The sequence below is a fragment of the Pacificoceanicola onchidii genome, from assembly GCF_004804335.1.
GTDB lineage: Bacteria > Pseudomonadota > Alphaproteobacteria > Rhodobacterales > Rhodobacteraceae > Pacificoceanicola > Pacificoceanicola onchidii.
The window spans coordinates 112,961-168,538 of the sequence record NZ_SRXY01000008.1 but is presented as its reverse complement, the minus strand read 5'-3'; the positions used below and the strand labels follow the sequence as shown (position 1 = coordinate 168,538).

Below are 55,578 nucleotides of genomic sequence, written 5' to 3'. Positions count from 1 at the left end.
TAGGTTGGCACACCGCCGGTTGCGAGCACCACGTTGGGCCGGCTGCCGGTGGTGCCGAAACTGTTGTAGCTGCCAAGACGGCCCCAACCCAAACCGCCGGTAATCTTGACCCCGGGGGCCACGGATTTTGTCGCGACGATGTATTCGCCGCCCAGGATGCCGGTGCCGACAAAGTCCTGCAGGCCAATGACAACCGAGGGCAGGTAGTCGGATTCCTTGATCAGCTGATAACGCAGATCGAAAGAGCGGTCATAATAGACGCCATCCGCATTGCTTGCCGGATGGTTGAAGTTTTCGATGCCTGTATAGCGGAACGATCCAGACAGGCGCGGCGTGATCTGAAAGGTGATCGTCGTCCGCGTGCTGTCGCCGATCTTGGCCATGGTCGCCGAGAGAGTCCCGTCCGGATCAACCTCTGCCGTGGGCATGTCAATCAGACCCGGAACACCAAAGGAGTTGCGGCTCGGTACAAAGGGCGTTTCCTGACCGTAGGCACTGAAAGCGGAAACAGCTGTCGCGATGCCAGCAGCGGCCCCCGGCACCCAAAACTTGAGCCGAGATCTCGCCGATCTACTCTTCGGCATGGCTTTCCCCCTTCGACTGTCATGCGACTTTCTTGTTGCTAGTCATTTTGCCCGGCGCTGTCCATTCATCACCCGCCATAGTTGGGGGTTTGTGTGATTATCGGCACGCCGCCGCCACTTGTGCATGCTCTGGGGTCCTGTCCCTGGCATCTTCCAAGTCTCCCGGCGCATTAACGCGACATTTTTATTTGTTAAGTCGCTGGTAAAACTCCTCACGCTATACCGGCTCCGGTGGGAAAAGAGGTGGTGAGATGAGTGGCGACAATCAGGTCGCACCAATCATTATCAAACGAAAGAAAGTCTCCGGTGGTGATGGACACCACGGTGGCGCGTGGAAGGTGGCTTACGCTGACTTCGTGACCGCGATGATGGCTTTCTTTTTGCTGATGTGGTTGCTGAATGCGACAACAGAAAAACAGCGCAAAGGTATTGCGGATTACTTTACGCCAACAATTGCCCTCGCCCGCGTGTCCGGCGGCGGTGATGGTCCTTTGGGCGGCGAGTCCGTGTTTGCAGAGAACGTCCTTCCGCGCATGGGTACGGGCTCAACAAGCTTGCGTCCGACTGCGGACAATCGGGAGAAGGGCAGCTTCTCTCAAGGCGAAGATGTTGAGAAAGCCGCCGAAGACGAGGTTTTCGAACAGGCCGAAGACATGCTTATGGGACGCGGCGGCGAAAGCATGGTTGCGGATGAGCTGATGAAGCACATCTACACCGAAGTGACGGATGAAGGCCTCGTTATCGAGCTCTTCGGGACACGCAATGCCCGGCTGTTCGATGAGAAGGGTGAACCGACACGGTTGCTGCGTGAATTGTCTCAGGTGATTGTCCAGGCCTCGAAGATGGTGACCAATCCGATTGCCATTGAAGGGCACACAGCGGCTTATCCACTCGTTATCGCAGAGAATCCGAAATGGGACGTTTCCGGGGATCGGGCCGATCAGTTCCGCGATATGATGTTTCGCGCAGGGCTGCCCGAAGATCGCGTGGATCGCGTGACAGCCCATGCCGACCGCGAGCCAAAAGTCAGCAATCGCATGGATGTTCGTAACGACCGTCTGGAAATCGTTTTCCTGAGGAATGCGTCGAACAAGGAGTGATTGGGAAAAATGTGCGGGAAGAAAAGCTTGATTTTTAACTGTTAGCCACCCGGTAACCTAACGCCTCTATCTGTTGTCTCGGATTTGAACCGCGACAGCAGAAAGGCGTGTCCATGACAATTTCCTCTTCCCTCAATGCCGGTGTCTCTGGTCTGACGGCCAACGCAGCCCGGCTTGGTACGATTTCCGACAACATCGCCAACAGCTCGACCTATGGCTACCGCCGGGCGGAAACGGAATTCAATGCTCTGGTCATGCCGAACGGCGGGCGCACCTATACAGCGGGCGGCGTGGCCTCGTCCAATATCCGACTGATCGACCAGAAGGGTTCTCTGGTCTCAACAGACAACGCGACCGACCTTGCGGTTCGTGGCGGCGGGATGCTTCCCGTTGTTTCTGCGTCGAAATTTGATGCGACGTCGGATCCGGAATTGCTGCTGACGACCACCGGGTCTTTCCGGCTGGACGAAAACGGCTACCTGGCCAATGAGGCAGGGTACTACCTGATGGGTTGGCCAGCGAACCCCGATGGCACCGTGCCGTCATATCCCCGCGATACAACGGACGGGCTGGAGCCTGTTCAGTTCAGCCTGACGCTGACAGCAGATCCGACCACGGCTGTGCAAATGTCATTGAACCTACCTGCTTCCGATACGGTCGAAGGGTCCTCTGGCGATCCGTATAACCTGTCCGTGGAGTATTTTGATAACCTTGGCGTGTCTCAGTCAATTTCCATGACCTTCACCCCGACCGTTCCCGCAGCGGGCGGTGGTCAATCGAACGAATGGACCATGGTCATGACGGATTCGGCGCAGGCTGGGGCCGTAATTGGTGAATATGTCGTCGAGTTCGATCCGTCCCGCGATGACGGCGGTCAGATTCTGAACGTCACAACTGTAACGGGCGGGGCGTACGATCCCGTGAGTGGCCTCGCGATTGTTGATGTCGCTGGCGGACCTATCGAGTTTGACATTGGTGCCATTGGCGACATCAGCGGTCTGTCACAACTGTCCGACAGATTTTCCCCGATCTCCATCGTAAAGGATGGGTCTGAAGTCGGTAATATGGTGTCTGTCGAAGTGGATGCAAACGGCTATGTTACGGCCCTCTATGACACCGGCGCGAGCCAGACTCTCTACCAGGTTCCACTGGCGTATCTTCCGAATCCGAATGGGATGATTCCAACGGACAACCAGACTTTCAAACCGTCCCCTGCCAGCGGGCCATACTTCCTTTGGGACGCAGGCGATGGCCCGACGGGTGACATCCGAAGCTATGCCCGTGAAGAATCGACAACTGACGTCGCGCAGGAGCTGACGTCGATGATCAAGACGCAGCGCGCCTATTCTTCGAACGCCAAAGTCATCCAGACCGTCGATGAGATGCTCCAGGAAACCACGAACATCAAACGATAACGGTTTGAAAATCGAACCCCAAGGAGACTGAGTCATGTCGCTTTCCGGAACACTCATGAACGCATTCAGTGGTTTGCGTGCCACGTCGCGCGGTGCGGCCATCGTTTCGACCAATATCGCAAACGCAACCACCGAAAGCTACGGACGCCGCTCTTTGGCTCTCTCCTCGGATTCGATCGGATCGATTGGCGGCGTCCGCGTGGACGGCGTTGTGCGCCACACGGACGCCGCCCTTATTTCAGATCGGCGCGTGTCTGATTCCAGTCTTGGATGGGCGAACGATCTATTGTCGTTTGCCAACAGACTGGAGGAGGGTGTCGGCGAAACCGGGACACCGGGCGCGCTGACGGATTTGGTTACGGTATTCGAAAACACTTTGTTGACCGGCGCCGCCAATCCGGCTTCGACACAAAGGTTGGAGAGCATCGCAACCGCCGCCAATGATCTTGCAGGCAAGCTGAACCAGCTTTCGAACCTGGTTCAGGAAGAAAGGGTCAACGCCGACTCCGCCATCGCGGCTCAGGTGCGGACTCTGAATGAAACCATGGCGAGTCTTGAGGAACTCAACAATGACCTCGTCAAGGCAGGAACCACCGGAGCGGACATCTCTCCGATGCTGGATGAGCGCGCACGATTGCTGGACTCCGTGTCGGACATCGTCCCTCTGAGGATTGTTCCTCGGGAAAACAATACGATAGCTGTCTATACGCAGGGTGGAGCTGTTTTGCTCGATGGCAAACCCTTTGAAATCGGGTTTTCCGAATCAAACACCATCAGCCCATACATGACGCTTGCAGCGGGAGATCTGAGTGGGCTGACATTGGATGGAATCCCGGTCAGTTCGCGCAACGGCGGCCAACTCGCCGGCGGGACACTCGGGGCGGCCTTTGAGCTGCGCGATGATATTGCCGTTCAACGGCAAGCGCAGCTGGACGGAATCGCCCGCGATCTGATCGAGCGTTTTGAACCCGGCGGACCCGACACAACGCTGGCTGTAGGGGATCCTGGCCTGTTTACGGATGAAGGTCTGGCTTTTGATCCGACTGAGGAAGTCGGCATCGCCCAGCGCATCGAATTGAATGACCTGGTTGCCCCGGGTGGCGGCGGAACATGGCGTCTGCGAGACGGTTTGGGTGCGCTCACACAAGGTGAGGTTGGCGACGCTACGCTCTTGACGGCCATAACTGCAGCACTGGAGGAAAAAGTCCTCCCGTCGTCCGCGACTCTGGACCCGGTTTCATCAAGCTTCATGAACCAAGTTGCAAACTTTGCGTCCGACGTTGTCGGCGAACGGGTCCGCGCGGAGAACCGTCACATTTTTGCCCTGTCCCAGAACACGGGCCTGAAAGAAGTCGAATTGTCGAAAGGCGTCGATACAGATTTCGAACTGCAGAACCTCATGGAAATCGAGCAGCTTTACGCCGCCAATGCCAAGGTCATGCAAACCGTGGACGAGCTGCTTGCGCGGCTGATGAACATCTAAGGAGGAAAAGATGGATTCTGTCGGTAATCTGGCCCGCTCACTTGTGCTTCGGACAAATCAAGTGCGGTTGCGTGAGGAAATGGACAAACTGGCCGTGGAGGTTTCAACGGGTCTCGTGAAAGATGCCGGAAAATACCTCAATGGTGACCTGAGCAACCTGCTTTCCATTGACCGTACGCTCAGCAAGCTGGATGCATTTGCGGTGAATGTGACCGAGGCGACGTACATAACAAGTACGATCCAAACCACGCTTGGCGAAATGCAATCCCGCACGCAAACGCTCTCCCAAACGTTGATTGCCGCCGAGTTGACTCCATCGGGCGAGCTATTGGCGACCATGTCCGACGATGGGATGAGCGCGATGGGTCAGATGTTGAGCGCTCTCAATCGTTCTGTCGCCGGGCGCTCGTTGTTTGCGGGAACGGCGACCGACCGAGCAGCGGTTGCCACGGTCGAAGACATGATGTCCGAATTGTCGACCGCCCTGGTGGGTCAGACGGATTTTGCCGGAATCGAGGCGGAACTCGATGCCTTTTTTGACACCGGTGGAGCATATGAGACAACGATCTATCAAGGGTCAGATACGGGCCTCAGTCCAATTCGTTTGAGCGAAAACGAAACGGCAAGCGTCGACATCCGTGCAACGGATGCGACCTTTCGCGAACTTCTGAAGCCTTTGGCCATGGCGGCAGTGGCATCCAACGCCAGTTTGACGTTGGACGACAACGTAAAGGTCGAACTTCTGACACAAGCTGGCCGGGATTTGCTGGCGGCGCAGTCGCCCATCGTTGAACTTCGGGCGGGTCTAGGCGCACTCGAGGCGCGCATCGAAGAGACCAAAACGCGAAATTCCGCGGAGCGAACCGCAGCCAGTAGCGCCAAATTGGAGTTGATTGGCGCGGAGCCCTATGAAACCGCGTCGCGATACGAGGTCATTCGAGGCCAGCTCGAAAGCCTCTACGCCATTACGGCCCGCTCGCAGAGACTGTCCCTAGCGGAGTTTCTTTGATGCGACTGCGTAAATTTCTCACCGTTTTTTTCATGATTTTTCTCGGCGCGAGCATCGCTCAGGCACAGTCGGTTCGGATCAAGGATCTTGTCGAGGTGGACGGTGTTCGATCGAACGACCTGGTCGGCTATGGACTGGTTGTCGGTCTAAATGGAACCGGGGATGGCCTGAGGAATGCGCCTTTCACCGAGGAGATCATGTCAAACATTCTTGAACGTCTCGGGGTGAATGTGACTGGCGAGCAGTTCAGGCCCAAGAACGTTGCAGCCGTGATTGTCACCGCTCGCTTGCCCGCGTTTGCGCGCACGGGGAACCAGATAGACGTTACAGTGTCTGCGATTGGTGACGCCAGCAGCTTGCTTGGTGGAACGTTGATCATGACGCCTTTGAATGCAGCTGATGGTCAGATTTACGCTGTCGCCCAGGGAACCGTAATCGCTGGAGGTGTTGCGGCAGAAGGGGAGGCAGCAGCGGTCATTCAGGGGGTGCCCACGGCCGGCGTTATCCCTTCCGGAGCCCGTGTGGAACGCGAGGTCGAGTTCGATTTTACTCAGCTTTCTACTCTGCGGCTGGCCTTGCGGGAACCAGATTTTACGACGGCGGCGCGGATCGAAGAAGTCATCAATCGCCGCGTCGGTCGCCGCGCGGCCACGATGCTGGACGCGGGAACGGTTTCGGTGAATCTGCAAAAAACGGGCGCAGTTTCACCCGCGCGCGCAGTTGTTGCGCTTGAGAACCTCTCGGTTGAACCGGAGCGTAAAGCGCGGGTCGTGGTAGATCAGCGGTCTGGCACGATTGTCATGGGCGCGGATGTTCGGATTTCCCGTGTTGCCGTGTCTCAGGGCAACCTAACCCTACGCATTCAGGAAGCTCCACTTGTCGTGCAGCCAAACCCTTTTGCTGAAGGTGAAACCGTCGTGATCCCGCGGACGGCGGCTGGGATCGAAGAGGAGCCGGGTATTGGGCTTGCGGAAGTGCCCTCCGGCACATCTCTGTCCGAAGTCATAGCTGGACTAAATGCTCTTGGGGTCAGCCCCAGGGACATGATCGACATCCTAAAGAGCATCAAGGCCGCTGGGGCTTTGCACGCCGAATTCCTGGTGATGTAGCAGATTTTTTGGAGCCGGTGAGAGGTTCTTAACGGCTCGGTGTCATGCTGGGATCACGGAGTCTTTCGGGAGTAAAAAATGCTAAGTATCGTCGGTATCGCCGTGATCTTTGTCATGGTATTCGGTGGCTACATGCTCGCAGGCGGTAAGCTCGGTATCATTCTCAAGGCCTTGCCTTTCGAGTTTATGATGATCGGGGGTGCTGCGGCGGGCGCATTCCTCATCAGTAATGACGGTGGCGCTGTAAAGCACACGCTGAAAGACGTTGGCAAGGTTTTCAAGGGTGCCAAATGGAAGCCAGATGACTACCGCGATTTGCTTTGTCTTCTTTTCGAGTTGATCAGGCTGGCCCGGAGTAGTCCGGTCGCGATCGAAGAACACATCGAATCTCCGGCGGAATCGACGATTTTCCAAAAGTACCCGCGAATTCTAGCGGACAAATACGCGATCGAACTGATTTGTGATACCATGCGTTCCGTCTCGATGAACTATGACGACCCTCATCAAGTCGAAGAAGTGTTGGACAAGCGCATTGAAGGTATGCAGCATCACGCACTGCACTCCAGCCACGCTATCCAGGCCTTGGCGGATGCTTTGCCAGCCTTGGGAATCGTCGCGGCGGTCCTCGGTGTGATCAAGACCATGGCGTCGATCGACCAACCCCCTGAAGTTCTGGGCAAGATGATTGGGGGTGCCCTAGTCGGAACTTTCCTTGGAGTTTTTCTAGCTTATGGACTTGCCGCCCCCTTCGCCTCGAAAGTTAAGGGTGTTGTTGAAGAGGACATGCACTTCTATCAGCTAATCCGCGAAGTTCTGATCGCTAACCTGCACAACCACGCAACAAATATCTGTATTGAGGTTGGTCGGCAAAACGCTCCGTCACATTTCCGTCCAAGCTTTATCGATCTGGAAGAAGCGTTGAAGTCCGTGAAACAGGAAGCTGCATGATACGGTTTGCTCTGTCTTTACTCGTGATTCTTCTACCGACGTTTCCCCATGCGCAAACTGTTGTCGCAAGAAGTGGGGAGCACGGCGATTTCACCAGATTGGTTTTTTCTGTACCTACGGAAGTAGGCTATGACGTGGTGGAAGCGGAAGATGGTAGAACGGTTCGCGTAGAGTTGCAAAAATCAGGCTTAGAATTCGAGCTGGATCAGATTTTTGATAGGATAAATAAAAATAGGATTCAGTCGGTGGAACAAGTGCCAGGCGAATCCGTTGTTGAAATCACATTGAACTGTTCCTGCGACCATAGCTCATTCACTTTGCGTGAATCCATGATTGTTCTGGATTTTAGCGATTCATCTACAACGGAAGATTCGGTAATGGCCGTGGATGTAGCGGAAAAGCCGCGCTTGCCCGAATCCGTTGAAAATGTGCGTGAGTTGGCATTGGAGCTTTCGGATATTCGGATTGGCGGGACTCCGAGCATAGGACCTGTTGTGAGACGAGAACCGCTCATCCCCACCGTGAACATTTTGCGGCCAGGGCGTTTGAATGATTTTGAAGGATTTTCGGACCAGTCCGAAAATGCCTCGGCATTTGATTTGAGCCGAGATATCGCTAGCAGTTTGGCTAGGGCAACAACCGAAGGTTTACTTGATCCGACTGTACCAGAAGTGACAAACCGTGATCGAGACTCGTGGCCAAATAATGACGAAAAAACTTTGGGCAATGTTCGCTCATCGCAGAGCTACGCAGTGAGTCAATTGATGGAAGTAGAGACTTTTCCATTTGAAAATGGGACGATATCGATTGGAGCCAATCATTGTACGCCCAACAACGGACTCAATATCTCCGAATGGTCTTCGGCAAACTCTGTTCTGGATGTTATGGCCGATGGCAGGCGTGCTTTGTTCGGCGAGTTTGACGACGTGAACTCTAAGTCAGCGCAAGCATACGTTCAAAGTTTGCTACACTTTGGATTTGGTGCGGAGGCTCGCGCGGCTTTGCAGGCCGTTTCAGATAATCCCGACCCAATCCTGTGGTCTATGAGTTACCTGCTTGATGGGGAAGTGGACCCTACGGGATGGTTTGCGATGCAGGCAAATTGTGATGGTTATGCTGCTTTTTGGGCCGCTCTTAGTGGCGCGGTAAAAGAGGGAAGCACTCACTACAACGCGCCTGCGATCATTGGTGGAATGGAAAATCTTCCTCAGCATCTTCGAGGATATTTGGGTCAACATCTGGCGACGAAGTTATCTGCGGCAGGTAAGTCCGATATTGCTAAAGACGTTCTGCGTCGTCTGGAGCGGTTGCATGGTGGCCCGACAGACCGTTTGAAATTGGGCGTCGCCGCCATTGAGGCAATGGACGGAAATTTCGAAGAAGCTGAAATACATCTGAGCTCGATTACTGCGCTTCCTGAGGAAGATGCTCCGCATGCAATTACTACTAGTGTTGAAATTGCCCACGCAAAACAAGAGCCCGTTTCGCGAGAAGTCTCGGAGTTAACAGCGGCCTATGCGTCGGAACTCCGCGATAGCCCATTGGGCCCAGATCTTTGGAAGGCCCAGTTGAGGACTCTATTGCTCGACAAGAATTACGATGAGAGTTTCCGCATTTTGAGCGACGGCAGCGGCGTTCCTGATCGAGTAATGAGCGAAATGCATACGGCGGTAATGCGTGCGGTTGTCGAGAACGCCGCGGACATTCCGTTTCTCAAATACTTGATGGGCGGAAAGCTGAAAGACGCACGCGCTCGTCCCGAAGAAATCAACCTGAAAATAGTTCGTCGTTTGGTTTCAACCGGTTTGTCGGATGTTGCTTTGGACATGATGCAATCTATGAAAACCGAAAGCGATGGGCGGGAGCTCAGGGTTTTGCGTGCCAGCGCGCTCCTAGATTTAGGGAAGCCAGAACAAGCGGAAATACACCTCGTTGGATTAAGGGGTGACGTGGTTGACACCCTGCGAGCTGAGGCAAGGCAAAGGATGGGGGATCACAACTATGCTCGGGAGTTGTATGAAATTTTAGGCGATGACACGTCAGCGTTGAAAAATGCTTGGCTGTCTTCTGACTGGGCGCGCGTCGCAGAAAACGATGATACAGCCTTGGCTCGTGCCGCGCGCCTAATAGAAGTTGAGCGAGCTGCGCCTGAATTTCCAAGCCTCGAGTACGTAGAGGGATTGACAAGCGGTGTCGCGGAAAGCCGTGCAACGCTAAGAGCGCTTCTTGCGGAAACCAGCATCGACCCATAGCAAGGAAATCGATCTGAAACTCAATTTTAATCAATTTTCATAAGAGTATGCCATAAACCCAGAAGGCCTCCAAAATAACCCACCCCTTTTCCAAAAAAGGTCGCGGGAGAGCGGGAAGGTAGGGTTTCGAACTCGTAAGTTCGAGACTCTCAAACCTCAAGAATTGAGTGAACTATATGAATCTTAGTCTCGCATCTTTCCGAAAACCTACGATTCTACTTGCTTTGGCCTTGATGGCAATCATCGTCATGATGATACTACCAATGCCGTCATGGGTTCTCGATATCGGGCTGGCCGCTTCATTTGGCCTCGCGATTCTGATTTTTACTGTAACACTGTTTATTGAGCGCCCTTTGGATTTCTCGGCCTTTCCGACAATTCTACTCACATCCTTGATGTTGCGCCTGTCTTTGAACGTCAGTTCAACAAAACTCATCATCGGAAATGGCCATTCCGGAACCGGCGCTGCCGGTGAGGTTATTGAAGGATTCGCAAGCTTCGTAATGAGTGGAAGCGTCTTCCTTGGCCTGGTCGTATTCGGCGTTCTCATGATCGTAAACTTCGCTGTTATAACGAAGGGCGCGGCTCGCATGGCAGAGGTGTCCGCGCGTTTCGCTTTGGATGGCATGCCAGGGAAGCAGCTTGCCATCGATGCTGATATGGCGGCAGGCGCGATCGATCACGCGGAAGCCAAAGCGCGTCGAGATCGCGAGCAGCAGGAAACCACGTTTTTCGGATCGCTTGATGGTGCATCCAAATTTGTAAAAGGCGATGCCGTCGCCGGGTTGTTGATCACCGGCCTCAACTTGATCATGGGCATCGCTATGGGGGTTTTTGTCCACGGCATGGCCTTCTCCAACGCCGTTGAAACCTACGCCATACTGACTGTCGGAGACGGTCTCGTTACCCAGATCCCGGCCGTGATCATTTCTATCGCCGCGGGCTTGCTTCTCGCGCGCGGGGGGACAACCGGTGCGACTGATCTTGCGATTTTGGGTCAACTTGGTCGTCATCCGTCCGCATTGGCGACAGTCGCAGTGCTCATGGGGTTGTTTGCATTGGTTCCTGGCTTGCCCTTTGTGCCTTTCATGGCAGGAGCGATTGTTTTGGGAGTGTCGTCGTGGTGGCTGGCCAAACGACCTGAGCCCGAAGACGAAGCGGCCGAGAGCGATGAAGAGGAGAGTGTTCCGCAGGAGCAGAGAATGGGAGACGTTCTGGACCTCGACGACATACACGTGGAGTTCTCTCCGGATCTGGTGAACATGGTACTGGATCCCGGTACCGGACTGGACGCCCGCATCGCCAACATGCGGACTCACGTCGCGTCGCACTACGGTCTGATTTTGCCGGAAATGCGTCTGACGGATGCGCCTGAACTGCGCGCGGGAACCTATGTCGTGAAGATTCACGGTGTCGAAATGGCAAGGGGAGAGCTCAACCCCGATTTCGTGCTTGCCTTGATGCCGGAGGATCATGCGGCGTTGCCATCTGGTCAGGATGTAACCGAACCGGTCTATGGTGCGCCGGCACGCTGGATCCGACCCGAAGACCAAGAACGGGCCGCGATTACCGGAGCGACGATTGTCACGCCGACGGAAGTTCTGGCGACTCACCTGCTTGAAGTGATCCGGCGCAATTTCGGGAGGCTCCTGACGTTGAAAGCACTCCGTCGGCTGATTGATGAAATGACTTCTTTGAGCAATGTTGCGCGTGCGGAAGCGAACCGGAAACTGATCGACGAGTTGATCCCGGACAAGGTTCAGATCGATACGCTGCATCATGTGCTCAGGCTGCTTCTTGATGAACAGGTATCGATCCGTAACCTGCCGCTGATTCTTGAAGCCATTGCCGAGATGCGTGGCCAGCAAAACCAACCGGAAGAAATCTGCGAGCACGTACGCAAACGCTTGGGTTTCCAACTGGTTGCGGGATTGCGGCGCGACGATGGTACGATCCCGCTGATTCAACTGGCGCCGGAGTGGGAGGACACATTCATGTCCTACCAGATCGAAGGCGGTCAGGGCTCGTTGGACGTCGCGCTTCCACCGGATCGGTTCGAGGCCTTGACCGATGGGTTGGCGGAGCAAATTAACGATGCTGGCAACAAAGGCGTCATGCCAGCCGTTGTCACAACCTCCCGGCGCAGGCGGTTCTTGCGAACGGTCATGGCGGCTAAGGGGATGACCAACCCCGTCATGTCGTTTGAAGAAATCGGATTGGAAGCGCGGCCAGCGTTGATTGGTGTGGTTGCGGCATGATCGCCGGTCTCGAAGATGTTGTCGGGCTAACAGCCGCTGGTTTCTGGGGCGGCCTTATCGTCTTTCTGCGCGTGGCGGCTGCCATGTTTGTTTTGCCTGGCCTCGGAGAGCAGCTGCTCTCGGTTCGTGTTCGCCTGATCTTGTCGCTTGCCCTGACGGCGATTGTGGCTCCGTCAGTTCTGAACACGATTGACCTGCCTGCGCCCAGCTTCGGTAACTTCGTCGGTGCCCTGATGACCGAAACGCTGTCCGGCCTTTTCCTTGGTCTCATGCTGCGCCTGTTCATTTTCGCGATTCAGATTGCGGGCTCCATCGCTGCGCAATCCACGTCGCTGGCGCAGATCCTCGGCTCGCAAGGTCTCGACCCCTTGCCTGCCATTGGTCATGTTCTCACGATTGCAGCGCTTGCCCTGCTGATGGCAACGGGATTTCACGTCAAGGCGGCGGCCTTTCTGGTTTTGTCCTACGAGATTCTGGCGCCGCTTCAGTTCCCGGATCCGGCCGCGATTGCGGATGCCGGGAGACAAAGGATCGGGCAAACCTTTGCGCTCGGGTTTAGCCTGGCCGCGCCCTTTGTCATCCTTTCGGTGCTCTATAACCTGACGCTTGGCGTCATCAACAAGGCTATGCCGCAGTTGATGGTCGCTTTCGTTGGATCCCCGGTGATCACGTTTGGCTCCATCGCCATGCTGTTCCTTTGTGCGCCCATCATCCTGACTGTCTGGCTGGAAACGGTCGAAGCCTTCCTGGCAAATCCGTTGAGGTGATCGGATGGCAGAGGAAGAAGGCGCGGAAAAGAGTCACGAACCCTCCCCAAAGAAACTGGAGGATGCCCGAAAGAAGGGTGAAATCGCGCGTGCGCCGGACCTTTCGACAGCAATGTCCTACCTTGGCCTGTTACTCTGCGGGCTCACGCTTGGAGCGCCCGTATTGCAGGAGTTCGCCACCGCGCTTTTGCCGCTGATCGAGCAGCCGGACCGCCTCGAAGCCTTGTTCTTCCGCGATGGTGCAACCGAGGTGGCCGGTGAAGTGATGACCGCCACACTGGTCCCTGCCTTGCCGATATTTCTCGTGCCCGGAGGGATGGTCCTGCTCACGCTGCTCGCCTCGAAAGGCATCCTGTTTACGCCGTCGAAACTGACCCCGAAGGGCCAGCGGTTGAACCCGATATCCAACGCCCAGAACAAGTACGGGCGGCGTGGATTGTTCGAGTTTTTCAAGAGCTTCGTCAAGCTTTTCGTCTACTCGGTCTGCCTCGGCATGTTCCTGAATGGCAAGCTCGAAGTGATCGTCGGCAGCATCTATGCTGGTGCCGCGGAAAGCACGGTCATGATGATGAGCCTCATGATGGACTTCCTGGTTCTGGTGGTCCTGATCGCCATGGTCATCGGCGGGATTGATTTCTTCTGGCAGCGGGCGGAGCACCTGCGCAAGAACCGCATGACCCACAAGGAAGTCCGCGACGAGTTCAAGGAATCCGAGGGCGATCCGCATTTTAAACAGGCGCGCCGCAGCCGCGCACAAGAGCTTGCCATGCGCCAGATGATGGGTGACGTGCCCGAGGCCGATGTGGTGATCGTCAACCCGACGCATTATGCCGTTGCGCTGAAATGGAGCCGCCAGCCAGGTGCTGCGCCAGAGTGTGTCGCCAAGGGTGTGGATGAAATCGCGGCCAAGATCCGCGCTCTGGCCGAAGAGAATGACGTCCCGATCCATTCGGATCCGCCCACGGCGCGCGCGCTTTTCGCGACCACGAATGTTGGTGACGAAATTGCCACGGAGCATTACCGCCCCGTCGCGGCGGCGATCCGATTTGCCGATGCCATGCGGGCGAAAGCGCGCCGGAAAGGTTGGAAATGAGCGGTCAATTCGACGATATCATCCGGGTGAGCGACATCCTTCAGGAGCGCGCGCTGGAAAAACACCGCAAGAACATGGCGGAAACCAAACGGTTGAACGACGAGCTTGCGCAGATTGATGATTTGCGAAAGGCGGTTCAGCAGGACGGCGCGTCCTTGAACGCGCGTCAAATGTCCGGGGCCGACACCCTTTGGCAGACCTGGCTTGTGACCCGCCGTGCTACGATTCTGCAGGAAATGGCCATGGCACGCGCGTTGGAAGGCGAGAGCCTTGTCCAGGCACGCCGCGCGCAATCGCGCTTCGAAGCGGCGCAGGAGATGGCACGGGAAGAGCACAAGAAGTCGCTCGAAAGACGTCAGCTGGCGCAGACCGAAGACCTCGAAGCTCTTGGCCGCCTGCGCAATGCGCTGGGCCGGGCGTTCTAGCGCTTCCGCGTCCTTCGGCCACTTGGCCTTCTGCAAGAAAGCGCCTAGGTCACGTACATGCGCCTGTTTCGAAAAAATCAGTCTAGCCAGACAGAATTCGCCGCCCCGATTGCGCCGGAGGCGCCGTTTTATGCGGTGGGCGATCTGCATGGCTGTGACGCGTTGTTTGAACGGCTCTTGATTCAGCTTGAAAAAGACGCCCATCCCAGCGCCCGGTTCATCTGCGTCGGCGACTACGTGGATCGGGGGGATGACAGTGCGCGTCTTTTGCAAAGGTTGCACCTGCTGGAGAAATCCGCGGGTGGCATGATGGTTTGCCTGATGGGCAATCACGAACGCATGTTGCTCGATTTCCTGGATGATCCGCCCGCGCGGGGCTTTCGCTGGCAGCGCAATGGCGGGCTGCAGACATTGGCCAGCTATGGTCTGCGCGGCGTGCCCGAAACCGGCAGCGAAACGGAATGGGTAACCTTGAGCCAGAAATTGCGGGCCAAGATGGGGGAGGACCTTGTGGATTGGCTCCGAGACCTGCCGCTTCATTGGCAGTCAGGCAACGTTGCGGTGACCCACGCGGGCGCTGATCCTGAACTTCCGATCAAGGCGCAGGGCGAAAAGGAGCTGCTTTGGGGGCGGTCCGGGTTCTTCAACAAGGTGAGATCGGATGGGACTTGGGTGGCCTACGGTCACATCATCACCCGCAAGCCAAAAGCAGAGCAGGGACGCATTCCTTTGGATACGGGCGCTTATGCGACCGGCCAGTTGACTGCGGCCCTGATCGAGCCGGGTTCGGTTCGATACATCATGACGAGCTGAATAATTCGTTACACGAAAAATAGAACAGATAGATTTTTGTAACGTTTTTCTTGCGCCGAATCGTCTGTCGCGTTATTTCGACCATACGGTCGGCGAATGCCGGCGGGAGGAGACGCGAACACAATGACATCCCAAGCATTCATATGCGATGCCACACGTACGCCCATTGGGCGGTATGGTGGCGCTTTGTCGTCCATTCGGGCGGACGATCTGGCGGCCTTGCCGATCACTGCGTTGAAGGCACGCAATCCGAATGTGGATTGGGCCTCCGTAGATGATGTGATCTACGGCAGCGCCAACCAGGCGGGTGAGGACAACCGCAACGTCGCGCGTATGGCGGCGCTTCTGGCGGGCCTGCCGGTTGATGTGCCGGGGACAACGATCAATCGCCTGTGTGCCAGTGGCATGGATGCGGTTGGTATGGCCTCGCGCGGGATCAAGGCCGGGGATTACGACATGGTGATTGCGGGCGGTGTCGAGAGCATGTCCCGCGCGCCTTTTGTCATGCCCAAGGCGACGCAGGCCTTCACCCGGGCCAATGCGGTTTATGACACCACCATCGGCTGGCGCTTCGTCAATCCGAAGATGGACCAGATGTACGGCACCCATTCCATGCCGCAGACGGCTGACAATGTGGCCGAGGACTACAACATCTCCCGCGCGGATCAGGATGCTTTTGCCGCTCGATCGCAAGCGCGTTGGGACGAAGCAAACAAGACCGGCCTTTTCACGGATGAAATCACGCCGGTTTCGGTTCCGCAGCGCAAGGGCGATCCTGTTGTCGTAGACACCGATGAGCATCCGCGTCCCGGAACTGACGCCGCCAAGCTGGGCAAACTCAAAGGTGTCAACGGTCCCGATCTGACGGTCACGGCAGGCAATGCCTCGGGGGTCAACGATGGCGCAGCGGCGATCCTTCTCGCCAATGAAACCGCCGCCAAAGCAAACAATCTAACCCCCATGGCCCGCATCGTCGGCATGGCAAGCGCCGGGGTGGAACCGCGTATCATGGGCATTGGCCCGGTTCCGGCCACGCGCAAGGTGCTGAGCCGCACAGGTCTCACCATCGACCAGATGGATGTGATAGAATTGAACGAAGCCTTTGCCGCGCAGGGGCTTGCCACGCTGCGCGCACTTGGGGTGCCCGATGATGCGCCCCACGTGAATCCCAACGGCGGGGCCATCGCGCTGGGCCATCCGCTCGGCATGTCCGGGGCACGCCTTGTGCTGACGGCGGCCTACCAATTGCAACGCACGGGCGGGCGCTACGCGCTGTGCACCATGTGCGTGGGTGTCGGACAAGGCACCGCGCTGATCCTCGAACGGGTATAAGGAGACGATCCGATGTATGCACAAATGGTCAAGTCCGAAGCCACCAATGACGATCCTGAACTGCTCGAAGCCTTTCAGGCGCGCATCGACGCAGGCGAGCGGATCGAACCCAAGGATTGGATGCCTCAGGGCTATCGCAAGACGCTGATCCGCCAGATCGGCCAACACGCCCATTCGGAAATCGTCGGCCAACTGCCCGAAGGCAACTGGATCACCCGTGCGCCTACGCTGGAGCGCAAAGCGATCCTGCTCGCCAAGGTGCAGGACGAGGCGGGCCATGGGCTCTACCTCTATTGCGCGGCTGAAACGCTCGGCGTGAGCCGCGATGAGATGACGGAAATGCTGCTCGACGGGCGCATGAAATACTCGTCCATCTTCAACTACCCCACGCTGACCTGGGCCGACATTGGCGCGGTGGGCTGGCTGGTGGATGGCGCAGCGATCATGAACCAGGTGCCGTTGCAGCGCACGTCTTTCGGCCCCTATTCCCGCGCGATGATCCGTATCTGCAAGGAGGAATCCTTCCACCAGAGGCAGGGCTACGACATCATGATGAAGATGGCGCAGGGCACCGAAGCGCAAAAACGCATGGCGCAGGATGCGCTCAACCGCTTCTGGTATCCCTCGCTGATGATGTTCGGCCCCTCGGACGCGGAAAGCGTGCACTCGGCGCAAAGCATGAAGTGGAAGATCAAGATCGACAGCAATGACGGCCTGCGCCAGAAGTTTGTCGATCAGACCGTGCCGCAGGCAAAATACCTCGGCCTGACCATTCCCGACGAGAACCTGTCCTGGAACGAGGAGAAGGGCGGCTACGATTTCTCGGAGCCGGACTGGACCGAGTTCTTCAACGTTCTCAAGGGCAACGGCCCCTGCAATGTGGAGCGCATGGATGCGCGCAACAAGGCTTGGGATGACGGCGCATGGGTGCGCGAGGGTCTTCTGGCCCACGCCGAAAAGAAAAAGGCGGCCAAGGTCGCGGCAGAGTAACAAATTCCCTGCGAGGGAATTTGCCAAGAGTTTTCGAAAACTCTTGTGCGCTCAATGATTTATGGAGGGACGTACATGTCCAGGGAATGGCCTCTTTGGGAAATCTTCATCCGTGGTCAGCACGGCATGAGCCACCGTCATGTCGGCAGTCTGCACGCGCCGGATGCGGAAACGGCGATCCGCAATGCGCGGGACGTCTACACGCGCCGGAATGAAGGCGTGTCGATCTGGGTGGTTGAGGCATCGCAGATCACTGCAAGCTCGCCCTCGGACAAGGGCCCGCTCTATGAGCCGTCCGAGTCCAAGGTGTACCGCCACCCGACCTTTTTCGACATTCCTGATGAAGTTGGGCACATGTGATGGCCGAGGTGATGGAGAAAACCGCGCTGTTTGAATTCCTCTGCCGCATGGGGGACAACACGCTGATCCTCGGGCACCGGGTGTCCGAATGGTGCGGCCATGCGCCGGTGCTCGAAGAGGACATCGCGCTGGCCAACACCGCGCTTGACCTGATTGGCCAGACCCAGCTTTGGCTGGAATACGCCGCCGAGGTCGAAGGCAAAGGGCGCTCTGCGGATGATCTGGCTTTCCTGCGCGACGTCTGGGATTTTCGCAATGTGCTGATGCTGGAACTGCCGAACGGCGATTTCGGCCAGACCCTGATGCGGCAGTTTCTGTTTGATGCTTGGCAGGTTGTGATGCTGGGGCATTTGGTGCGCTCGTCCGACACACGCGTGTCCGAGATTGCCGAGAAAGCCTCCAAGGAAGTGGCCTACCATCTGGATCGCTCGCGCGGGACGGTGATTGGCCTTGGGGACGGCACCGAGGAAAGCAATGCACGTATGCAGGCGGCGCTTGAGCGGCTCTGGCCCTACGTGGGCGAGATGTTTGCCTCGGACGAGACCGATGCCGCGATGCTGGCGGCCGGTGTCGCGCCGGATCCCGCGTCTCTGCGGGCCGAGTTCGACGCGATTGTTCTGCCGGCTTTGGCAGAGGCGACGCTGACCGTTCCGGAAGGGGATTTTGCGCACAAGGGCGGGCGCGACGGGGGGATGCACACAGAGCACCTCGGCCATATCCTGTGCACCATGCAGTGGTTGCAGCGGGCCTATCCCGGGGCGAAGTGGTAAGCGCCATGGTTGCCTCGGTTGAGCAGGTTTGGGATTGGCTGGACGCGGTGCCGGATCCGGAAATTCCGGTAATTTCTCTTGTGGATCTGGGGATCATTCGGAACGTGGCATGGGCGGGGGATACCCTGCAGGTCACGGTCACGCCGACCTATTCGGGCTGCCCAGCGACCTCCATCATCAACCTCGATATCGAGACAGCCTTGCGCGATCATGGCGTTGAAAAGATTGAGCTCAAACGTCAGCTCTCCCCGGCCTGGACCACCGATTGGCTGTCGGACAAGGGGCGCGAAAAGCTCGAAGAATACGGCATTGCGCCGCCGCAGCCCGCCGGTGGCCCGGAGCGCTGCCCGCATTGCGGAAGCACAGCCGTAGAGAAACTCAGTCAGTTCGGCTCGACCCCGTGCAAGGCGCAATGGCGCTGTACGGAGTGTCTGGAACCGTTCGACTATTTCAAATGTATCTGAAGGGAGCCACGGCATGGCGCGATTTCATCAGCTTGAAGTGACAGGCCTGCGCAAAACGATCCGCGACGCGGTGGAGGTGACGCTTCGGCCCACTGACCCCGAGGCGTTCGAATTCGTTCAGGGCCAGTATTTGACGTTCCGCAAATCCTTCGACGGCGAAGAGCTGCGGCGGTCCTATTCGATTTGCGCAGGGCTCGACGATGCGACGCTGCAGGTGGGCATCAAACGGGTCGATGGCGGTGCGTTTTCGACCTATGCCAATGAAGAGCTGAAGGTTGGTGACGTGCTCGAAGCCATGCCGCCCATGGGCACCTTCCACGCAGCTTTGGATCCGGACACGGCCCGCCATTATCTCGGGTTTGCGGGCGGGTCAGGGATCACGCCTGTTCTGTCGATCATCCGCACGGTTCTCGCGCGGGAGCCGCAGAGCGCCTTTACGTTGGTCTATGCGAACAAATCCGTCAGTTCGATCATGTTCCGGGAGGAGCTGGAAGACCTGAAAAACCGCCACATGGGCCGTTTCAACGTGATCCATGTGCTGGAGACCGACGCGCAGGACATCGACCTTTTTACCGGCCTTGTGACGGAAGAAAAATGCGCGGCTCTGTTCCGTTCCGGCTGGGTCGATATTGCCTCGGTCGATCTCGCATTCATCTGCGGTCCGGAGCCGATGATGCTGGGGATCGTCTCGGCCCTCAAGGCGCATGGTCTGGACGACAAGCAGATCAAATACGAGCTGTTTGCGAGCGGCCAGCAAGGCCGCGCCAAGCGCAAAGCGGCAAGCAAGGACAGCGCCAAGACAGGCACGGTCAAAGCCCGCGTCACCCTCGATGGCGCCACGCAGAGCCTTGAGATGGACCGCGATACATCGATCCTCGAAGCGGCGCTCGAAAACAGCCTCGATGCGCCTTACGCCTGTAAGGCCGGGGTCTGTTCGACCTGCAAGTGCCGGGTGGTCGAAGGCGAGGTCGAGATGCTGGTGAACAACGCGCTCGAAGACTACGAGGTGGAAAAGGGCTACGTGCTGTCCTGCCAGAGCTACCCGCTCACGGACCGCGTAGTGGTCGATTACGATCAGTAGGGGGCGCAGGCCCCTTACATCTCGTTCAGCCCTTTCAGGGTCAGATCACAGACAAGCGTGGCGTACTCTTCCCGCTCCTGCTGGTTCGCCTTTGCGTTCCACATGTGGAACCAGTTCAGCATGCCAAAGACCGACATGGTCACGCCGCGCAGGCGGTTCAGATCGTCCGACAGGCTTTCCGGCCCGGCATAGGCGATGATCTGGGACATGAACCCAACCAGCGAGCGCTGGTAATTGCGCAGATGTTCCTGCTGGTCCTTCGGCAGGGACTCCAGCGCGTTCATCTGCACCTTGTGCTGGTCGTCCTGACCTTCGTAGGCGAGCAGAATCTCACGCACCACATGACGAAACTGCGCCTCTGAGCTCATCCCGCGCAAATCGAGGATCAGGATCCGATTGCGCAGGTTAAACAAATAGAGATCCAGCAGATCAAACAGGATCGCGTCCTTGCTGTCGTAGTAGTGGTAGAGGTTGGCCTTTGACATGCCGCACTCCTGCGCGAGCAGGGTCATCGACGCCTTGTGATAGCCAAGGGTCGCAAAGATCTTGGCGGCGCACGTCATGATGTGTCCGCGTTTCTCTTCGTGATCCTTGGCGATGGTCCGGGCCATCAGCCCTCCCCGCGATTGTCGACGACACGCCGCGCCTTGCCCTGAGAGCGTTCGACGCTGCCCGGGTCCCCTACAACGATCTCGGTCGAGACACCAACGATATCCTTGATCCGCTTGGCCAGCATTCGCGCCGCGGCATTGCGCGAGGCCTCATCCGCGGCCGAAGCCTCCGCCTCCACCATGACCCGCATCGCGTCCATGCGGCCCGACTTGAACAGTTCGATCTGGTAGTGCGCCGCAAGGCCGCCCGTTGCCATGACCTGCTCTTCGATCTGGGACGGGAAGACATTCACGCCGCGCAGGATCATCATGTCATCGCTACGCCCTGTGATCTTGGCCATGCGCCGCATGCTCCGCGCCGTGCCGGGCAGAAGCTGCGTCAGATCGCGGGTGCGATAACGCACCATGGGCAGGCCTTCCTTGGTCAGCGTGGTGAACACCAACTCGCCCATTTCGCCATCGGGCAACACCTCGCCGGTCACGGGATCAATGATTTCCGGATAGAAATGGTCCTCCCAGATAACCGGCCCGTCCTTGGTCTCAACGCATTCATTTGCCACACCCGGCCCCATGATTTCGGACAGACCGTAGATGTCGACCGCGTGCATATCAAATGCCGCTTCGACCTCCGAGCGCATGGAATCGGTCCAGGGTTCGGCCCCGAAAATCCCCACCTGAAGCGAGGTCTCGCGTGGATCAATCCCCGCCTTGTGGCAGGCTTCAAGGATGTTGAGCATATAGGATGGCGTGACCATGATGGTGGTCGGCTGGAAGTCCTGAATGAGCGTGACCTGCCGCTCCGTCATCCCGCCGGAAATGGGCACAACCGTACAGCCAAGCCGCTCCGCGCCGTAATGCGCGCCCAAACCGCCGGTGAACAGACCATAGCCATAGGCAATATGGACAACGTCGCCGGGGCGCGTGCCGCTGGCGCGCATGGAGCGAGCGACCAGATCGGCCCAGTTGCTCAGATCATTGGCCGTATAGCCAACCACTGTGGGCTTGCCGGTGGTGCCGGAGGAGGCATGCACGCGGGCGATCTGTTCGCGCGGGACGGCAAACAGACCAAAAGGATAGTTGTCCCGCAGGTCCGATTTGTAGGTGAAGGGGAACTTCGACAGATCAGATAAGCTTTGAAGATCGTCCGGGTGCACGCCTGCTTCGTCAAACCGCTGACGGTACATCGGCACGTTGTCATAGGCGTGTTTGAGCGACCATTTCAGGCGGTCGAGTTGCAGGGCACCGATCTCATCGCGCGAGGCGATTTCAATCGGGTCGAGCGTTTTGCGATCTGGGGTCAGGTCGATCATGGTTATTCCTCCTCCGAGAATAGCTGGCCCTGAATGGTGCGCGAGGCACCCCGGAACTCGGCGATTGTCTCGCCATTTTGATTGGTGACGGTCACATCATAAAGCCCGCTGCGTCCGCGCAGGGACACCTCGCGCGCGGTGGCCGTGAGCGTGTCTCCCAGCTTGCCCGGAGCGATGAAGCTGATGGTGTTGTGCTGAGCGACGGTTACGGCGTTGCGGCTGTTGCAGGCAAAGGCAAAGGCGCTGTCGGCCAGCGTAAAGATAAAGCCGCCGTGACAAATGGCGTGACCATTGCAATGATGCGCCTGCACAACCAGCGTCAGCGTGGCGGTGCCCTCATTTACGTCAGCGATTTCCATGCCCAGCCACTGGCTGGCCTTGTCATTGGCCCACATGGCCTCGGCGGAGCGTTTGGCGCGGATGTGCGGGGTCATTTGCCTTTGAACTCCGGGCTGCGTTTCTCAAGGAAGGCGCTGACGCCTTCGGCATAGTCGGCGCTCTCGCCGCACCGCTTCATGAAATCCGCCTCCAGTTCGAGGTGATCATGCAGCGTGTCCGTCGCGGCGGTCTGTATGGCCTGTTTTGTCAGAGCGTAGCCGAGCGTTGGCCCGTTCGCGAATTTTTCGGCCATGGCGCGGGCTTCCGTCATCAGATCTTCGTCTGGCAGGGCTTTCCAGATCAGGCCCCAGTCTTCGGCTTTTTGCGCGGGAAGTGGCTCGGCTGTCAGGGCAAGCCCCTTGGCGCGCGCTTCTCCCAGCAGTCTGGGCAGATGCCACGAGCCGCCGGTATCCGGGATCAGTCCGACTTTGGAGAAGGATTGGATGAACTTGGCGCTCTGTGCGGCAAGGACAATATCACAGGCCAGCGCAAGGTTTGCCCCGGCCCCGGCGGCGACACCATTTACGGCGCAGATGACGGGGGCCTCTATGGAGCGGATCAAACGCACGAGCGGCGCATAGAAAGTCCGCACGGTTTTCGACAGGTCCGGTGGGCCGTCCATTTTCGACGGATCCCGGTCTCCAAGGTCCTGCCCGGCACAGAATCCCCGTCCCGCGCCGGTCAAAAGGATGCATCGTGCGCCCCGGTCCCGCGCTTCCTCCAGCGCCGCCCGCAACTCCCGATGCATCACATCGTTGAAACTATTCAATCGTTCCGGGCGGTTAAGCGTAACCTCAACCCATTCCCCCCGGTCCTCCACCAAAACAAATCCGTTCATCCAACGCTCCTCCTGTTGCTTGAGCTTGCATAAACCGAACGCTCGGTCAATAATTTAGAAAGGTTTTGGAGGAACGGCTTTGGATATTCGGGACGTTGGGAGTTTTGTGGCGGGGCGTTGGGTTTCGCCGGGGGCGCGGGCGCGGGAGGTTGCGTGTGCTTATGACGGGACGCTGATTGCGCGGGCCGGGGACGGGGACTGGGATGTGGCGGAAGCGCTGGACTACGCACGCTCCACCGGCGGGCCCGCGCTGCGCGCGCTGACGTTCCACGATCGGGCGCGGATGCTCAAGGCGCTTGCCCTCACGTTGCAGGAGCACAAAGACGCGCTCTATGAGATCAGCTACCTGACCGGCGCGACGAAAAAGGATCACGCCTTCGACATCGACGGCGGCATTGGCACGATGTTCGTGTTCGCTTCCAAGGGACGCCGGGAGATGCCGGACCACCAAGTATACCTCGACGGCGGAACAGAGCAGCTTGGCCGCACTGGCAGCTTCCTTGGCCAACACATCTGCACCCCTCTTCTGGGCGTCGCGGTTCACATCAACGCGTTCAACTTTCCGCTTTGGGGCATGTTGGAAAAGCTCGCGCCGACGCTGCTGGCCGGGGTGCCAGCCATCGTCAAACCGGCAACGGATACCTGTTATGTGACCGAACTGGCCGTCAGGATCATGCTGGAAAGCGGTATCCTGCCAGACGGCGCGCTGCAGTTCGTGGCCGGTGGGGTCGGGGATATGCTCGATCATCTTACCTGCCAGGATGTGGTGGGCTTCACCGGATCCGCGGCCACAGCCGGACGCCTGCGGTCCAACCCGAACATCCTGAGTCAGGGTGTACGGTTCGTGGCGGAGCAGGACAGCCTGAACGCCTCTATCCTTGGTCCTGATGCGGAGCCGGGTACGCCGGAGTTTGATCTCTTTGTCAAAGAGGTATCCCGCGAAATGACCGTCAAGGCGGGCCAGAAATGCACGGCCATCCGCCGCATCCTCGTGCCGGAAACCCAGTTGGACGCGGTGGAGGCGGCCCTATCTGCACAGCTGGCGAAAATCACGATTGGTAACCCGCGCGAAGAAAACACGCGTATGGGCTCTCTGGTCAGCGCGGGTCAGCGCGCGGATGTGCTTGAAAAGATTGAAATGCTGCGCAGCGAGGCGGAGTTGATTTGCGGCGATCCGGAGGCTTTTGCAGAGGAAAAAGGCGCCTTCCTGACGCCAACATTGCTGCGGTGCAACGATCCTGACGCTGCGCAGCGTGTGCATGATACCGAAGCTTTCGGGCCGGTGAGCACGGTCCTGCCGTACCGCGATTTGGATCACGCCATCGCGCTTGCCAATCGTGGCGGCGGCTCGCTTGTAACCTCGGTGATCACCCATGATGCGGAGGTTGCGCAGCGGGCGGTGATGGGCGTCGCGGCCTGGAACGGGCGGGTTTACCTGAACGATCGCGACAGCATGAAGGAAAGCACAGGCCACGGCGCACCGATGCCGCATATGATCCATGGCGGGCCGGGCCGTGCGGGTGGTGGTGAGGAGCTTGGCGGCGTGCGCGCGGTCAAGCACTACATGCAACGCACCGCGGTGCAGGGCTCGCCCCGTATGCTGAGCGCATTGGGTGGGCGATGGGTTCCCGGCGCGCCGGAAACGAGCGGCGGTGCACATCCGTTTACCCGCCGGTTCACCGAACTGACGCCGGGCGAGACCATCGTAACCGCGCCGCGCACCGTTACCCTGGAAGACATCGAGCACTTTGCGGCGTTCACCGGCGATACGTTCTATGCCCACATGGACGATGCCGCCGCCACACGAAACCCGTTTTTCCCGGGCCGTGTGGCGCATGGCTATCTGCTGCTCAGCTTTGCCGCGGGTTTGTTTGTGGAGCCGAACGAAGGGCCGGTTCTGGCCAACACCGGCCTCGACAATCTGCGTTTCATGAAGCCGGTCGCGGCGGGGGAATCGATCCACGTGCGTTTGACGGTGAAGGCGAAGACGCCGCGCAACGAAGAGTATGGCGAGGTGCGCTGGCACGTGCGTATTCTCGACAGCGCGGAAGACATGGTTGCCGAGTATGAGCTTCTGACGATGAACGCCACTTGAGGCTCTGACAGCGGCGGCATAGGGTGCGGTATGCCTCAGCCTATGCCGCAGATTGCTGAAGAGATTGCCCTTTTTGAAGGTCTGGGCCCGCTTCGGACGTGGTCTGTGATTGTGACGATCATGGGCGACACACTGCGCGGCGCGGGGCAGGGGATCGGCGGAAAGGAACTGGCGGCGCGGGTTGGGGCCATTGGCATCACCGATCAGGCGCTTCGGGTTGCGGTGCACCGGCTCAAGAAGGATGGCTGGATCGAAAGCCGCCGGGACGGGCGAAGTTCCGTGCATTTTCTGACCGCCTCAGCGCGCCGGGAAACGGAAGCTGTGCGTCCGCTGATCTACTCTGTGCAACCGCCCGAGATCGGCCCTGTGTCTCTGGTTGTATCGCCCCCGGATTTGGCAGCACCGCTGGCGCAAAGCCTGCCGCCGGGCCGGTCCGTTCAGCTGACCAGCCGAAGCGGGCTTATTTCCGGGGCGGTGCCAGAGGGGGCGTATTTGACGACGCCGCTTGCCGGGACGTTGCCCGATTGGGTGTGCCAAAGCATCGCGTCCACGGCGCATCGCGCGGCCTGCAAGGCGCTGACGCAAGCGACCCTTGAAGGCATGGAGCGCTGCCCGGATGATCCCGAAAAGCGCGCGGCGTTGCGGCTTTTGATCCTGCATCACTGGCGGCGTCTTGTGCTGCGGCAGTCGCCGCTCGCGGACGCCTTGCTTGGCGAAGACTGGGAGGGGGCGGTGACGCGGCGCACGGTCCACGCGGCATTGGACTCCCTGTGAAGATTACCTGCAATTTCCCGTTGCAATTGCATCCGGTATAAGAGCATTTTCGCGGCATGTCCGATTTGACTTGTCCCAATTGCGGCGATGCGGTTCCGGAGCAGATTTCTTATGTGACCATGGTCACCTGCCCGTCCTGCAGCACCACGCTTTACCTTGATGGCGCGCAACTGCGTAACGCCGGTCAGTCCGGAGAGATGCATGACGGGCCTTCGCTTTTCGGTATCGGCGACACCGTGCATTTCGGTGGCAACTCCGTGCAGATCATGGGCCATGCGCGCTATTCTTATGGGCGCGGCTGGTGGGATGAATTCTGGGGCCTCGACGAAGACCAGCGCGGCGTCTGGGTTTCGGTCGATGAAGGCGATGTTGTCCTGCAGTACCCGATCCGCCAGGAGATGTGGCCGGATATTCCCGCCGGAGCCGGTGTTGGCATGGCCTGGGAGCATCGCGACGAGACCTGGCGTGTGGCCGAAGCCGACAAGGCGGAGTGCGTCGCCCTGCGCGGCTCTTTCGGCGAGCAGTTGACAGTGGGGGAGACCTATCGCTTTTTGAACCTGCAATCGGAGAACGGCGCGCTGATGTCCGGCGAGTTCTGGCAGGGCGGAAAATCCTGGTACCTGGGCTTCTGGCACGACCCGTTTGATATCCGCGTGGAGGCGCTGCCATGACCCGCGCGGCGACGCTTGAGGCGATCAACTGCACAGCCTGTGGCGCGGGGCTCGACATTCTCGGCGGCGGGCGGGTGACAACGCATGTCTGCGGCTATTGCGGGACGGAGCTTGACGCGCTGCACGGCTATCGCGCGCTGCGGCAATTCTCTGACATGCCGCGCCCAAACACCCCGTTCACGCTTGGCATGAAAGGCGTGATCAAGGGGATCGAGTGGACGATCATCGGCACGCTTGGCCACCGCGAGGATTACGGCGGCAAGACCTGGGAATGGGTCGAACATCAGCTTTTCTCCGAAACCCATGGCTATGCCTGGCTGACCGTCGAGGATGGTCATCTGGTCTATTCGCGGCGTCTGCGCGGCACGCCGCAGGGGCTCTGGATGAGCGAATACTGGGTCGAAAACGCTGAAAGTGCGCCGACGGCCAGTTACAACGGTGAAAGCTACAAATACCTGCAAACCACGAAGAGCCGCCTGACCTTTGTGGAAGGCGAGTTCACCTGGTCTCCGACCGTGGGCGACGTGACAACCACCATTTCTGCGATGTGCCTTTCGGGGATGCTGGATTTCTCCGAGACCGGGACGGAGCGGGAGATCTACAAGTCCGAGTATCTGCCACAGGCGGAGGTCAAAAAGAGTTTTGGCCTCAAATCCGGTGATCTCAAGGCGCATGGGGTACACGCGCTGCAGCCCTACAAGGCGGGGGAAAACACGGGGTTCGTTGCCTTTGTCTCCGGTGTTGCGGCGGCCTGCTGCCTCATTATTGCGATCACCTTCATCTCTCTGCCCGGATACCAGGTGCTTGCCCCGACTGAAATAGGGTTGCGGGCGTTGCCGCGCGATGTGACCTTTGATCTGCGGGATACGGACAAGCTCGCTACGATCAAGATCAGCGCCAACGTCTCCAACGCCTGGTCCTACTTCGAAATGGAGTTGACCGATCCCGAAGATGTGCCGGTGTTCGAAGCGGGCCGTACCGTCGAGTATTACTATGGCCGGCAGGATGGTGAGTCCTGGAGTGAGGGCAATCGCTCGTCCAGCCTGACGTTCCGCCCGCCTGCGCCGGGGACTTACACGCTGACCATAGACCAGCCCGAAGCCGGGATCTGGGGCAATGGCAGAAACGCAACCGCCGTCACGGTGTCCGCCCGCGAGGGGCAATCCTCCGGTATGTGGCTGCTGCTATTGGCGTTCGGGTTCGGCATTCTGTCCGCCGTGACCTATGGCAAGAAATTCATGCACCGCGCGCGCCGGTGGAGCCACAGCGATTGGAGTGATGACTGATGAACCTCTTTCGAATGGCTTTTGTCACCTTCACAACGCTCGCCGTCGCAGGCACGAGCTATGTCTCATACTACGGCGCCGGCGGGGAAAGTTCGGACTTGGATCAATCCGTCAGGCGAGGCTCGGGCGGTAACGTCATCGGCGTCGTCGGCAGGGTAAAATAACAGGGGGATCTTATGGATCTGTTTTCCGCAATTCAGCTGGCGGAGGTCGTCAGCACCATCTTTTTCACGGTCTTGGGCGTTGTTCTGATGGCCTTCTGCTGGTGGATCATCAACATCATGACGCCGTTTTCGGTGATCAAGGAAATTGAAGAAGACCAGAACACGTCGCTCGCCATCCTGATTGGCTCAGTCTTCGTCGCGCTTTCGATCATTATCGCGGCCGTGATCCTGTCGTGACACACGCGCGTCTGCGCGAGACATGGCTGCTCGCCGCGACTTTCCTGATTGCAGTCGCGGGGCTGATCTATGAACTGATCGCGGCGACAGTTTCGAGCTACCTACTTGGCGACAGCGTGCGCCAATTCAGCATCGTCATTGGTGTTTTCCTGTTTTCGATGGGCATCGGCGCATGGGCATCGAGGTTCGTGGGAGAGGCCATGCGCGGGTTTTCTTGGGCGCAGATCAGCCTCGGGATCATCGGCGGGTTCATGGCGCCGGCGCTGTTCTTTTCCTACGCATGGCTTGGCGATGTGGCGGTGCCGCTCTATGGAATGCTGGTTGCCGTGGGCGTGCTTTCCGGCATGGAAATTCCCTTGATCGCAAGGGTTTTGAAGAGCATTGGCGCACCGGATTTCCGGTTCGAAAACGTGCTGACGGTGGACTATGTCGGCGCGCTTGTCGCCTCTCTGGCGTTTCCCCTTCTGGTGATCCCGCACCTTGGTCTGATGTCGGCGAGCCTTGTCTTCGGCGCGTTGAATCTTGTTGTCGCGGGGCTGTCGCTGTTTCTGTTTCGAGATGTGGCCACGCGGTTGCAATGGGTGGTCTGGGCTGTCGCCCTTCTGGCTACGCTGACGGCGCTTCTCCAGAGTGAGCGCATGGTATCCGTCACCGAAGCGCAACTCTTCGAAGATGATGTGGTCCTGTCGGAGGCTACGCCGTACCAGCAGATCACGGTCACCCGGTTTCGGGATCGTGTTCGGCTGTTCCTCGATTATTCCATCCAATTCGACACAAAGGACGAGCACCGTTACCACGAAATGCTGGTGCATCCCGCCATGGGCCTTGCACCACGTGTTGCGTCTGTTCTGATCCTTGGCGGCGGCGACGGAATGGCGGTTCGCGAGGTACTGAAACATGACGGGGTTGATCGGGTCACCCTCGTGGATCTGGACCCGCGCGTAACCGAACTGTTTCGCGATCAGGCGGATCTTGCCGCGTTGAACTCCGGTGCGTTGCGTGATCCGCGCGTGCGCATCATCAACCAGGATGCTTGGCGGTTTATTGAAGAGTCAGAGGAGACATTCGATGTTATCCTTCTCGACTTGCCCGATCCAAAGAACATCGCTTTGTCCAAGCTCTATTCTCGGGAATTCTATGGGCTGCTTGTTCAGCGGCTTTCAGCGACCGGCCTTATGGTCACGCAGGCGGGCTCACCGCTGTTTGCGCGCAACGCGTACTGGTCTGTCGCTCAAACAATCGAGGCGACCGGGAACCCCTATGCTCCCGGCGGGGGGCTTTCGATCACACCTTACCACGTGCATGTGCCGAGTTTTGGCGAATGGGGATTCGTCATGGCCGGTTTTTCGCCATTGGCAGCGCGTATGCCTGACCTGCCTGACGGGCTTTTGTACCTGAGTTCCGAAACGTGGCGCAGCGCGCAGGTTTTTGGCCGGGATACGGGGCAGGTGGATGTCGAGATCAACAACATCCAGAGCCACGCCTTGGTAACCTACTATCTCGAAGGCTGGGACGCGTGGTTCCAGTGATCTCAGGAATCCTGGCGTGCGATTTCTGTGATCAGGACATCGCTCACAGCATCGCCTAGCACCGGGCGGGCGGCTTCGAGCAGGGCACCGCGCAAGTCTTCCATGCGGCCGCCGTTGGTGAAGTTACCCTTGAATCCGCCGATGTTGGCGTGATCGAATAAAACCTGAAGGAATACATCGCGCAGCTTCGGTTCTCGGGTATAGACGATTTCAGTCGACCCCGTGGTAACCTCGACACTCAAGGCGGCTACCACAAGGGCGCTGACCCGGTCTTCGGACATGATTGGGATGACAAACTGGTTGTTCAGTTTGACATACTCCCGCGTCTCCGGTTCGTGCTCTTCTTCGGGCGGCTTTTCTGCCTTGGCATATTCTTCGGGGGTGATGCATTCGACCATCTCACCCTCGGCATGTTCTTCCGGGGCAGGCATCAGGAAAAACCCCGCGCCAACGCCTGCACCTGTGCCGATCAGGGCCAGAAGGATGGGTAGAAGTTTGCGCATGGTAACCTCCTTAGAACGGCAGGATCACATCCAGCACCTGCTGGCCGATCCGGGGTTGTTGCACGTCCGTGATATGCCCGCGGCCGCCGTAGGAAATCCGCGCGGATGCGATTTTGTCATAGGTGATTTCATTCTTGCGAGAGATGTCTTCGGGGCGGACATAGCCCGTGACCAGAAGTTCACGCAGCTCGAAGTTCACGCGCACCTCCTGACTGCCTTCGATGGACAAAACCCCGTTGGGGAGCACATCTGTGATCGTGGCGGCAACGCGCAGGGTCAATTGCTCGCTGCGCTTGACGGAACCATCGCCGCTGGAACTGCTCGCACTGTCGAGCGATACCGCGCTGTCCAGACTGGCCCCATCGGTGATGTTCTGGTTGATACGCTCCGGAACGCCGAAGAAATCGGGAATGCCGAGGGATTCAGAGCCGGACCGGGACCGCGACGTGCTGTTCTTGATCGAGGCCTGTTCCTGAATGTCGATGACCACAGTCAGAATATCCCCGCGCTTGATCGCGCGGCGATCCCCGAGGAGAGACCCTTGCCGGCTGCTCCAGAGTGAGGCGCGTTCCGTCGCGCGGCGCGGCGGAGGCGCTTCGGGAAGTCCCTCTGCAATCATCGCCACACGTTCCGGGCTTTGGGTCTGGGGCGTGAACTTCGGCTCCTGGCCGATGTGCTTGATGCGCCCGCAGGCGGCGGCCAGGACAATCAGGCCGATAAGGCACAGGTTCTTCAGCATAGTCTTCCTCATTTCGAGACGATAATCGTGCCGTTCGGGGCGATTTCTCCGAACAGCACAGTGCGGGAGCCGGTGTTCATGACGCGGATGCGTTCTCCGACCCCGCCGCGCCCGAGAGCACGGCCTTCGGCAGCGATCCGAAGCCCGCCGTGAATGTAAATCAGTTCGACCACCTGATTGCGGTCTACGACGGCCGGTTCTCCGATTGAGCCCTGCATCACCGCGCGCCCGGGATAGAGCGCAAAGCGCGCCTCCTGACCGATCACCGCGTCCAGGCGTTTGAAGGCGCCGGAAATCTCTGCCTGATCGAGCCGAACGTCTCCGGGCATGATGACCTGCTGTGGCCGGATCGTGCGGGTTGCGACCACCGATTCCGCATAAGCCGTGCCTGCCAGAAGCGAGACGAGGAGAGCCAGCCGGAGCATCACCGGACCTGGCTCGTAGCGGCAAGCATCTGGTCGGCAGCGGAGATCACTTTGGAGTTGAGCTCGTAGCCGCGCTGGGCTTCGATCAGGTTGGTGATCTCGCGGACCGGATCCACGGAACTTTCCTCAAGAAATCCCTGACGCAACGTCCCTAGCCCGTCCTGCCCGGGCGTTGACTGCAGCGCCGCACCGGAGGCTTCTGTCTCCAGAAAGAGATTGTCGCCAATGGCTTGCAGACCCTTTGCGTTGGTAAACCCAACCAGGTTGAACTGACCAAGAAGCTGCGCTTCTGCGGTTTCCTGGAAATACGCGTAGACTTCGCCGTCCGGGTTGATGGAGATGCTCACCGCATCGTCGGGGATGGTGACTTCCGGAGCGACGGCAAAGCCCTCCGAGGTTACAATCAACCCTTCGCCTGTGCGTTTGAGCGCACCATCCCTAGTGTAGGCTGGCTGCCCGGACGGCAGCGTGACTTCAAGGTAACCGGACCCCTCAATCGCAACGTCCAGGTCGCCGCCGGATGCGGCGAGAGCGCCTTGGGACAGCATCACGGAGACGCTCGAAGGCCGAACCCCGAGACCGAGCTGAACACCCGTCGGGAGAACCGTCCCATCCGAGGCGTTGATCGTGCCGGGGCGTGTCGCCTGCTGGTAATGCAGGTCGGCGAACTCGGCGCGGCGCGTGTTATATCCAGTTGTACTCATGTTGGAGAGGTTGTTGGAAATCACCTCTACCCGGGTCTGTTGTGCGGCCATACCGGTGGCTGCAATCTGCAAAGCACGCATATTGGTATTCCTTTACTTAACCATGGTCTTGAGGGCTGCGCGAATGCGCTCATCCTCGCGTTCCAGAAAACTCTGCCCCATCTCGTAGGCCCGCTGGACCTCGACCATGCGGGAGACCTGCAGGATTGGGTCCACGTTCGAAGCTTCGACAAAGCCCTGCAAAATGCGCGGTTCTTCGAGTGGTTCGAATCCGTCATCCGCGCGGAACATCACCCCGCCCTCCCGAACCATCTGAAGAGGCTCCAACGGTCGAACGACGCCAATTCGGCCAAGCGGAACGCCGTCGCTACTCATGGTGCCGTCCGGCGCAAAGGCAAGATCCGATGCATCAGGGGGTACAAAGACCGGAGCGCCGCCGTCGCCGAGCACATCGTACCCATCAGGGGTCACAAGCGTTCCAGCCGCCGAAGGCATGAAGGCACCGGCCCGGGTAAGCCGTTCACCATTGGGGGTGTTGATCAAAAAGAACCCATCGCCCTCAATCGCGAGGTCGAAAGTGCCGTTTGTCTGTTTGAGCGTGCCTTGATCGAAAGAGGTGTTGCGTACCCGGCCCGCTGACATGGCGACATCTGTTCCGCCGTCCGCTTTCTCGACATACTCCGAAAAAATGACGCCTTCCTGACGAAAGCCGGTGGTGTTGGCGTTCGCGATATTGTTCGCGATCACCTGCATTTCCTTCTTCAAACCAGAAAGGCGCGATAGGGCGGCATATCCAGCGGATTCCATGTTATCCTCCGGTCACGATTGGGATGATATGTGATTGAAAAAATTCGACTAACGTGCGTGTCATAAAGCTCATCGACATCCAGAACACGATGACGATGGCCATGAGTTTCGGCACAAACGTCAGGGTCATTTCCTGGATGGACGTCAACGCCTGGAACAAACCGACGCTAACACCGGCGAGCAGCGCGGCGGCCAGGATCGGAAAGGACGTTATCGTCGCGATCCAGAGACCTTGCCGCAGCGTGTCGAAGAAGATGGCTTCTGTTATCATGCCGTTAGACCGGCATCCGCAGGATTTCCTGGTAGGCCTCAACCACCTTGTTGCGCACGGCAACAACGGTCTCAACAGCGAGCTCTGATTGCGCCAGTGCTTCGACAAGCGCATGCGGATCGGCGTTGCCCGTCATGCTGGCTTGCGCGGTTTCTTCGGCCTCTCGTAGTGTTCCGACGAAGTCGGTTGCGGCTTCGGTGAATTTTTCCTGCAATCCACCGGAAGTTGTTTCGTCTGGTTCTGTTGCCGGGCGAGAGGCGGCATAGCTTTGCGCAGCGTAAAGCGATCGGACGTCCATTCTGGTCTCCTTTCACGACGTTTCAGGTCTGTGTTGTTGTGTTAGCGTCGAAGCAGCTCCATTAGGCTCGACGACATTTGGCGGGTTTGATCGAACATCTTCAGGTTGGCCTCGTAGCTGCGCTGTGCTTCGCGCGCGTCCGCGATTTCGATCACCAGTTCGACATTCGATCCTTCGTAGTGGCCGCTTTCATCCGCAAGCGGGTGAGACGGGTCATAGATCAGTTCAAGGTCAGATCGATCGAACTGCACCCGTCCGGTTTTGACCAGATCAAGTGTTCCTTCACCTTGTTCCAGCTTGAAAGGTGCAGATTTCCGGCGAAACCCTGGTGTATCGGCGTTTGCGATGTTTTCGGATACCAAGCGCAGGCGCGTTGCCTGAGCCTTCAATCCCGCAGCCGTAACGTTCAATGCATCAGAAAAAGCACTCATAAATCAAATCCCTTAGGTGCGACCAAGGCTTGCCCGAATCACGGACAGGCTGTTGCGATAGATTGCCAATGCACGGTCATGCTGCCGCTTTGCGTCCACAGCAGTTACCATCTCCAGCTCGAGGGAAACGGTGTTGCCGTTCGGATCCATGCCTTTTTGTCGTTCAAGAATCGGAACGGAGCGGTCCGCCGCGCCATTCAGGTGGGTGGAACGCGTAGCGCGTTGCCCGATCATGGAGCCGCGGAGCGTATCCTTGAACTCTGGGACCTGCTGGGCGCGATACCGGGGGGTATCGGCATTTGCGATATTCTGTGCGGACAACGCCTGTTTGGTACCTGCGTGTCGGGCCATGGCCATCGCCGTTCTAAAGACGTCCAAGTTTTGGAACATCGGGGCTTCTCCCTCGATTGCTTAAGCCAAAACTTAACTGTGATTCCTTTAGAAACGGTTTGCAGAAACATTTACGGAGCGAACGATGGACAAGAATGTCATTCAGGGTCTGAGCAAGAGAATCGCGCAAATGCAATCAGTGCGCAGTGTGGGCCGTGTCCGTTCCGTCGATGGAACTGCCATTTGGATAACAGGCCTCGCCCATACGGCTTGTATTGGCGATCGTTTGAGATTGTTTCACCCGAGCGGCACTTTGGAAGGCGAAGTACTGCGAATTCGAGATGAATTGGTAGCGATGCTGCCAGATGAAGCCGCAGATGGGGTCAGTCAGGGGGATCGCGTTGCGGTCTTGGGTGCGCCGGTTCTGGCACCTTGTGATTCGTGGATCGGGCGGGTCATCGATCCTTACGGTCGCCCTTTGGATGGCGCCCCTCTTGGCCCCGGGACGCACCGTCGACCGTTCCGCGCAAGCCCGCCGCCGGCTGCGGCGCGGCGCGGTCTTGGTGAGCGGCTTGGGACCGGGCTCGCTGTGTTCGACACTCTCCTCCCCATTGTAAAAGGCCAACGAATCGGTCTGTTTGCGGGTTCCGGCGTCGGCAAATCGCGCCTCCTCGCGCAGCTCGCTCAGGGTATGGAAGCGGATGTGGTTGTTCTTGCTCTGGTCGGCGAGCGGGGACGAGAGGTTCAAGATTTCGTTCGATCAGTGCTTGGCCCAGAAGGAATGGCTCGCAGTGTCGTTGTCGCCGCCACCTCTGATCGGTCACCGCTGGAACGGCGAAGATGCCCATTGGCCGCGATGACAATTGCAGAGTATTTCAGAGATCAAGGTAAACATGTCTTGTATCTGGCTGATTCTATTACACGATTCGCCGAAGCCCACAGGGAAGTCGCAATTGCTTCTGGAGAACTGCCAGCACTACGTGGACATCCCCCATCTGTGGCGCACCAGATCATGCGTCTCGCAGAGCGAGCCGGTCCTGGAGCGATAGAAAACGAAGGAGACATTACTGCAGTCTTTAGCGTTTTGGTAGCAGGGTCTGATATGGATGAGCCAGTTGCCGACATCTTGCGGGGTGTTCTTGACGGTCATGTGGTTCTGGATCGGCAAATCGCCGAACGTGGTCGGTTTCCAGCCATTGATTTGCTCCGTTCGGTTTCACGCAGCTTGCCAGAAGCCGCAAGTGCTCAGGAAAACGATCTGATCACGACTGTGCGTCAATTGATGGGATCTTACGCGCGTTCCGAAACCATGGTTCGCGCTGGGTTGTATCGTGATGGCGAAGACCTGGTCCTGGACCAAGCTATCCGCGCATGGGCACCACTCGATGGATTTCTCTCTGATACTTCCCCCACCGGACCGGCGATGGCGTTTAAGAAACTCGATCTACTATTGCGCCGTTCTGGCGCGTCTCGGCCGACCAGCAAGACACCTGCAGTTGGAAGCGCTAAATCCACTGCGGTGAGAAGCCAAGTGAGATCAGATTAAAACTAGAGGAAACCGTGAACAGACATAGACACACATTCAAGTCTAAAGCTTGACCGGGGACACTTTCCGACGCAGCGACGTACTGTTTCCGTTGCCAATTACCGATGTGACGATGGTAGTATCGTCAGTATTGCTGCGAAATTGATGTCCGGGGGATGGACTGGAGCAGTGACAAGGCAATTGTACCTGATCCAATAGAAGCCGATTGACTGATTTGTGACTGCAGTAAGAAAGATTGTACAACCTTCTCTAAGTTCTCAGGCTGTGCCAATTCATCAATTGTGGAAACACCAAATCGACTGGCGGACTTTTCCTTGAAGACCTCAAGCTGTTTGTCCAGATCGATCTGGGCGAAACTGCTGGGCAGACCAAGCGCAGTTTCAAATACCTTCCGTAGAGCTGTTGTTCCCATAACTTTGAACCATTTGGTCGAATCCGACGACTCCCCTTCTGCGATTTCGGGAAGAGCTCGACTTAGGTTGAGTGCCAGTCTTAGATCATTGTCCTGATTGCCGACGGCGACTTCGAATGACTGGTCCCTAAATCGCGTCACGATTTCGTTCCCGAAAAAGCTTAACTGCGTGCGCGGTCCTACGGGAGAATCGAAAGCAAATGCTGAAGCAAAGCTCTTATAGCGTTCGTCCGCGAGTTTTACCGCCAAGGCATCGTTGTCGACACCTCCTTCGTCAAGGATCTTTTTAATAAAGAACTTGTTGTCAATGTCATCCTGAAGCCCGAAAGCGCCGAGAGCGACTCTGAGCAGCCTGCGGTCTGCAACCAGTTCATCGGTAGTTCGTATCGAGCCAATTTTTTCTTCAAAATAGTCAGTATCACGCGTGATTTCGCTTGAAGAGTTGAAAGTTGTTCTTTGCGCTTCCCCAGTTGATTTGAGAAATTGCCAGGCGACCAGACCAGATCCTACGAGTACCGGTTGGAACGTCATTGCTCTGGCGCGGACAAAAGCCGGTCCTCTCGTGGAATCAACGCGCGAAGGGCCTTAAGGCATTGATAGTACTGTTCTCCGAGGAGCGCGCTACTTGCCTGTGTCAGTAGTCTTCGACTATCAGGATCCACCAGAATTTGACTCAACTCCTCGATCCTTAGGAGAATTTGGTTTTTCGCTTCGCGAGGGTCTGCGTCACCGGTTAAAACAAGTTGAGCTGCATAGCAAATCCGCCTCACCGGGGTTTTCGCTTCATCCGGGTGAATGGCATCTCGAAGCCGAAGGACGTTTGCGTTTGGTGTGACAATTGAAAGACGACTACGACGATCTCCGTTTTCGATGACAGCGCCATTTATTAAGACGCGCTCTCTTGGTCCGAGTTTAAGTACAAGCCCACTCATTTTCGGCTCCTTCTCGCACCCAGGCCACGCAGGACTGCGGCGTTGATTTCCAGTAAAGGCGTGATACGTGCCTTTTTCATTAGGACTTTCCCCGTATGTTGTTGAACAAACTCGGCGAGGTAAAATATTCGTGCGCGAAGATCTTGAGGCAGCGCGTTTTCCTTGTCCGAAACGTCGGCTGCTAGGAAAGTCCAAATACGCTGATTGTCTGACAGCGCTTCTACAAGTTTGGGGTAGGCCAACGGACCAGCTTCTGCGGCTGCTTTGATACGGTGCGTAACGTGAGCAATCAGTTCATATTCTGTACTGCGCGCAGTTTTGGTGGTGCGACCGGTTTGAGAATAAGCACGTTGGGCAAGAGAATGTGCGTTCACTTCAGAACCTTCTGGTCATGATTGTCTGATTTTTCGGAAACTGGAGGCCGGGAAGCCGGCCTCCAGCTTTGTATTAGCGGAACAGCGAGAGAAGCTGTTGCGGCGCCTGATTTGCGATGGACAGTGCTTGAACGCCAAGCTGCTGTTGAACCTGCAGTGCTTGAAGACGCGCAGAGGCCTCTTCCATGTCCGCGTCGACCATGGTGCCAATGCCGGACTTCAGAGCATCAGTCAGGCCTTGGACAAAGTTGGTCTGCGTCTCAATGCGCCCCTGAGCTGAACCGAAGGCTGCAGCTGCGTCGATCGACGTCTGGATCAGACTTTCGATGCCAACCAGTGCGGCTTCTGCGCCGTCGTCAGTCGAAACATCAAAACCTGCCAGAATCTCCAGACCGCCACCGATTGTGCCATCCGCTTCGCTTTGCATAGTAGCAAGGTCGGCATTATCAGACTGTTCGACGGTACTGCCGTCTGTGATGGCTTCATCATAGTTGTTAGTGAAGTCAATCTGACCAGCCGTCGTCGCGTTTTCCGCGAAGGTGACTTCCAAGCCAGCCTCAGCCGCTGCAACATTCAGGCGGGTAACCATCTGGTCCATAACGTCGGAGAACGTGTCGCCTTCTCGCGCAACGTAGACAACAGCTGCATTGAAGTCATATGCATCGCCGCTATCGTCGCCAGAAAACGCGGTTGCCGAAACACTGAACGATGCGCCTGCAACAATGTCGTCGCTTGCTCCGATGCCGTCAAAAGTCGTGAAGACAGCAGTGGCTCCGACGGCTGCACCGTTACCTGCAGAGACGTCACTGCCCATCGTACCAGCCGCCGCCGCGCTAGTTCCGAGGTCCTGCTTACCCACGTTGATGTCGCTTGCGGCAACACCGGTCGAGGAACGGTCGAGGGAGGCAAGTACGTTGATGCTTCCCGTTCCTTCGGTCGAGTCAGTGTTCGACAGAAGATTCAATCCGTTGAATTGGGCGGCGCCCGTCACTGCGTTGATCTGGTCGCGAAGGGCGTTGATGTCGGCCTGGATCTTGTCGCGGTCAACGTTTTCTTCTTGCGCTGCAACGATCTTGCCTTTGATGTCGGTCAGCAGCTCGGTGGTGGTTTCAGCGGCTTGACGCGCGACCGCAACAGTGGATTGACCGAGGTTTAGACTGTCCGAAATGCCTTTGAAGCCCTTCACGTCCGCTTCCATAACTTTGGAAATGGCCCAAACAGCGGAGTTGTCCTTGGCACTCGCGACGCGTTTGCCTGTGGAGATTTCCGACTGTGTGGTGCTCAGGTTGGAGTTGATCGACTTCAGGGTCTGCAGCGCCACCATGGCGCCGTTGTTCGTCAGGATGCTAGACATGTTTTGTCCTTGCTTTGTAGTGGCGCTTTTGCGCCGGTTTCATTTGCCAAAAGAGGCATCTCTGACGTCTTTCTGACGCGTGCAAACCAGCAGTTTCCTGATTTGCGCCACCCTTTCGAGTGCAGCGCCAACATGGGGCTCGAATCCTAACGTAGGGCTAATGCACATGTCCGGATTCCAGCCAATTTGATTGAATTGATCATGCTCTTCGCTCGAGCTTCTTGATTTCAGGACTTCCAAGGTTCTTCTTTCGACCATTTTCGTCGTAGGTTTCGAGGTTTCGGCGCACTCTATTCACTTCACCCAACCGATTTGCGACGTTTCGAATCCCTGCCAATGTATGATCGAACAGTTCTTGATTTCGGCGCAGACCATCGCGGATCGGGGCCACGTCTGCATCATCCTCGTCAAGCCCTCCCAGATCGGCGGCCAGCCGCTCCTTTTCTTCCATGAGTTCCGCGATGCGGTCGAAATCCCCATTCATCAGAGCGTTTCGCTCCTCTGAAATAAGCGTTTTGAGCTGATCGAGCTTTACATTGTCACTCATTGAGTTGTTCCTTCATTGATTGAAAAAGCTGTTCTGCAAGGCCTATGCCGCCTTTCGCCGCCATAGCGCGAGCTTGCTCCTGGATTAGGAAAGACGAGAATTGATCCTCGCCTGCGCCTCCACCGAACGCTTCAGGGGTTTTTCCCGCGCCTGCTGCCTTTAGCATTTCAGCAAGGAAATTTGCCTCAAGCGCTTGTGCGGCGTCCCGTAGGGATTCGTGTTTAGTCTGCATTCCTCCAGGCAACAAAAAATTAACTTCCATGATTTGCCTCCAATTCGACTCACATGAATCTGTTTTCTGCGATTGCGGTAAAGAACCGGTAAGGATGATCCGGTTAAGTGATGAGAACGGAAGAAATCCGGAGACCCGATAATGCTGAATCAACTCACAGCTTTTCTCACTCAGAACACAAGGTCAGATCCTCCAATCGCGGGGCAAGCCAAAACCGATTCGGCGGACTTCGCGTCTGTTTTTGAGGACGCAGCGGAGCGCTCAAGACAAGATCAGCATGGGTCCGAGACGGAACCCAGGAAAGCTGAAGCCGCTCAACTGTCCGGTGATGAAGAAGCTTCTTCGGATACTGACAAAAAGACGGAGCAGGGACGTCGCCGAAACGAGGTTCTGCATTCGGTCGAAGGAGACCGCGGACATGAGGTCGCAAATAACTCCGCCGAGCTTGATGTAGAGATCCGTGCCACTGCGTCAGCGTCGATTGAGGATGTTCCGGTCGACGATGAATCGCGTGCAAGAATGCCAAGTGCGGACCATGACAGAGAACAGCGGACTCATCGGAACTTTGAGACGGACACAGGTATTTTGGAAGAGCCTGTGGCAATCCGTTACGCCACGGGTACGAATGGCTCAGATCGCCTGGGAGTTTCCCATGAACTCGAGGAAGACCACTTACGTTCAATGAGATCTGCTGTGGATGACGGGCGCGAAGCGGGAATCGGCGAATTCGCGGGGGAGAGAGCTTACAAAACCGGATCCGAAACTGGCTCAATTAACTCGGAGACACATAGGCTTGCCGGGCAATCTGGGGCAGCTACTCAAGCTACTTTGAATGCAGATGCTGCACTCATCAGAAGTGAATCGGCGCGCATTGTTGACCAAATGGGCACGAGTGTTTCTGCGAAGGTGAGCATCGCTCCAATGGTTTCGGAAACACGCGGCCAAGACAAGCTTTCCTTGCCGGCAGAAGACGCCCGTTCTGCCGACCGGACGTTTGCTTTTCCGTCAAGTGAACGTGTCAAAAAATCAAGTGTTTCATCTTCGTACGGCGGCGAAAGCCCACAAGCGCAACAGCACCGGGCAAGGTCGCTACCGCAAGCGATCCGATCTGCGGTTGTCAGTGATGAAATGCGGCCGTTTAATGGGCAACGCGGAGCCGTTTGGGAAACACCTGGCGGAGCTTACCAAGCGCAAAACCCTGAGCAAACTCTGGTGACAGCCGGTCCGACGTTTCCAGAGGCGTCGCGCTTGAATGTTTCGGAGCCCGTCAAACCCGGTCACGCAACCGTTTTGACCTCCCAGCGGCCTGAACGCTCTGAGATCGAAGCCAATGCGAAGGCTGGGCAACCATCGGCGTTGACTTCAAACCTGAAAGTTTCGCTCGATGAAAGGGGTGCTAAAGGGCGCGAATTGGATACCAAAGTGCTTATCGGGGGCAGCACATCTGACGTGCCAGTGAAGCCCGGCGAAGCCGTCGGAAAAACAGACACTGTTCGGTCTGACCCTGCGTCCATGAAACCCGCAGTGCTTGGTACAAGCCTCGAGTTGCTGTCTCAGGAGCGAATCGAAAGCATCACGCGTGCTGTCGAATCCGGCAAGCCCGGTCGACGGACTTTGCTAGCACCTTCTTTCACCGAAATGCAGGCCCAATCAGCGCAACTTGGAACAGAGTTGCGCCACGCTCGATTGGACAAAAGCGATACACGGATTAACGCGTCAGAAACGCAAGTGAAGGCCGCGATTCCTGGCAAAGTGCATTCGGTTCGCGCGGGGCAGGCAATAGGCGCTGCCGCACCTGGTCAGGTGCGGCAACCCGTCGACCGATCAGCGGATCTGGCGAGGCAGACTTTCGAAACAGAAGAAGGCTTCGCGCCTGCGCGCGTTGACGACGGTCGCGTGATGTCTGCACAGGGGTCTCAACCGTTGGTCTCATCTCAAAACGTTCGTCCGCAAAATGCTGTGATCATGCGCCAGATCCTGGACAAGATGCCGAAGCTATCCGAAGGCAAGATCGAAATACGGCTGAACCCCGAAGAGTTGGGCCGCGTTCGGATGCAAATGATTTCCACTGATCTCGGATTGTCTGTTCAGGTTCAGGCCGATCGCCCCGAAACACTGGACCTGCTGAGGCGTAACGTTGACCAACTCGCCCGGGAGTTGGCGGATGTGGGTTATGAGACGGCCGGATTTTCCTTTGGGGACAGCAGTCCGCAAAACGAACAGGATGATCGAAACGCCCATGCGCGACCGAACGGTACTGCGGCCAGTTCTCACGTCGACCCCGAGCTTTCGGAAAACGGACCCGTCCAAAGGCAGAGCGCCGCGACAGACGGTTTGGATATTAGATTATAAGGAAACACCATGGTAGATGCTATTGCGCCCACAACTGCGACAACAGCAGGTTCGCCGACATCTCAGACAAGCAACAGCCGGTCCGCATTGAGTTCGGATTTTGACACGTTTGTGCAGATGTTGACGGTACAAGTCCAGAATCAGGACCCGCTTAATCCCATTGATTCAAGCGATTACGCCTCTCAACTTGCAACGTTCTCATCGGTTGAGCAGCAAATCCTGACTAACGATCTTTTGAAAGAGATGGGCGCCAAGCTGGCGGGCAATGCATTGCAACAGGCCGCGGATTGGATTGGTCAGGAAGCGCTGACGCGCTCGCCGGTATTCTTCTCTGACTCGCCAATCGCAATCCGGGCCGAATATGCGGAGAACGCGACTCACGCGAAGCTTATGGTCAAGAACTCTGCAGGAGAGACCATTCAGACGTTCGAATTGGACGATTTGCCAGAAGACATCATGTGGACAGGCGCCGACGCAGACGGCAATCTCCTGCCGGTGGGGACGTACAGTTTTCAGATCGAGCAATATAAAGGAGAAGAGGTGATCGAAATTTCGACACCTCAAGCCTACAGTCGGATCATCGAGGTCAGGGCAAACGGTGATGATGTGATGGTTCGTTTGTCGGACGGCAGCGAGGTGCCGCCATCCATGATTACTGGACTGAGGTCACCAACGACTTGACGGCAGATCCTAGGTAACAACTCGCGGTGAGTGCGAGGCTGGTCAGAGAATCGCGCTTATTGTTAATGCGCACGCTACGCCAAGCGCGAGACCGGCCATCAGGAACAGTGCCTGACCGCGCCATTGCGATTTTGGTCGGTCAACCGGCGGGTGCGACTGGTTGATCAGAGCCGATTCAACAAGGTCGGGCAGTCGAGGGCCAAATCGGGCAAGGACACGCAGAGTTTTCCCCAGGTCGTTGGCAACAGCCCTCGGCCCGATGCTCTGCTTGATGTAGTCTTCAACGACGGGCTTTGCGACAGTCCAGATGTTCATGTGTGGGTTCAGCGAGCGGGCCACCCCTTCAACCACCACCATCGTGCGTTGCAGAAGGATGAGTTCGGTTCGGGTTTCCATGCCAAAACGCTCAGTCACTTCGAACAGGTACGCCAGCAGTTTGCCCATGGAAATGCCGCTTGCGTCCATTCCGAAGATGGGTTCGCCAACAGCGCGCAGCGCGCGCGCGAACTCGTCAACGTCCTGGTCTGCGGGAACATAGCCAGCTTCGAAGTGAACTTCGGCGACGCGGCGGTAGTCCCGGCGAATGAACCCGTAGAGAATCTCGGCGTAGACTCGACGTGTGTACTCGTCGATATGCCCCATGATTCCGAAATCATACGCGATGATATCGCCATTGGCGGCAACCTTGAGGTTGCCCTGGTGCATGTCGGCGTGGAAAAAACCGTCACGCAGCGCATGGCTCAGGAAAAGCTGGAGAACCCGTTCGGAGAGCGCGACTCGGTCGTGACCCATGGCATCGAGGGCATCGTTGTCGCCAAGCGGCACCCCGTCTGCCCAACCAAGCGTCATGACGCGGCGGCCGGAATGGTTCCATTTGATTTCAGGCAGTTGAAAGCCATCATCGCCGACGGTGTTAGCCGCGAACTCGCTGGCTGCGGCGCTTTCAAGGCGGAGGTCCAACTCCCCCATGACCACGCCTTCGAAGTGTTCGATCACGTCCGTAGGACGCAGTCTCCGGGAGGCCGGAGACAGGAATTCAATAACCGACGCGGAAAAGTAGAAGGCGTCGATGTCCCTGCGAAAACGGCGTTCGATCCCCGGCCGCAGCACTTTGACTGCAACAATTTCATCGGTTTCGGCCAGACGAGCCTTGTGCACTTGCGCAATGGATGCTGCGGCAACCGGTTCGGAAAACTCCGAAAACACCTCACTCACCGGGCGGTCCAACTCGGCTTCGACCGCTTCTTTGGCCTGTTCGATCGAGAACGGCGGAAGTTTGTCCTGCAGGATGCGCAACTCCTGCGCCATCTCATCGCCAACCACGTCCGGGCGGGTCGACAGGATTTGCCCGAACTTGATGTAAGCAGGCCCAAGCGCGGAGAGCGCGCGAGACGGCGCGGGCATCGACGGATCGCCCTTTTCCCCCAGCCAACGGAACGGCCAGACCACTTTTGCAGCAAGGCGCAGGGCAGGCGGCGCGTCCATGGCATCGAGGACCGCTTTCATCGCGCCGGTTCGTTCCAGCGTTGCGCCTGTTTGGATCAGGCGCCAGACGTTGTGAGGGCCGCGCATCTCAGATCTTCCAGCCGGAGTGCAGGCAGGCAATGCCCATGGTCAGGTTGCGGTACTTTGCGTTTTCGAAACCCGCTGCCCGAACCATTCCGAGGAAAGTGTCCTGGTCCGGAAACTTTCGAATGGATTCAACAAGATATTGGTAGCTTTCCCGATCTCCGGCAATGGCCTGCCCGAGGCGAGGAATGATGTTGAAGGAATAGAGGTCATAGACCTTCTGCATCAACTCATTGGGAATCTGCGAAAATTCCAGAACCATCAACCGCCCGCCCGGCTTCAACACGCGGAAAGCTTCGTTGAGCGCTTCCTGCGGGCGGGTCACGTTCCGGATGCCGAAGGAAATCGTGTAGGTGTCGAATGTGTTGTCCGGGAAGGGCAGCTTCATGGCGTCGCCGACCACCCAATCGAGTTGGTCTGCCATTGCGGCCGCTTCTGCGCGTTTGCGGCCTTCAACCAACATGGGTTCCGTCAGATCGAGCACCGTCGCATGGCCATGACCGGCGCGTTTGAGGAAGCGGAAGGAGATGTCGCCGGTGCCGCCCGCGACGTCGAGCAAACGCTGTCTGGGGCGCGGCGCCAGCCAATCCATCATCGCGTCTTTCCAGACGCGGTGAATGCCCATCGACATGGCGTCATTCATCACGTCGTACTTTGTCGCGACCGACTGGAAAACACCCTGAACGCGCCCGGCTTTTTCACCTTCCGGGACGTCCTGAAATCCGAAGTGCGTGGTTTGGTCGTTGTGGTCAGTCATGCAATGGGTCCGATCCGGCCTTCGTTGCGTCGCATTTGTCCTTAAACTTGCGGAAGTCAAAGGACAAACGGTCAAATCCGCGCAAAGTACAGGGTGTCGAGTCCATGAGCATGTTGCTTATCTATGCAGTTCCGCTGCTGTTGATCATCCCGTTTATCCGATTTCGCGCAATTCGGGTGTTATTGGGATTCAAGGATATCCGGCGCGGGTGGAAGCCGAAGCTGGTCGAAGAAGCCGCGGATGTGCGGACGATCTATCATTTCGGATCGAAGTCAAAACCCAAGGTTTTCGGGGGCATGGCCCTATTCGAGACCACCGCCGGCGCAAAATACCTTCCGCCGCTGTTGATCTTGTGGATCGTTATTCTGGCGTTTCAGATGGGAGAGGTGCGCAGCTTTGCAGATGGGCTGACGCTCTTTTTGCTTGTCGCGGTCTTCGGCTATCTGTGCGCTGTGAACTTCAAAACCCGGATCGTGGTTGATGGTAATACGCTGCACAAAACAGATTGGCTGTTTCGGCACCAGAGCTACGATCTCGCAGAATTGAAGCGCGCGGAACAGGATTCGTCGGAATCCTACCGGCTCGAGTTCGAAGATGGCCGGTCCACGTTTATCTTGCGGTGGATCAGCGGCCACGATCATCTCAAAGACCTGTTTGCGCATGCTCTGGAAGTGAATGGACGGTGACGCTACGTTTGCAGTGAACGCTGCCATCACAAACACCGGAAGCTGATATGCCTGAATTGCCTGAGGTCGAAACGGTTCGCCGTGGGCTTGCGCCCGCAATGGAGGGGCAAAAGATTGTGCGGGCACAGGTCAATAGGCCCGACTTGCGCTGGCCGTTTCCGGATCAGATGGCAGATCGACTGGAAGGCGCGCGGGTTTTGGGGCTTCGGCGGCGCTCGAAGTACATTCTTGCGGATATGGACCGGGGTGAGACCCTGTTGATCCACCTCGGTATGTCCGGGCGGATGCTGGTGTCAGGCGATCCGCTTGGGCAGTTCGTACACGATCACCCTGCGCCGGAGAAACACGACCATGTTGTCCTGGATATGGAGAACGGCGCGCGCGTGACTTTCAACGATCCAAGGCGCTTCGGAGCGATGGATTTGCTGCCGACGCAGACGCAGGACTCGCATCCCCTGCTTGCCAGTATCGGCCCGGAGCCCTTGGGAAATGCGTTCAGCGAATCTTACTTGGATCAGGCGCTGAAGGGGCGGTCCATGCCGATCAAAACGGCCCTGCTTGACCAAAAAATAGTCGCGGGTCTTGGCAACATCTATGTTTGCGAAACGCTTTACCGTGGCGGAATTCACCCAGGACGCCGCGTCAATCGGATCGCCGAACGGCGTATTGCCGCGCTTGTCCCGATCATTCGGGAGGTACTGGACGAGGCGATTGATGCGGGTGGGTCGTCGCTCAAGGATTTCCGGCAAGCTGATGGAGAACTTGGATATTTTCAGCATAGATTCGATGTTTACGGGCGCGAAGGCGAGCCATGCCGAACCGAAGGATGCGGGGGCCAAATCGCCCGAATCGTGCAGTCCGGGCGGTCGTCCTTCTACTGCCCTCTGTGCCAAAGATAGCTTGAACCGTTTGTGAGGAATGGTAAGCGTTAGCGCCTGACGGAAATGGACCGGAGCCGAGCCACATGGCCTATGAGACGATCATCGTCGAAATCGAAGATCACGTTTGCACGATCAAGCTGAATCGCCCTGACGCTTTGAACGCTTTGAATTCCCATCTGCTCGGTGAGTTGGGCGATGCTTTGATGGATGCGGACAAGAACGACAAAGTGCGCTGCATCATCATCACCGGCTCTCAGAAAGCTTTTGCAGCGGGTGCGGACATCAAGGAGATGTCCGAAAAGAGCTATGTCGACATGTTCATGTCCGACTTCTTTGGCCGGGAAGGCGAGACCATTTGCCGAACCCGTAAGCCGATCATCGCCGCAGTCGCGGGTTACGCGCTGGGCGGCGGATGCGAGCTGGCCATGATGTGCGATTTCATTATCGCAGGAGACAACGCCAAGTTCGGCCAACCGGAAATCAACCTTGGTGTGATCCCGGGCCTGGGTGGCACCCAGCGATTGACTCGTTTTGTCGGCAAGTCGAAGGCGATGGAGATGAACCTGACCGGCCGTTTCATGGACGCCGACGAAGCAGAGCGCTCCGGGCTGGTCAGCCGTGTTGTTCCGGCCAAGACGCTGATGGAAGAGGCGAAGGCTTCTGCCGAGAAGATCGCGGAGAAGTCCATGCTGACGACCATCGCGATCAAGGAAGCGGTGAATCGGTCCTATGAGACGACGCTGGCAGAAGGTCTGCTTTATGAGCGCCGTCTGTTTCACTCGCTCTTCTCGACCGAGGATCAGAAGGAAGGCATGGGGGCCTTTACCGAAAAGCGCGCCCCGCAGTTCCGCGATCGTTAAGCATTCCCGGAGGCGTTCAAGCCAGTTTGCCGCAAGGATCGCTTTGGGGTTTCCAACCCGGGCCAAACAGACTATACGCCTCCGCCATACATGCGCGTGATGCCCGCTTGGCAAGAATCGGTCCGATAGAGAGGTTCGGGTCAGTACGGCGTTGCGCTTGCAAACCAGATACACAGACACGACCAACCTAGGACAGATCATCATGGCAAATACGCCCCAGTCTAAGAAGCGCGCCCGTCAGAACGAGAAGCGCTTTGCCGTCAACAAAGCCCGCCGTTCCCGCATCCGCACCTACCTGCGCAATGTTGAAGAAGCCATCGCATCCGGCGACAAAGATGCCGCTACGGCAGCTTTGCGCGCCGCCCAGCCCGAGCTGATGCGCGGTGTGACCAAGGGTGTTTTCCACAAGAACACGGCTTCTCGCAAAATGTCGCGTTTGGCGGCACGCGTGAAGGCTCTGGGCTGAACCAGATTCAAAATATTGTGTGAATTTCGGACGGCGTCACTATATGTGGCGCCGTTTGTCTATTTGGCAACATATTGGAACACCAAGAGATTCTTTTCCCCAAAAGCCGAGTCAAGATACGAAGATCAGTTGCCCGATTGATGGCAGACTTGGTAGTTTCATCCTGCGAGTCACATCGCGGGGGGGACAGGTTGTCAGCATCGAGTCGGCACATTCACGACTTTGACGCTGGCTGCTTCACGCCGCAGCGCAAGCGGTATCAGTATCGGGGAAACACCCCGGCCATGTCCAATGACAAAACATGGGTCACATCGACCTGAAGCTTTAGCTGCCGCCAAGGCTGCCAAATCGTACGTCCACGGCCGATGGGCCGAACTCATGTGATCTTCACATGGGCGGGGATGGTTTTGTCCAAGCGTCTGTGACCGCCGCCGAAGTTGGGATTCGGTGCAGGCAAAGGCAGTGGAAGACATGGACGGGGACATATGACGGACGAACAATGGGGCGTTTTGCGGAGCAACATTTGCAAAACAATCGGCGACAACAATTATAAGACGTGGATTGAACCACTCGAGTATTGTGGCCTCGAAAATGGCGTTGCGCGCTTCTATGCACCGACGAATTTCTTCGGGAATTATGTCGATCAGAATTTCGGGGATTTGTTGATTTCCCAGATATCGTCCTTCAATCCGTCCATTCGCCGGCTCGCCTTTGCGGTGGCCGAGGCTGCCAATACGGTAGAAGCGCCGCAGGTTCAAAAAGCCGCGCCGGAGGCTCAGGCGCCTCAGCCCGCCCAGGAAGACCTGCCCGGCGCTCCGCTTGATGCGCGTTTTACGTTTGACAGTTTTGTCGTCGGAAAACCCAACGAACTGGCTCATGCCGCAGCAAAACGCGTGGCCGAAGGCGGCCCTGTCACGTTCAACCCGCTGTTCCTGTATGGCGGCGTTGGCCTGGGTAAGACGCACCTCATGCACGCCATTGCCCATGAGTTGCGCGCGCGCAATCCGCATCTGACGGTTCTCTACCTGTCTGCTGAGCAATTCATGTATCGCTTTGTTCAGGCACTGCGCGAGCGCCGCATGATGGACTTCAAGGAAATGTTCCGCAGCGTGGATGTGCTGATGGTCGATGACGTGCAGTTCATCGCAGGCAAGGATTCCACGCAGGAAGAGTTTTTCCACACGTTCAACGCGCTGGTGGATCAGAACAAGCAGATCATCATCTCCGCAGACCGCGCGCCGGATGAGATCAAGGATCTCGAAAACCGCATTCGCTCGCGTTTGCAGTCCGGTCTCGTGGTGGATCTGCACCCGACGGATTACGAACTGCGTCTCGGCATTCTGCAAACCAAGGCTGAAATGTACCGCGCGCATTATCCTGGCCTTCAGATCGAGCCAGGTGTTCTGGAGTTTCTCGCACAGCGGATCAGCACCAACGTGCGTGTGCTCGAAGGCGCGCTGACGCGTCTGTTCGCCTTTGCCTCTCTGGTCGGGAAGCCGATCAACATGGATCTTGTCCATGACAGCCTCGCGGATGTGCTGCGGGCGTCGGAGCGCAAGATCTCCATCGACGAAATTCAGCGCAAGGTGGCGGACCATTACAACATCCGCCTGTCGGATATCGTTGGCCCCAAAAGAGTGCGCACGTTTGCGCGGCCGCGTCAGGTGGCGATGTACCTGTGCAAGCAGTTGACCAGCCGTTCCTTGCCGGAGATCGGTCGCCGGTTTGGCGGACGTGACCACACCACTGTGATGCACGGTGTTCGCCGGATTGAAGAGTTGCGTCAGCAGGACGGCCAAATCGAAGAAGACATCGAAATGCTGCGCCGCGCCCTTGAGGCGTGAACGCCTGTTCTGAGTCTGAGAAACAACAAGTTGGGCAGGGGCGGTCACCGGATCGCCCCTTTGCCTTGACGGGGTTCCCATTCCGCGAGACAAAACGTGAAAACGGGCTTGGAAGCCGGGATTGTGCCCGCTAGGGTAAGCGTCCGGCTTTGCAGAGGGTAGGGCGATGAAGATCAGCATTGAGAGGGCGACGCTGCTGCGCGCCGTGGCGCAAGCGCAATCCGTAGTGGAGCGGCGGAACACGATTCCGATCCTGGCGAATGTGCTGATCGAAGCTGAAGGCGATACGGTCACCTTCCGCGCGACGGACCTCGACATCGAAGTGCTGGACAAGGCTCCGGCGCAGGTGGAACGGGCCGGCGGGACAACGGTGTCAGCGGTTACATTGCATGAGATCGTGCGCAAACTGCCCGACGGCGCGCTTGTGTCCCTCACAGAGGAAGCGGGTACAGGGCGGCTCACCGTTGCGGCGGGTCGTTCGAACTTCTCGTTGGCCACTCTGCCGAAAGACGATTTCCCGGTCATGGCCTCGTCCGAATACCAGTCGAACTTTTCCGCAAAGGCGGCTGTCCTGCGCCGCCTGTTCGACAAATCCAAGTTCGCGATTTCGACCGAAGAGACCCGCTACTACCTCAACGGCGTCTACATGCACGTGGCGGACAGCGAAGATGGCCGTTCGCTGCGCTGCGTGGCGACCGATGGACACCGCCTGGCCAGAATTGATGCGCCTTTGCCTGCCGGGGCCGAGGATCTGCCGGGTGTGATTGTGCCGCGCAAGACCGTTGGTGAGTTGCGCAAACTGCTCGACGAGGATGATATGGATATCGCGGTGTCCGTTTCCGAGACCAAGGTGCGCTTTGCCACCCCGGACATCACGTTGACCTCCAAGGTCATCGACGGAACCTTCCCCGACTACACGCGAGTCATCCCGCAAGGGAACACCCGGAAACTGGAAGTGGACGCATCGGAGTTTGCCAAGGCGGTGGACCGCGTGGCGACAGTGTCTTCGGAGCGCTCTCGCGCGGTGAAGCTTCAGCTCGATGAAGACCGTTTGGTGCTTTCGGTGAATGCGCCGGACAGCGGCGCAGCCGAAGAGGAATTGGCCGTTGCTTACGGTGATGAGCAGCTCGAGATCGGTTTCAACGCAAAGTATCTTCTGGAGATTGCAAGCCAGGTGGATCGGGAAAACGCGGTTTTCCTCTTCAACTCTTCCGGCGATCCGACCTTGATGCGTGAAGGCACGGACACGAGCGCGGTCTATGTTGTCATGCCCATGCGGGTCTGAGGCGAAGAAGATTTTTAGACCAAAAATCTTTGCCTCCGGCGGGGATACTTTTCCAGAGAAGAAACAGGGGCGCGCGGTATGCATTTGACGTCGCTCTCCTTGTCGCATTTTCGGTCTCACAAGCGTGTCAGGCTGAATGTTGATCCGCGTCCTGTTGCCATTTTTGGGGCAAACGGAGCCGGTAAGACCAACTTGATCGAGGCGGTGTCCCTGTTCTCTCCCGGGCGGGGCCTGAGGCGGGCGTCGGCGGCGGACATGGCACGGCGACCCGAGGCTTTGGGGTGGAAGATCGCCGGGTCGGTTCAGAGCGCGGATGGGGCCCATGAGATTGCGTTCACGTCCGAAGCGGGAGCGGCGCGACAGGTCAAGATTGACGACAAAGCCGCCTCTCAGGTTGCCTTGGGCAAGCTGTGCCGTGTGGTCTGGCTCATTCCGGCAATGGATCGGCTTTGGATCGAAGGGGCCGAGGGGCGTCGGCGGTTTCTGGATCGGGCGGTTTTGTCCTTTTTTCCCGATCACGCACAGGCGGTGCTCGATTATGAGAAGGCCATGCGCGAGCGTAACCGGTTGCTCAAGGAGCAGGTGCGCGATGCGCATTGGTACACGGCTCTGGAAACCCAGATGGCGCGCGCCGGCGCGTTGATACACGCAAATCGCGTGGCCACGGTTGCCCGACTCTCCGAGGCGCAGAAGGCGACGGAGACACGGTTTCCCGTGGCGTCGCTCGAGTTGACGCAAACCGAAGGAGCGATACCCGAAACCGAAAAAGACCTACGCGAGGCTTTCGCAGAGAGCCGGTTTCGCGATATCGCGGCTGGAAGGACGTTGGTTGGGCCGCATCGGGCAGACCTTTACGGGGTGTTTTCGGCGAAGGGGGTGCCTGCGTCGGATTGTTCAACAGGAGAGCAGAAGGCCCTGCTGATCTCACTGATCCTCGCCAATGCGCGGGCTTTGGCGCAAGATCTTGGAGCACCACCGATCGTCTTGCTGGACGAGGTTGCGGCGCATCTTGATGCGCGGCGGCGCGCCGCGCTCTACGATGAGATTTGCGCCCTCGGCGCGCAGGCCTGGATGACCGGAACCGGTCCGGAACTCTTTGCTGAACTTGGCGATCGTGCGCAGCGCATAGAGGTGTGTGAGGAGGGGCTGGAATCGCTTGTCGTCCAAGGGACGAATACCCACTAAATATTGTGTCTGTTGCGTGACAATCCCCTGCTTTCAGGCTATACATCCGGACCAAATAACGAAGGAAGACGGCATGTCTGACGCTGCTGGCGCCCCCGAAGAATATGGCGCCGATTCCATTAAAGTTCTCAAAGGCTTGGAGGCTGTTCGCAAGCGTCCCGGTATGTATATTGGGGACACCGATGACGGCTCTGGCCTGCACCACATGGTTTACGAAGTGGTCGACAACGGCATTGACGAAGCCCTGGCCAAACACGCGGACTATGTGAACGTGAAAATTCACGCCGATTCCAGCGTTTCCGTGCGCGACAATGGGCGCGGTATTCCTGTTGATCTACACCCCGAAGAAGGGGTGTCCGCCGCCGAGGTCATCATGACCCAACTGCACGCAGGCGGGAAGTTCGACAGCAATTCCTACAAGGTCTCCGGTGGTTTGCACGGTGTGGGTGTGTCTGTTGTGAACGCGTTGTCCGTGTGGTTGGAGCTGCGCATCTGGCGGAACGGCAAGGAACACTTTGCCAAGTTCGAGCATGGTGAGACATCGGAACATCTGCGCGTGGTCGGCGACGCGGAAGGGGAGACGGGCACGGAGGTGCGCTTCCTTGCGTCGACGGACACTTTCAGCAATCTCGAATACAGTTTTGACGTGCTGGAAAAGCGCCTCCGGGAGCTGGCCTTTTTGAACTCCGGCGTGCGGATTATCCTTGAAGATGAGCGCCCGGTGGAACCGCTTCGCACGGAGCTGTTCTATGAGGGTGGCGTCAAGGAGTTTGTCAAATACCTCGACCGCTCCAAGCAGGCCGTCATGGAAGAGCCGGTCTACATGACTGGCGAGCGGGACGATATTGGCGTGGAAATCGCCATGTGGTGGAATGACAGCTATCACGAAAACGTCCTGCCCTTTACCAACAACATCCCGCAGCGCGATGGCGGCACGCACCTTGCGGGCTTCCGGGGTGCGCTGACGCGGACCTTGCAGAAGTATGCGCAGGAGAGCGGCATCGCCAAACGGGAGAAGGTGAACTTCACCGGTGATGACGCCCGTGAAGGGCTGACCGCGGTGCTTTCGGTGAAGGTGCCGGATCCGAAATTCTCCAGCCAAACCAAGGACAAGCTGGTCTCGTCCGAAGTTCGTCCAGCGGTTGAAAGCCTGATGAACGAAAAGCTTCAGGAATGGTTCGAAGAACACCCCAACGAGGCCAAGCAGATCGTTGGCAAGATCGTTGAGGCGGCTCTGGCGCGGGAAGCGGCGCGCAAAGCGCGGGAGTTGACGCGGCGCAAGACGGCGATGGACGTGAGCTTCAATGCGGCCAAGCTGAAGGATTGCTCCGAGAAGGACGCCTCCAAAACGGAACTGTTCCTTGTGGAGGGCGACTCTGCGGGTGGCTCTGCACAGACCGGCCGCGATCGCCGCACTCAGGCGATTTTGCCGCTGCGTGGTAAAATCCTGAACGTGGAACGGGCGCGTTTTGATCGGATGCTGGGCTCGCAGGAGATCGGCAACCTTGTGATGGCGCTTGGCACCGGGATCGGGCGCGACGAGTTCAACATCGAGAAACTGCGCTACCACAAGATCGTCATCATGACGGACGCGGACGTGGACGGAGCGCACATTCGGACGCTGCTTCTGACGTTCTTCTATCGTCAGATGCCGGAGCTTCTGGAAAACGGGCACCTCTATATCGCCCAACCGCCGCTCTACAAAGTCGCACGGGGCAAGTCCGAGGTGTATCTCAAAGACCAGACGGCACTCGATGATTACCTGATCCAACAAGGCATTGAGGGCGCTCAGCTGAAGCTAGGCACCGGCGAGGTGATCGTGGGGCAGGATCTCGTGCGTGTTGTCGAAGAAGCGCGGCAGTTGAAGCGCGTTCTGGACGCCTTCCCAACCCATTACCCGCGCCACATCCTTGAGCAGGCGGCCATTGCCGGGGCGTTTGTGCCCGGCGCGGTGGATGCGGATTTGCAAGGCGTGGCGGACAAGGTCGCGGCGCGGCTTGATCTTGTGGCGCTTGAGTACGAGCGCGGCTGGCAGGGCAGGATCACGCAGGACAAGGGCATTCGTCTGGCGCGCATTCTGCGCGGTGTGGAAGAGGTTCGGACGATGGACGGGCCGATGCTGCGCTCTGGAGAGGCTTTGAAAACCGGCAGCTTCACGCAGGCGCTTCAGTCTGTCTACAACACCTCCGCAACGCTGGAGCGCAAAGACCGCAGGCAAGCCATCAATGGTCCGCTGGAGCTTCTGCAAGCCATTCTGGATGAAGGCGAAAAAGGTCTGACGTTGCAACGCTACAAAGGTCTGGGAGAGATGAACCCGGATCAGCTTTGGGAGACCACGCTGGACCCGGATGCACGCACGCTGCTGAAGGTGACCATCGACGATATGGCAGGGGCCGATGACCTCTTTACCAAGTTGATGGGTGATGTGGTGGAGCCGCGACGCGAGTTCATTCAAGACAATGCATTGAGCGTCGCGAACCTCGACTTCTGAACCAGAACCCCGGCCATCGAGCCGGGGTTTTTCGTTACGTTGTCAAACCTTTGCGCAGCGCTGCGAGGTCAAAGTCGTTGGCGACAAACACGGCGCCGGCTTCAATCGCCTGGTCACGCACATCCGCAGAAAGCGTCAGAATGCCGGGCGGCAATCCCGCAGCGCGGATACGCTTGATGCCATCCAGGACAGCTTGTGTAACCTCCGGGTGGTTCGGCTCTCCGGGATAGCCCATGGAAGCAGCCAGATCGGCAGGACCGATGAAGATGCCGTCGAGCCCCGGGACCGCTGCAATGTCTTCGAGTTGTTCCAGTGCACTGCGGGTTTCCACCTGAACAAGCAGGCAGATCTCATCCCGTGCAGCCTTGTGATAGCCGGGAATGGAGCCAAAACGCGTGGCGCGCGTGAGCCCCGCGACACCGCGAATGCCCTCGGGGGGATATGTGACGGCAGAGACTGCGAGGGCAGCT

58 protein-coding genes (2 of these 58 only partly in view) are annotated in these 55,578 nt (G+C 57.8%); 35 read left to right on the top strand and 23 right to left on the bottom strand.

Annotated features, from left to right (window positions below; genetic code table 11):
• Window positions 1–584: the 5' portion of a YjbH domain-containing protein gene (locus E4662_RS19645; RefSeq protein WP_136443330.1), read on the bottom strand. 1,579 nt of this gene lie to the left of the window's left edge; only the first 584 of its 2,163 coding nucleotides appear in the window; it begins with the start codon at window positions 582–584; its stop codon lies beyond the left edge, outside the window.
• Between the two features lie 251 nt (window positions 585–835).
• Between E4662_RS19645 and E4662_RS19640 the strand changes: the two genes are divergently transcribed.
• From E4662_RS19640 to E4662_RS19555, 18 genes are all read left to right on the top strand, one after another.
• The gene (locus tag E4662_RS19640; RefSeq protein ID WP_136443329.1) at window positions 836–1,684 is read left to right on the top strand and encodes a flagellar motor protein MotB; all 849 of its coding nucleotides are present in this window, start codon (window positions 836–838) and stop codon (window positions 1,682–1,684) included.
• 113 nt (window positions 1,685–1,797) lie between these two features.
• Entirely contained in the window at window positions 1,798–3,099 is a 1,302-nt protein-coding gene (locus E4662_RS19635) for a flagellar hook protein FlgE (protein ID WP_136443328.1), read from the top strand.
• A 34-nt stretch (window positions 3,100–3,133) separates the two neighbouring features.
• Complete coding sequence (gene flgK, locus E4662_RS19630) at window positions 3,134–4,582, top strand: flagellar hook-associated protein FlgK (RefSeq protein ID WP_136443327.1); 1,449 nt, start codon at window positions 3,134–3,136, stop codon at window positions 4,580–4,582.
• Window positions 4,583–4,592: 10 nt separating this feature from the next.
• A complete protein-coding gene (locus E4662_RS19625) occupies window positions 4,593–5,591 on the top strand; it encodes a flagellin (RefSeq protein WP_136443326.1) in 999 nt (332 codons plus the stop codon).
• Between the two features lie 32 nt (window positions 5,592–5,623).
• Entirely contained in the window at window positions 5,624–6,700 is a 1,077-nt protein-coding gene (locus tag E4662_RS19620) for a flagellar basal body P-ring protein FlgI (RefSeq protein ID WP_240705267.1), read from the top strand.
• Window positions 6,701–6,778: 78 nt separating this feature from the next.
• Window positions 6,779–7,648 carry a flagellar motor stator protein MotA gene (motA, locus tag E4662_RS19615; protein ID WP_136443324.1) on the top strand — a complete coding sequence of 290 codons (870 nt, stop codon included), beginning with the start codon at window positions 6,779–6,781 and terminating at the stop codon, window positions 7,646–7,648.
• Window positions 7,645–9,900: a hypothetical protein gene (locus E4662_RS19610; protein ID WP_136443323.1), complete on the top strand. Its 2,256-nt coding sequence runs from the start codon at window positions 7,645–7,647 to the stop codon at window positions 9,898–9,900. The genes motA and E4662_RS19610 overlap by 4 nt, the downstream gene beginning before the upstream one ends.
• Before the next feature lie 233 nt (window positions 9,901–10,133).
• The gene (gene flhA / locus E4662_RS19605) at window positions 10,134–12,158 is read left to right on the top strand and encodes a flagellar biosynthesis protein FlhA (RefSeq protein ID WP_240705258.1); all 2,025 of its coding nucleotides are present in this window, start codon (window positions 10,134–10,136) and stop codon (window positions 12,156–12,158) included.
• A complete protein-coding gene (locus tag E4662_RS19600; RefSeq protein ID WP_136443322.1) occupies window positions 12,155–12,925 on the top strand; it encodes a flagellar biosynthetic protein FliR in 771 nt (256 codons plus the stop codon). Before flhA ends, E4662_RS19600 begins: the two co-directional genes overlap by 4 nt.
• Before the next feature lie 4 nt (window positions 12,926–12,929).
• Entirely contained in the window at window positions 12,930–14,018 is a 1,089-nt protein-coding gene (locus E4662_RS19595) for an EscU/YscU/HrcU family type III secretion system export apparatus switch protein (RefSeq protein ID WP_136443321.1), read from the top strand.
• A complete protein-coding gene (locus E4662_RS19590; RefSeq protein WP_136443320.1) occupies window positions 14,015–14,443 on the top strand; it encodes a hypothetical protein in 429 nt (142 codons plus the stop codon). Before E4662_RS19595 ends, E4662_RS19590 begins: the two co-directional genes overlap by 4 nt.
• Before the next feature lie 57 nt (window positions 14,444–14,500).
• Window positions 14,501–15,256, top strand: a complete 756-nt coding sequence (locus tag E4662_RS19585) for a metallophosphoesterase (protein WP_136443319.1) — start codon at window positions 14,501–14,503, stop codon at window positions 15,254–15,256.
• Between the two features lie 123 nt (window positions 15,257–15,379).
• Complete coding sequence (gene pcaF, locus E4662_RS19580; protein WP_136443318.1) at window positions 15,380–16,588, top strand: 3-oxoadipyl-CoA thiolase; 1,209 nt, start codon at window positions 15,380–15,382, stop codon at window positions 16,586–16,588.
• Window positions 16,589–16,600: 12 nt separating this feature from the next.
• Window positions 16,601–17,578 (top strand): 1,2-phenylacetyl-CoA epoxidase subunit PaaA, encoded by a 978-nt coding sequence (gene paaA, locus E4662_RS19575; RefSeq protein ID WP_136443317.1) that lies wholly within the window; start codon window positions 16,601–16,603, stop codon window positions 17,576–17,578.
• Window positions 17,579–17,653: 75 nt separating this feature from the next.
• Window positions 17,654–17,938, top strand: coding sequence for a 1,2-phenylacetyl-CoA epoxidase subunit PaaB (gene paaB / locus E4662_RS19570; protein WP_136443316.1), 285 nt, complete (start codon window positions 17,654–17,656; stop codon window positions 17,936–17,938).
• On the top strand, window positions 17,938–18,708 hold the full coding sequence (gene paaC, locus E4662_RS19565; protein ID WP_240705257.1) for a 1,2-phenylacetyl-CoA epoxidase subunit PaaC: 771 nt from the start codon (window positions 17,938–17,940) through the stop codon (window positions 18,706–18,708). Before paaB ends, paaC begins: the two co-directional genes overlap by 1 nt.
• A gap of 5 nt (window positions 18,709–18,713) precedes the next feature.
• On the top strand, window positions 18,714–19,172 hold the full coding sequence (gene paaD, locus E4662_RS19560) for a 1,2-phenylacetyl-CoA epoxidase subunit PaaD (RefSeq protein ID WP_136443315.1): 459 nt from the start codon (window positions 18,714–18,716) through the stop codon (window positions 19,170–19,172).
• Window positions 19,173–19,185: 13 nt separating this feature from the next.
• Entirely contained in the window at window positions 19,186–20,253 is a 1,068-nt protein-coding gene (locus tag E4662_RS19555; protein WP_136443314.1) for a 2Fe-2S iron-sulfur cluster-binding protein, read from the top strand.
• A 14-nt stretch (window positions 20,254–20,267) separates the two neighbouring features.
• Here the strand turns inward: E4662_RS19555 and E4662_RS19550 are convergent, their stop codons facing one another.
• The 4 genes from E4662_RS19550 to paaG are packed head-to-tail and all read right to left on the bottom strand — an operon-like array spanning window position 20,268 to window position 23,390.
• Window positions 20,268–20,864 (bottom strand): TetR/AcrR family transcriptional regulator, encoded by a 597-nt coding sequence (locus tag E4662_RS19550; protein WP_136443313.1) that lies wholly within the window; start codon window positions 20,862–20,864, stop codon window positions 20,268–20,270.
• On the bottom strand, window positions 20,864–22,174 hold the full coding sequence (gene paaK / locus E4662_RS19545) for a phenylacetate--CoA ligase PaaK (protein WP_136443312.1): 1,311 nt from the start codon (window positions 22,172–22,174) through the stop codon (window positions 20,864–20,866). The genes E4662_RS19550 and paaK overlap by 1 nt, the downstream gene beginning before the upstream one ends.
• Before the next feature lie 2 nt (window positions 22,175–22,176).
• Entirely contained in the window at window positions 22,177–22,608 is a 432-nt protein-coding gene (gene paaI, locus E4662_RS19540) for a hydroxyphenylacetyl-CoA thioesterase PaaI (protein WP_136443311.1), read from the bottom strand.
• Window positions 22,605–23,390 carry a 2-(1,2-epoxy-1,2-dihydrophenyl)acetyl-CoA isomerase PaaG gene (gene paaG, locus E4662_RS19535; protein ID WP_136443310.1) on the bottom strand — a complete coding sequence of 262 codons (786 nt, stop codon included), beginning with the start codon at window positions 23,388–23,390 and terminating at the stop codon, window positions 22,605–22,607. The genes paaI and paaG overlap by 4 nt, the downstream gene beginning before the upstream one ends.
• Window positions 23,391–23,469: 79 nt before the next feature.
• On the opposite strand from paaG, the gene paaZ reads away from it, so the two are divergent.
• The 6 genes from paaZ (at window position 23,470) to E4662_RS19505 (ending at window position 30,146) form a co-directional block, all read left to right on the top strand.
• Window positions 23,470–25,485, top strand: a complete 2,016-nt coding sequence (gene paaZ / locus E4662_RS19530) for a phenylacetic acid degradation bifunctional protein PaaZ (RefSeq protein ID WP_136443309.1) — start codon at window positions 23,470–23,472, stop codon at window positions 25,483–25,485.
• Window positions 25,486–25,515: 30 nt separating this feature from the next.
• Window positions 25,516–26,259 carry a PaaX family transcriptional regulator C-terminal domain-containing protein gene (locus tag E4662_RS19525; RefSeq protein WP_136443308.1) on the top strand — a complete coding sequence of 248 codons (744 nt, stop codon included), beginning with the start codon at window positions 25,516–25,518 and terminating at the stop codon, window positions 26,257–26,259.
• Between the two features lie 56 nt (window positions 26,260–26,315).
• On the top strand, window positions 26,316–26,930 hold the full coding sequence (locus tag E4662_RS19520; RefSeq protein ID WP_136443307.1) for a DUF4178 domain-containing protein: 615 nt from the start codon (window positions 26,316–26,318) through the stop codon (window positions 26,928–26,930).
• Window positions 26,927–28,216, top strand: coding sequence for a DUF4178 domain-containing protein (locus E4662_RS19515; protein ID WP_136443306.1), 1,290 nt, complete (start codon window positions 26,927–26,929; stop codon window positions 28,214–28,216). The genes E4662_RS19520 and E4662_RS19515 overlap by 4 nt, the downstream gene beginning before the upstream one ends.
• A 176-nt stretch (window positions 28,217–28,392) precedes the next feature.
• A complete protein-coding gene (locus E4662_RS19510) occupies window positions 28,393–28,617 on the top strand; it encodes a DUF350 domain-containing protein (protein ID WP_136443305.1) in 225 nt (74 codons plus the stop codon).
• The gene (locus E4662_RS19505; RefSeq protein ID WP_136443304.1) at window positions 28,614–30,146 is read left to right on the top strand and encodes a polyamine aminopropyltransferase; all 1,533 of its coding nucleotides are present in this window, start codon (window positions 28,614–28,616) and stop codon (window positions 30,144–30,146) included. The genes E4662_RS19510 and E4662_RS19505 overlap by 4 nt, the downstream gene beginning before the upstream one ends.
• A 2-nt stretch (window positions 30,147–30,148) precedes the next feature.
• Here the strand turns inward: E4662_RS19505 and E4662_RS19500 are convergent, their stop codons facing one another.
• From E4662_RS19500 to E4662_RS19460, 9 genes are read right to left on the bottom strand one after another with little or no spacing between them, the layout of a single operon-like run.
• Entirely contained in the window at window positions 30,149–30,649 is a 501-nt protein-coding gene (locus E4662_RS19500) for a flagellar basal body-associated FliL family protein (RefSeq protein WP_136443303.1), read from the bottom strand.
• A gap of 10 nt (window positions 30,650–30,659) precedes the next feature.
• On the bottom strand, window positions 30,660–31,388 hold the full coding sequence (flgH, locus tag E4662_RS19495) for a flagellar basal body L-ring protein FlgH (protein WP_240705256.1): 729 nt from the start codon (window positions 31,386–31,388) through the stop codon (window positions 30,660–30,662).
• 8 nt (window positions 31,389–31,396) lie between these two features.
• Complete coding sequence (flgA, locus tag E4662_RS19490) at window positions 31,397–31,813, bottom strand: flagellar basal body P-ring formation chaperone FlgA (protein WP_136443301.1); 417 nt, start codon at window positions 31,811–31,813, stop codon at window positions 31,397–31,399.
• The gene (gene flgG / locus E4662_RS19485; RefSeq protein ID WP_136443300.1) at window positions 31,813–32,598 is read right to left on the bottom strand and encodes a flagellar basal-body rod protein FlgG; all 786 of its coding nucleotides are present in this window, start codon (window positions 32,596–32,598) and stop codon (window positions 31,813–31,815) included. The genes flgA and flgG overlap by 1 nt, the downstream gene beginning before the upstream one ends.
• Before the next feature lie 12 nt (window positions 32,599–32,610).
• The gene (locus E4662_RS19480; RefSeq protein ID WP_136443299.1) at window positions 32,611–33,324 is read right to left on the bottom strand and encodes a flagellar hook-basal body complex protein; all 714 of its coding nucleotides are present in this window, start codon (window positions 33,322–33,324) and stop codon (window positions 32,611–32,613) included.
• 1 nt (window position 33,325) lies between these two features.
• A complete protein-coding gene (locus E4662_RS19475) occupies window positions 33,326–33,595 on the bottom strand; it encodes a flagellar biosynthetic protein FliQ (RefSeq protein ID WP_136443298.1) in 270 nt (89 codons plus the stop codon).
• Between the two features lie 4 nt (window positions 33,596–33,599).
• Complete coding sequence (gene fliE, locus E4662_RS19470; protein ID WP_136443297.1) at window positions 33,600–33,893, bottom strand: flagellar hook-basal body complex protein FliE; 294 nt, start codon at window positions 33,891–33,893, stop codon at window positions 33,600–33,602.
• 41 nt (window positions 33,894–33,934) lie between these two features.
• Window positions 33,935–34,324, bottom strand: a complete 390-nt coding sequence (gene flgC, locus E4662_RS19465; protein WP_136443296.1) for a flagellar basal body rod protein FlgC — start codon at window positions 34,322–34,324, stop codon at window positions 33,935–33,937.
• A 12-nt stretch (window positions 34,325–34,336) separates the two neighbouring features.
• A complete protein-coding gene (locus E4662_RS19460) occupies window positions 34,337–34,714 on the bottom strand; it encodes a FlgB family protein (RefSeq protein WP_136443295.1) in 378 nt (125 codons plus the stop codon).
• 85 nt (window positions 34,715–34,799) lie between these two features.
• Between E4662_RS19460 and E4662_RS19455 the strand changes: the two genes are divergently transcribed.
• Window positions 34,800–36,200, top strand: a complete 1,401-nt coding sequence (locus E4662_RS19455; protein WP_136443294.1) for a FliI/YscN family ATPase — start codon at window positions 34,800–34,802, stop codon at window positions 36,198–36,200.
• A gap of 124 nt (window positions 36,201–36,324) precedes the next feature.
• Here the strand turns inward: E4662_RS19455 and E4662_RS19450 are convergent, their stop codons facing one another.
• From E4662_RS19450 to E4662_RS19425, 6 genes are all read right to left on the bottom strand, one after another.
• Window positions 36,325–37,143, bottom strand: a complete 819-nt coding sequence (locus E4662_RS19450; RefSeq protein WP_136443293.1) for a DUF1217 domain-containing protein — start codon at window positions 37,141–37,143, stop codon at window positions 36,325–36,327.
• Window positions 37,140–37,544 (bottom strand): flagellar biosynthesis repressor FlbT, encoded by a 405-nt coding sequence (gene flbT / locus E4662_RS19445; protein ID WP_136443292.1) that lies wholly within the window; start codon window positions 37,542–37,544, stop codon window positions 37,140–37,142. The genes E4662_RS19450 and flbT overlap by 4 nt, the downstream gene beginning before the upstream one ends.
• Window positions 37,541–37,918: a flagellar biosynthesis regulator FlaF gene (gene flaF, locus E4662_RS19440; RefSeq protein ID WP_136443291.1), complete on the bottom strand. Its 378-nt coding sequence runs from the start codon at window positions 37,916–37,918 to the stop codon at window positions 37,541–37,543. Before flaF ends, flbT begins: the two co-directional genes overlap by 4 nt.
• A gap of 73 nt (window positions 37,919–37,991) precedes the next feature.
• Window positions 37,992–39,272 carry a flagellin gene (locus E4662_RS19435; protein WP_136443290.1) on the bottom strand — a complete coding sequence of 427 codons (1,281 nt, stop codon included), beginning with the start codon at window positions 39,270–39,272 and terminating at the stop codon, window positions 37,992–37,994.
• A gap of 199 nt (window positions 39,273–39,471) precedes the next feature.
• A complete protein-coding gene (locus tag E4662_RS19430) occupies window positions 39,472–39,819 on the bottom strand; it encodes a flagellar protein FlgN (RefSeq protein WP_136443289.1) in 348 nt (115 codons plus the stop codon).
• On the bottom strand, window positions 39,812–40,081 hold the full coding sequence (locus E4662_RS19425) for a rod-binding protein (protein ID WP_136443288.1): 270 nt from the start codon (window positions 40,079–40,081) through the stop codon (window positions 39,812–39,814). Before E4662_RS19425 ends, E4662_RS19430 begins: the two co-directional genes overlap by 8 nt.
• A gap of 111 nt (window positions 40,082–40,192) precedes the next feature.
• Here E4662_RS19425 and E4662_RS19420 point away from each other — a divergent pair, with 111 nt between their 5' ends.
• Together E4662_RS19420 and E4662_RS19415 are read left to right on the top strand one after the other, a co-directional pair.
• Window positions 40,193–42,403, top strand: a complete 2,211-nt coding sequence (locus tag E4662_RS19420; protein WP_136443287.1) for a flagellar hook-length control protein FliK — start codon at window positions 40,193–40,195, stop codon at window positions 42,401–42,403.
• A gap of 9 nt (window positions 42,404–42,412) precedes the next feature.
• Entirely contained in the window at window positions 42,413–43,084 is a 672-nt protein-coding gene (locus E4662_RS19415) for a flagellar hook capping FlgD N-terminal domain-containing protein (RefSeq protein ID WP_136443286.1), read from the top strand.
• 42 nt (window positions 43,085–43,126) lie between these two features.
• Here E4662_RS19415 and ubiB read toward each other — a convergent pair whose 3' ends face one another.
• Together ubiB and ubiE are read right to left on the bottom strand one after the other, a co-directional pair.
• Window positions 43,127–44,656 carry a 2-polyprenylphenol 6-hydroxylase gene (ubiB, locus tag E4662_RS19410; RefSeq protein WP_136443285.1) on the bottom strand — a complete coding sequence of 510 codons (1,530 nt, stop codon included), beginning with the start codon at window positions 44,654–44,656 and terminating at the stop codon, window positions 43,127–43,129.
• Window position 44,657: 1 nt separating this feature from the next.
• Window positions 44,658–45,410, bottom strand: a complete 753-nt coding sequence (ubiE, locus tag E4662_RS19405; RefSeq protein WP_136443284.1) for a bifunctional demethylmenaquinone methyltransferase/2-methoxy-6-polyprenyl-1,4-benzoquinol methylase UbiE — start codon at window positions 45,408–45,410, stop codon at window positions 44,658–44,660.
• 104 nt (window positions 45,411–45,514) lie between these two features.
• Between ubiE and E4662_RS19400 the strand changes: the two genes are divergently transcribed.
• The 8 genes from E4662_RS19400 to gyrB all read left to right on the top strand — a co-directional run bounded on the left by E4662_RS19400 (window position 45,515) and on the right by gyrB (window position 55,108).
• Window positions 45,515–46,096 (top strand): hypothetical protein, encoded by a 582-nt coding sequence (locus E4662_RS19400; protein WP_136443283.1) that lies wholly within the window; start codon window positions 45,515–45,517, stop codon window positions 46,094–46,096.
• Window positions 46,097–46,143: 47 nt separating this feature from the next.
• Window positions 46,144–46,995: a bifunctional DNA-formamidopyrimidine glycosylase/DNA-(apurinic or apyrimidinic site) lyase gene (mutM, locus tag E4662_RS19395; RefSeq protein WP_136443282.1), complete on the top strand. Its 852-nt coding sequence runs from the start codon at window positions 46,144–46,146 to the stop codon at window positions 46,993–46,995.
• A gap of 65 nt (window positions 46,996–47,060) precedes the next feature.
• Window positions 47,061–47,837 carry an enoyl-CoA hydratase gene (locus E4662_RS19390; RefSeq protein ID WP_136443281.1) on the top strand — a complete coding sequence of 259 codons (777 nt, stop codon included), beginning with the start codon at window positions 47,061–47,063 and terminating at the stop codon, window positions 47,835–47,837.
• Between the two features lie 202 nt (window positions 47,838–48,039).
• On the top strand, window positions 48,040–48,303 hold the full coding sequence (gene rpsT, locus E4662_RS19385; protein WP_136443280.1) for a 30S ribosomal protein S20: 264 nt from the start codon (window positions 48,040–48,042) through the stop codon (window positions 48,301–48,303).
• A 485-nt stretch (window positions 48,304–48,788) separates the two neighbouring features.
• On the top strand, window positions 48,789–50,147 hold the full coding sequence (gene dnaA / locus E4662_RS19380) for a chromosomal replication initiator protein DnaA (RefSeq protein WP_136443279.1): 1,359 nt from the start codon (window positions 48,789–48,791) through the stop codon (window positions 50,145–50,147).
• Window positions 50,148–50,313: 166 nt separating this feature from the next.
• Window positions 50,314–51,432, top strand: coding sequence for a DNA polymerase III subunit beta (gene dnaN, locus E4662_RS19375; protein WP_136443278.1), 1,119 nt, complete (start codon window positions 50,314–50,316; stop codon window positions 51,430–51,432).
• A gap of 78 nt (window positions 51,433–51,510) precedes the next feature.
• Window positions 51,511–52,617: a DNA replication/repair protein RecF gene (recF, locus tag E4662_RS19370; protein ID WP_136443277.1), complete on the top strand. Its 1,107-nt coding sequence runs from the start codon at window positions 51,511–51,513 to the stop codon at window positions 52,615–52,617.
• Between the two features lie 73 nt (window positions 52,618–52,690).
• Complete coding sequence (gyrB, locus tag E4662_RS19365) at window positions 52,691–55,108, top strand: DNA topoisomerase (ATP-hydrolyzing) subunit B (protein ID WP_136443276.1); 2,418 nt, start codon at window positions 52,691–52,693, stop codon at window positions 55,106–55,108.
• Window positions 55,109–55,142: 34 nt separating this feature from the next.
• On the opposite strand, the gene E4662_RS19360 is transcribed toward gyrB, so the two are convergent.
• On the bottom strand, window positions 55,143–55,578 hold the 3' portion of the coding sequence (locus E4662_RS19360) for an HpcH/HpaI aldolase family protein (RefSeq protein WP_136443275.1). Its footprint extends 311 nt past the window's final position; the window shows 436 of its 747 coding nt (coding positions 312–747); its start codon lies off the right edge, out of view; it ends in the stop codon at window positions 55,143–55,145.

Excerpts from the sequence above, each read along its gene's own strand:
- E4662_RS19510 (WP_136443305.1), top strand. The coding sequence starts at position 28,393 with ATGGATCTGTTTTCCGCAATTCAGCTGGCGGAGGTCGTCAGCACCATC.
- E4662_RS19585 (WP_136443319.1), top strand. The coding sequence starts at position 14,501 with ATGCGCCTGTTTCGAAAAAATCAGTCTAGCCAGACAGAATTCGCCGCC.
- E4662_RS19520 (WP_136443307.1), top strand. The coding sequence starts at position 26,316 with ATGTCCGATTTGACTTGTCCCAATTGCGGCGATGCGGTTCCGGAGCAG.
- E4662_RS19595 (WP_136443321.1), top strand. The coding sequence starts at position 12,930 with ATGGCAGAGGAAGAAGGCGCGGAAAAGAGTCACGAACCCTCCCCAAAG.
- E4662_RS19390 (WP_136443281.1), top strand. The coding sequence starts at position 47,061 with ATGGCCTATGAGACGATCATCGTCGAAATCGAAGATCACGTTTGCACG.
- flhA (WP_240705258.1), top strand. The coding sequence starts at position 10,134 with ATGGCAATCATCGTCATGATGATACTACCAATGCCGTCATGGGTTCTC.
- flgC (WP_136443296.1), bottom strand. The coding sequence starts at position 34,324 with ATGAGTGCTTTTTCTGATGCATTGAACGTTACGGCTGCGGGATTGAAG.
- paaB (WP_136443316.1), top strand. The coding sequence starts at position 17,654 with ATGTCCAGGGAATGGCCTCTTTGGGAAATCTTCATCCGTGGTCAGCAC.
- E4662_RS19635 (WP_136443328.1), top strand. The coding sequence starts at position 1,798 with ATGACAATTTCCTCTTCCCTCAATGCCGGTGTCTCTGGTCTGACGGCC.
- E4662_RS19430 (WP_136443289.1), bottom strand. The coding sequence starts at position 39,819 with ATGAGTGACAATGTAAAGCTCGATCAGCTCAAAACGCTTATTTCAGAG.
- flgH (WP_240705256.1), bottom strand. The coding sequence starts at position 31,388 with ATGCTGAAGAACCTGTGCCTTATCGGCCTGATTGTCCTGGCCGCCGCC.
- E4662_RS19555 (WP_136443314.1), top strand. The coding sequence starts at position 19,186 with ATGGCGCGATTTCATCAGCTTGAAGTGACAGGCCTGCGCAAAACGATC.
- E4662_RS19620 (WP_240705267.1), top strand. The coding sequence starts at position 5,624 with ATGATTTTTCTCGGCGCGAGCATCGCTCAGGCACAGTCGGTTCGGATC.
- E4662_RS19600 (WP_136443322.1), top strand. The coding sequence starts at position 12,155 with ATGATCGCCGGTCTCGAAGATGTTGTCGGGCTAACAGCCGCTGGTTTC.
- paaI (WP_136443311.1), bottom strand. The coding sequence starts at position 22,608 with ATGACCCCGCACATCCGCGCCAAACGCTCCGCCGAGGCCATGTGGGCC.
- dnaA (WP_136443279.1), top strand. The coding sequence starts at position 48,789 with ATGACGGACGAACAATGGGGCGTTTTGCGGAGCAACATTTGCAAAACA.
- mutM (WP_136443282.1), top strand. The coding sequence starts at position 46,144 with ATGCCTGAATTGCCTGAGGTCGAAACGGTTCGCCGTGGGCTTGCGCCC.
- rpsT (WP_136443280.1), top strand. The coding sequence starts at position 48,040 with ATGGCAAATACGCCCCAGTCTAAGAAGCGCGCCCGTCAGAACGAGAAG.
- E4662_RS19415 (WP_136443286.1), top strand. The coding sequence starts at position 42,413 with ATGGTAGATGCTATTGCGCCCACAACTGCGACAACAGCAGGTTCGCCG.
- E4662_RS19460 (WP_136443295.1), bottom strand. The coding sequence starts at position 34,714 with ATGTTCCAAAACTTGGACGTCTTTAGAACGGCGATGGCCATGGCCCGA.
- paaC (WP_240705257.1), top strand. The coding sequence starts at position 17,938 with ATGGCCGAGGTGATGGAGAAAACCGCGCTGTTTGAATTCCTCTGCCGC.
- flgK (WP_136443327.1), top strand. The coding sequence starts at position 3,134 with ATGTCGCTTTCCGGAACACTCATGAACGCATTCAGTGGTTTGCGTGCC.
- E4662_RS19435 (WP_136443290.1), bottom strand. The coding sequence starts at position 39,272 with ATGTCTAGCATCCTGACGAACAACGGCGCCATGGTGGCGCTGCAGACC.
- E4662_RS19590 (WP_136443320.1), top strand. The coding sequence starts at position 14,015 with ATGAGCGGTCAATTCGACGATATCATCCGGGTGAGCGACATCCTTCAG.
- ubiE (WP_136443284.1), bottom strand. The coding sequence starts at position 45,410 with ATGACTGACCACAACGACCAAACCACGCACTTCGGATTTCAGGACGTC.
- E4662_RS19480 (WP_136443299.1), bottom strand. The coding sequence starts at position 33,324 with ATGGAATCCGCTGGATATGCCGCCCTATCGCGCCTTTCTGGTTTGAAG.
- flgG (WP_136443300.1), bottom strand. The coding sequence starts at position 32,598 with ATGCGTGCTTTGCAGATTGCAGCCACCGGTATGGCCGCACAACAGACC.
- flgA (WP_136443301.1), bottom strand. The coding sequence starts at position 31,813 with ATGCTCCGGCTGGCTCTCCTCGTCTCGCTTCTGGCAGGCACGGCTTAT.
- recF (WP_136443277.1), top strand. The coding sequence starts at position 51,511 with ATGCATTTGACGTCGCTCTCCTTGTCGCATTTTCGGTCTCACAAGCGT.
- E4662_RS19450 (WP_136443293.1), bottom strand. The coding sequence starts at position 37,143 with ATGACGTTCCAACCGGTACTCGTAGGATCTGGTCTGGTCGCCTGGCAA.
- paaG (WP_136443310.1), bottom strand. The coding sequence starts at position 23,390 with ATGAACGGATTTGTTTTGGTGGAGGACCGGGGGGAATGGGTTGAGGTT.
- paaD (WP_136443315.1), top strand. The coding sequence starts at position 18,714 with ATGGTTGCCTCGGTTGAGCAGGTTTGGGATTGGCTGGACGCGGTGCCG.
- E4662_RS19500 (WP_136443303.1), bottom strand. The coding sequence starts at position 30,649 with ATGCGCAAACTTCTACCCATCCTTCTGGCCCTGATCGGCACAGGTGCA.
- E4662_RS19610 (WP_136443323.1), top strand. The coding sequence starts at position 7,645 with ATGATACGGTTTGCTCTGTCTTTACTCGTGATTCTTCTACCGACGTTT.
- E4662_RS19525 (WP_136443308.1), top strand. The coding sequence starts at position 25,516 with ATGCCTCAGCCTATGCCGCAGATTGCTGAAGAGATTGCCCTTTTTGAA.
- fliE (WP_136443297.1), bottom strand. The coding sequence starts at position 33,893 with ATGGACGTCCGATCGCTTTACGCTGCGCAAAGCTATGCCGCCTCTCGC.
- pcaF (WP_136443318.1), top strand. The coding sequence starts at position 15,380 with ATGACATCCCAAGCATTCATATGCGATGCCACACGTACGCCCATTGGG.
- dnaN (WP_136443278.1), top strand. The coding sequence starts at position 50,314 with ATGAAGATCAGCATTGAGAGGGCGACGCTGCTGCGCGCCGTGGCGCAA.
- E4662_RS19515 (WP_136443306.1), top strand. The coding sequence starts at position 26,927 with ATGACCCGCGCGGCGACGCTTGAGGCGATCAACTGCACAGCCTGTGGC.
- E4662_RS19400 (WP_136443283.1), top strand. The coding sequence starts at position 45,515 with ATGAGCATGTTGCTTATCTATGCAGTTCCGCTGCTGTTGATCATCCCG.
- E4662_RS19420 (WP_136443287.1), top strand. The coding sequence starts at position 40,193 with ATGCTGAATCAACTCACAGCTTTTCTCACTCAGAACACAAGGTCAGAT.
- ubiB (WP_136443285.1), bottom strand. The coding sequence starts at position 44,656 with ATGCGCGGCCCTCACAACGTCTGGCGCCTGATCCAAACAGGCGCAACG.
- gyrB (WP_136443276.1), top strand. The coding sequence starts at position 52,691 with ATGTCTGACGCTGCTGGCGCCCCCGAAGAATATGGCGCCGATTCCATT.
- E4662_RS19550 (WP_136443313.1), bottom strand. The coding sequence starts at position 20,864 with ATGGCCCGGACCATCGCCAAGGATCACGAAGAGAAACGCGGACACATC.
- E4662_RS19425 (WP_136443288.1), bottom strand. The coding sequence starts at position 40,081 with ATGGAAGTTAATTTTTTGTTGCCTGGAGGAATGCAGACTAAACACGAA.
- E4662_RS19625 (WP_136443326.1), top strand. The coding sequence starts at position 4,593 with ATGGATTCTGTCGGTAATCTGGCCCGCTCACTTGTGCTTCGGACAAAT.
- E4662_RS19640 (WP_136443329.1), top strand. The coding sequence starts at position 836 with ATGAGTGGCGACAATCAGGTCGCACCAATCATTATCAAACGAAAGAAA.
- motA (WP_136443324.1), top strand. The coding sequence starts at position 6,779 with ATGCTAAGTATCGTCGGTATCGCCGTGATCTTTGTCATGGTATTCGGT.
- paaA (WP_136443317.1), top strand. The coding sequence starts at position 16,601 with ATGTATGCACAAATGGTCAAGTCCGAAGCCACCAATGACGATCCTGAA.
- E4662_RS19455 (WP_136443294.1), top strand. The coding sequence starts at position 34,800 with ATGGACAAGAATGTCATTCAGGGTCTGAGCAAGAGAATCGCGCAAATG.
- flbT (WP_136443292.1), bottom strand. The coding sequence starts at position 37,544 with ATGAGTGGGCTTGTACTTAAACTCGGACCAAGAGAGCGCGTCTTAATA.
- E4662_RS19475 (WP_136443298.1), bottom strand. The coding sequence starts at position 33,595 with ATGATAACAGAAGCCATCTTCTTCGACACGCTGCGGCAAGGTCTCTGG.
- paaK (WP_136443312.1), bottom strand. The coding sequence starts at position 22,174 with ATGATCGACCTGACCCCAGATCGCAAAACGCTCGACCCGATTGAAATC.